Origin of the sequence: uncultured Marinococcus sp. (genome assembly GCF_947493875.1) — a bacterium.
Classification (GTDB): Bacteria; Bacillota; Bacilli; order Bacillales; family Marinococcaceae; genus Marinococcus.
Window position 1 is genome coordinate 454,790 of record NZ_CANLSU010000002.1, and the last position, 57,337, is coordinate 512,126.

At 46.6% G+C, this 57,337-nt stretch carries 59 protein-coding genes (1 of these 59 only partly in view); 42 read left to right on the plus strand and 17 right to left on the minus strand.

Features of this window, described 5'->3' with window-relative positions:
• Positions 1–83: 83 nt before the first annotated feature.
• The 9 genes from Q0757_RS05175 (at position 84) to Q0757_RS05215 (ending at position 8,424) form a co-directional block, all read left to right on the plus strand.
• Entirely contained in the window at positions 84–1,307 is a 1,224-nt protein-coding gene (locus Q0757_RS05175) for a hypothetical protein (protein ID WP_298785293.1), read from the plus strand.
• 217 nt (positions 1,308–1,524) lie between these two features.
• Positions 1,525–2,103 (plus strand): cell wall hydrolase, encoded by a 579-nt coding sequence (locus tag Q0757_RS05180; RefSeq protein ID WP_298785294.1) that lies wholly within the window; start codon positions 1,525–1,527, stop codon positions 2,101–2,103.
• Between the two features lie 138 nt (positions 2,104–2,241).
• Complete coding sequence (locus Q0757_RS05185) at positions 2,242–3,459, plus strand: ISL3 family transposase (protein ID WP_298785295.1); 1,218 nt, start codon at positions 2,242–2,244, stop codon at positions 3,457–3,459.
• A 125-nt stretch (positions 3,460–3,584) separates the two neighbouring features.
• Complete coding sequence (locus Q0757_RS05190; protein WP_298785297.1) at positions 3,585–4,412, plus strand: sugar phosphate isomerase/epimerase; 828 nt, start codon at positions 3,585–3,587, stop codon at positions 4,410–4,412.
• Positions 4,413–4,473: 61 nt separating this feature from the next.
• Positions 4,474–4,998, plus strand: a complete 525-nt coding sequence (locus Q0757_RS05195) for a YfiT family bacillithiol transferase (protein ID WP_298785298.1) — start codon at positions 4,474–4,476, stop codon at positions 4,996–4,998.
• Positions 4,999–5,218: 220 nt separating this feature from the next.
• On the plus strand, positions 5,219–5,590 hold the full coding sequence (locus Q0757_RS05200; protein WP_298785299.1) for a DUF2512 family protein: 372 nt from the start codon (positions 5,219–5,221) through the stop codon (positions 5,588–5,590).
• 16 nt (positions 5,591–5,606) lie between these two features.
• Positions 5,607–6,098 carry a DUF2243 domain-containing protein gene (locus tag Q0757_RS05205; RefSeq protein ID WP_298785300.1) on the plus strand — a complete coding sequence of 164 codons (492 nt, stop codon included), beginning with the start codon at positions 5,607–5,609 and terminating at the stop codon, positions 6,096–6,098.
• Between the two features lie 4 nt (positions 6,099–6,102).
• Positions 6,103–6,864 carry a cytochrome c oxidase assembly protein gene (locus tag Q0757_RS05210; protein WP_298785301.1) on the plus strand — a complete coding sequence of 254 codons (762 nt, stop codon included), beginning with the start codon at positions 6,103–6,105 and terminating at the stop codon, positions 6,862–6,864.
• Positions 6,865–6,882: 18 nt separating this feature from the next.
• Positions 6,883–8,424 (plus strand): FAD-dependent oxidoreductase, encoded by a 1,542-nt coding sequence (locus Q0757_RS05215; protein WP_298785302.1) that lies wholly within the window; start codon positions 6,883–6,885, stop codon positions 8,422–8,424.
• A 43-nt stretch (positions 8,425–8,467) separates the two neighbouring features.
• Here Q0757_RS05215 and Q0757_RS05220 read toward each other — a convergent pair whose 3' ends face one another.
• Together Q0757_RS05220 and Q0757_RS05225 are read right to left on the minus strand one after the other, a co-directional pair.
• Entirely contained in the window at positions 8,468–10,165 is a 1,698-nt protein-coding gene (locus Q0757_RS05220; protein WP_298785303.1) for a methyl-accepting chemotaxis protein, read from the minus strand.
• A 239-nt stretch (positions 10,166–10,404) separates the two neighbouring features.
• Positions 10,405–11,238 (minus strand): GGDEF domain-containing protein, encoded by an 834-nt coding sequence (locus Q0757_RS05225; protein WP_298785304.1) that lies wholly within the window; start codon positions 11,236–11,238, stop codon positions 10,405–10,407.
• A gap of 241 nt (positions 11,239–11,479) precedes the next feature.
• On the opposite strand from Q0757_RS05225, the gene Q0757_RS05230 reads away from it, so the two are divergent.
• From Q0757_RS05230 to Q0757_RS05240, 3 genes are all read left to right on the plus strand, one after another.
• Positions 11,480–12,529, plus strand: coding sequence for a class I fructose-bisphosphate aldolase (locus Q0757_RS05230; RefSeq protein WP_298785305.1), 1,050 nt, complete (start codon positions 11,480–11,482; stop codon positions 12,527–12,529).
• Positions 12,530–12,637: 108 nt separating this feature from the next.
• Positions 12,638–13,822 (plus strand): formamidase, encoded by a 1,185-nt coding sequence (fmdA, locus tag Q0757_RS05235; RefSeq protein ID WP_298785306.1) that lies wholly within the window; start codon positions 12,638–12,640, stop codon positions 13,820–13,822.
• A 1-nt stretch (position 13,823) separates the two neighbouring features.
• Entirely contained in the window at positions 13,824–14,093 is a 270-nt protein-coding gene (locus Q0757_RS05240; protein WP_298785307.1) for a zinc ribbon domain-containing protein, read from the plus strand.
• A 34-nt stretch (positions 14,094–14,127) separates the two neighbouring features.
• On the opposite strand, the gene Q0757_RS05245 is transcribed toward Q0757_RS05240, so the two are convergent.
• From Q0757_RS05245 to Q0757_RS05260, 4 genes are all read right to left on the minus strand, one after another.
• Positions 14,128–14,289: a hypothetical protein gene (locus Q0757_RS05245; RefSeq protein ID WP_298785308.1), complete on the minus strand. Its 162-nt coding sequence runs from the start codon at positions 14,287–14,289 to the stop codon at positions 14,128–14,130.
• 106 nt (positions 14,290–14,395) lie between these two features.
• A complete protein-coding gene (locus tag Q0757_RS05250) occupies positions 14,396–15,298 on the minus strand; it encodes a sulfotransferase domain-containing protein (protein ID WP_298785309.1) in 903 nt (300 codons plus the stop codon).
• 164 nt (positions 15,299–15,462) lie between these two features.
• Positions 15,463–16,281 (minus strand): undecaprenyl-diphosphate phosphatase, encoded by an 819-nt coding sequence (locus tag Q0757_RS05255; protein WP_298785310.1) that lies wholly within the window; start codon positions 16,279–16,281, stop codon positions 15,463–15,465.
• 192 nt (positions 16,282–16,473) lie between these two features.
• The gene (locus tag Q0757_RS05260; RefSeq protein WP_298785311.1) at positions 16,474–17,715 is read right to left on the minus strand and encodes a hemolysin family protein; all 1,242 of its coding nucleotides are present in this window, start codon (positions 17,713–17,715) and stop codon (positions 16,474–16,476) included.
• A gap of 409 nt (positions 17,716–18,124) precedes the next feature.
• On the opposite strand from Q0757_RS05260, the gene rhaM reads away from it, so the two are divergent.
• The 10 genes from rhaM (at position 18,125) to Q0757_RS05310 (ending at position 27,139) form a co-directional block, all read left to right on the plus strand.
• The gene (gene rhaM, locus Q0757_RS05265) at positions 18,125–18,439 is read left to right on the plus strand and encodes an L-rhamnose mutarotase (RefSeq protein ID WP_298785313.1); all 315 of its coding nucleotides are present in this window, start codon (positions 18,125–18,127) and stop codon (positions 18,437–18,439) included.
• 236 nt (positions 18,440–18,675) lie between these two features.
• Positions 18,676–18,858: a hypothetical protein gene (locus Q0757_RS05270; protein ID WP_298785314.1), complete on the plus strand. Its 183-nt coding sequence runs from the start codon at positions 18,676–18,678 to the stop codon at positions 18,856–18,858.
• 145 nt (positions 18,859–19,003) lie between these two features.
• Positions 19,004–20,221 carry an ISL3 family transposase gene (locus Q0757_RS05275; RefSeq protein WP_298785295.1) on the plus strand — a complete coding sequence of 406 codons (1,218 nt, stop codon included), beginning with the start codon at positions 19,004–19,006 and terminating at the stop codon, positions 20,219–20,221.
• Positions 20,222–20,495: 274 nt separating this feature from the next.
• Positions 20,496–22,553: a BglG family transcription antiterminator gene (locus tag Q0757_RS05280; protein WP_298785315.1), complete on the plus strand. Its 2,058-nt coding sequence runs from the start codon at positions 20,496–20,498 to the stop codon at positions 22,551–22,553.
• 35 nt (positions 22,554–22,588) lie between these two features.
• Positions 22,589–23,077 (plus strand): PTS sugar transporter subunit IIA, encoded by a 489-nt coding sequence (locus Q0757_RS05285; RefSeq protein ID WP_298785316.1) that lies wholly within the window; start codon positions 22,589–22,591, stop codon positions 23,075–23,077.
• Positions 23,077–23,361: a PTS sugar transporter subunit IIB gene (locus Q0757_RS05290; RefSeq protein ID WP_022794068.1), complete on the plus strand. Its 285-nt coding sequence runs from the start codon at positions 23,077–23,079 to the stop codon at positions 23,359–23,361. Before Q0757_RS05285 ends, Q0757_RS05290 begins: the two co-directional genes overlap by 1 nt.
• Before the next feature lie 69 nt (positions 23,362–23,430).
• Positions 23,431–24,693, plus strand: coding sequence for a galactitol-specific PTS transporter subunit IIC (locus tag Q0757_RS05295; protein ID WP_298785317.1), 1,263 nt, complete (start codon positions 23,431–23,433; stop codon positions 24,691–24,693).
• A 53-nt stretch (positions 24,694–24,746) separates the two neighbouring features.
• Positions 24,747–25,778 (plus strand): zinc-binding dehydrogenase, encoded by a 1,032-nt coding sequence (locus Q0757_RS05300; protein ID WP_298785318.1) that lies wholly within the window; start codon positions 24,747–24,749, stop codon positions 25,776–25,778.
• A 117-nt stretch (positions 25,779–25,895) separates the two neighbouring features.
• Positions 25,896–26,063, plus strand: a complete 168-nt coding sequence (locus Q0757_RS05305; RefSeq protein ID WP_179124082.1) for a hypothetical protein — start codon at positions 25,896–25,898, stop codon at positions 26,061–26,063.
• A 26-nt stretch (positions 26,064–26,089) separates the two neighbouring features.
• A complete protein-coding gene (locus tag Q0757_RS05310) occupies positions 26,090–27,139 on the plus strand; it encodes a galactitol-1-phosphate 5-dehydrogenase (protein ID WP_298785319.1) in 1,050 nt (349 codons plus the stop codon).
• Between the two features lie 58 nt (positions 27,140–27,197).
• Here the strand turns inward: Q0757_RS05310 and Q0757_RS05315 are convergent, their stop codons facing one another.
• Positions 27,198–28,088 (minus strand): universal stress protein, encoded by an 891-nt coding sequence (locus Q0757_RS05315; RefSeq protein ID WP_298785321.1) that lies wholly within the window; start codon positions 28,086–28,088, stop codon positions 27,198–27,200.
• Positions 28,089–28,347: 259 nt separating this feature from the next.
• On the opposite strand from Q0757_RS05315, the gene Q0757_RS05320 reads away from it, so the two are divergent.
• The gene (locus tag Q0757_RS05320; protein WP_298785322.1) at positions 28,348–29,235 is read left to right on the plus strand and encodes a universal stress protein; all 888 of its coding nucleotides are present in this window, start codon (positions 28,348–28,350) and stop codon (positions 29,233–29,235) included.
• 142 nt (positions 29,236–29,377) lie between these two features.
• Here the strand turns inward: Q0757_RS05320 and Q0757_RS05325 are convergent, their stop codons facing one another.
• Complete coding sequence (locus tag Q0757_RS05325; protein ID WP_298785323.1) at positions 29,378–30,937, minus strand: BCCT family transporter; 1,560 nt, start codon at positions 30,935–30,937, stop codon at positions 29,378–29,380.
• Positions 30,938–31,291: 354 nt separating this feature from the next.
• On the opposite strand from Q0757_RS05325, the gene Q0757_RS05330 reads away from it, so the two are divergent.
• The 7 genes from Q0757_RS05330 to Q0757_RS05360 all read left to right on the plus strand — a co-directional run bounded on the left by Q0757_RS05330 (position 31,292) and on the right by Q0757_RS05360 (position 37,106).
• Positions 31,292–31,639, plus strand: coding sequence for a VOC family protein (locus tag Q0757_RS05330; protein ID WP_298785324.1), 348 nt, complete (start codon positions 31,292–31,294; stop codon positions 31,637–31,639).
• A 262-nt stretch (positions 31,640–31,901) separates the two neighbouring features.
• Positions 31,902–32,843, plus strand: coding sequence for an alpha/beta hydrolase (locus Q0757_RS05335; protein WP_298785325.1), 942 nt, complete (start codon positions 31,902–31,904; stop codon positions 32,841–32,843).
• A 95-nt stretch (positions 32,844–32,938) separates the two neighbouring features.
• Positions 32,939–33,217 (plus strand): hypothetical protein, encoded by a 279-nt coding sequence (locus tag Q0757_RS05340; RefSeq protein WP_298785326.1) that lies wholly within the window; start codon positions 32,939–32,941, stop codon positions 33,215–33,217.
• A 185-nt stretch (positions 33,218–33,402) separates the two neighbouring features.
• Positions 33,403–33,720: a hypothetical protein gene (locus Q0757_RS05345; RefSeq protein WP_298785327.1), complete on the plus strand. Its 318-nt coding sequence runs from the start codon at positions 33,403–33,405 to the stop codon at positions 33,718–33,720.
• 51 nt (positions 33,721–33,771) lie between these two features.
• Positions 33,772–34,824: a Rho termination factor N-terminal domain-containing protein gene (locus Q0757_RS05350; RefSeq protein WP_298785328.1), complete on the plus strand. Its 1,053-nt coding sequence runs from the start codon at positions 33,772–33,774 to the stop codon at positions 34,822–34,824.
• 168 nt (positions 34,825–34,992) lie between these two features.
• Positions 34,993–36,165 carry an iron-containing alcohol dehydrogenase gene (locus tag Q0757_RS05355; protein ID WP_298785329.1) on the plus strand — a complete coding sequence of 391 codons (1,173 nt, stop codon included), beginning with the start codon at positions 34,993–34,995 and terminating at the stop codon, positions 36,163–36,165.
• Positions 36,166–36,266: 101 nt separating this feature from the next.
• On the plus strand, positions 36,267–37,106 hold the full coding sequence (locus Q0757_RS05360) for a formate/nitrite transporter family protein (protein WP_298785330.1): 840 nt from the start codon (positions 36,267–36,269) through the stop codon (positions 37,104–37,106).
• Between the two features lie 41 nt (positions 37,107–37,147).
• Here the strand turns inward: Q0757_RS05360 and brnQ are convergent, their stop codons facing one another.
• Positions 37,148–38,473, minus strand: coding sequence for a branched-chain amino acid transport system II carrier protein (gene brnQ, locus Q0757_RS05365; RefSeq protein ID WP_298785331.1), 1,326 nt, complete (start codon positions 38,471–38,473; stop codon positions 37,148–37,150).
• Between the two features lie 376 nt (positions 38,474–38,849).
• Between brnQ and Q0757_RS05370 the strand changes: the two genes are divergently transcribed.
• Both Q0757_RS05370 and Q0757_RS05375 read left to right on the plus strand, forming a co-directional pair.
• A complete protein-coding gene (locus Q0757_RS05370) occupies positions 38,850–39,086 on the plus strand; it encodes a hypothetical protein (RefSeq protein WP_156847934.1) in 237 nt (78 codons plus the stop codon).
• A 145-nt stretch (positions 39,087–39,231) separates the two neighbouring features.
• Positions 39,232–39,378: a hypothetical protein gene (locus Q0757_RS05375; RefSeq protein ID WP_022794052.1), complete on the plus strand. Its 147-nt coding sequence runs from the start codon at positions 39,232–39,234 to the stop codon at positions 39,376–39,378.
• Positions 39,379–39,582: 204 nt separating this feature from the next.
• Here the strand turns inward: Q0757_RS05375 and Q0757_RS05380 are convergent, their stop codons facing one another.
• The gene (locus Q0757_RS05380; RefSeq protein ID WP_298785332.1) at positions 39,583–40,452 is read right to left on the minus strand and encodes a DMT family transporter; all 870 of its coding nucleotides are present in this window, start codon (positions 40,450–40,452) and stop codon (positions 39,583–39,585) included.
• A gap of 81 nt (positions 40,453–40,533) precedes the next feature.
• On the minus strand, positions 40,534–41,526 hold the full coding sequence (locus tag Q0757_RS05385) for a YeiH family protein (protein ID WP_298785333.1): 993 nt from the start codon (positions 41,524–41,526) through the stop codon (positions 40,534–40,536).
• A 108-nt stretch (positions 41,527–41,634) separates the two neighbouring features.
• Here Q0757_RS05385 and Q0757_RS05390 point away from each other — a divergent pair, with 108 nt between their 5' ends.
• Together Q0757_RS05390 and Q0757_RS05395 are read left to right on the plus strand one after the other, a co-directional pair.
• Positions 41,635–42,507 (plus strand): LysR family transcriptional regulator, encoded by an 873-nt coding sequence (locus Q0757_RS05390; protein WP_298785334.1) that lies wholly within the window; start codon positions 41,635–41,637, stop codon positions 42,505–42,507.
• Positions 42,508–42,676: 169 nt separating this feature from the next.
• Entirely contained in the window at positions 42,677–43,321 is a 645-nt protein-coding gene (locus Q0757_RS05395) for a FusB/FusC family EF-G-binding protein (RefSeq protein ID WP_298785335.1), read from the plus strand.
• Positions 43,322–43,367: 46 nt separating this feature from the next.
• Here the strand turns inward: Q0757_RS05395 and Q0757_RS05400 are convergent, their stop codons facing one another.
• A complete protein-coding gene (locus Q0757_RS05400; protein ID WP_298785402.1) occupies positions 43,368–44,267 on the minus strand; it encodes a helix-turn-helix domain-containing protein in 900 nt (299 codons plus the stop codon).
• Between the two features lie 174 nt (positions 44,268–44,441).
• Between Q0757_RS05400 and Q0757_RS05405 the strand changes: the two genes are divergently transcribed.
• Positions 44,442–44,567 (plus strand): hypothetical protein, encoded by a 126-nt coding sequence (locus Q0757_RS05405; RefSeq protein ID WP_281241116.1) that lies wholly within the window; start codon positions 44,442–44,444, stop codon positions 44,565–44,567.
• 16 nt (positions 44,568–44,583) lie between these two features.
• On the opposite strand, the gene Q0757_RS05410 is transcribed toward Q0757_RS05405, so the two are convergent.
• Positions 44,584–45,105 carry a gamma carbonic anhydrase family protein gene (locus Q0757_RS05410; RefSeq protein ID WP_298785337.1) on the minus strand — a complete coding sequence of 174 codons (522 nt, stop codon included), beginning with the start codon at positions 45,103–45,105 and terminating at the stop codon, positions 44,584–44,586.
• Between the two features lie 122 nt (positions 45,106–45,227).
• Here Q0757_RS05410 and Q0757_RS05415 point away from each other — a divergent pair, with 122 nt between their 5' ends.
• On the plus strand, positions 45,228–46,004 hold the full coding sequence (locus Q0757_RS05415; protein ID WP_022795025.1) for an alpha/beta hydrolase: 777 nt from the start codon (positions 45,228–45,230) through the stop codon (positions 46,002–46,004).
• A 32-nt stretch (positions 46,005–46,036) separates the two neighbouring features.
• A complete protein-coding gene (locus Q0757_RS05420) occupies positions 46,037–47,095 on the plus strand; it encodes a tetraprenyl-beta-curcumene synthase family protein (RefSeq protein WP_298785338.1) in 1,059 nt (352 codons plus the stop codon).
• 43 nt (positions 47,096–47,138) lie between these two features.
• Here the strand turns inward: Q0757_RS05420 and Q0757_RS05425 are convergent, their stop codons facing one another.
• From Q0757_RS05425 to Q0757_RS05435, 3 genes are read right to left on the minus strand one after another with little or no spacing between them, the layout of a single operon-like run.
• Entirely contained in the window at positions 47,139–47,702 is a 564-nt protein-coding gene (locus Q0757_RS05425) for a carbonic anhydrase (RefSeq protein ID WP_298785339.1), read from the minus strand.
• A gap of 6 nt (positions 47,703–47,708) precedes the next feature.
• Positions 47,709–48,308, minus strand: coding sequence for a class I SAM-dependent methyltransferase (locus Q0757_RS05430; RefSeq protein ID WP_298785340.1), 600 nt, complete (start codon positions 48,306–48,308; stop codon positions 47,709–47,711).
• Positions 48,309–48,340: 32 nt separating this feature from the next.
• On the minus strand, positions 48,341–49,309 hold the full coding sequence (locus Q0757_RS05435) for a TIGR01212 family radical SAM protein (RefSeq protein ID WP_022795021.1): 969 nt from the start codon (positions 49,307–49,309) through the stop codon (positions 48,341–48,343).
• 366 nt (positions 49,310–49,675) lie between these two features.
• Here Q0757_RS05435 and leuS point away from each other — a divergent pair, with 366 nt between their 5' ends.
• Complete coding sequence (gene leuS, locus Q0757_RS05440; RefSeq protein WP_298785341.1) at positions 49,676–52,096, plus strand: leucine--tRNA ligase; 2,421 nt, start codon at positions 49,676–49,678, stop codon at positions 52,094–52,096.
• A 21-nt stretch (positions 52,097–52,117) separates the two neighbouring features.
• Here the strand turns inward: leuS and Q0757_RS05445 are convergent, their stop codons facing one another.
• Entirely contained in the window at positions 52,118–53,410 is a 1,293-nt protein-coding gene (locus tag Q0757_RS05445) for an NAD(P)/FAD-dependent oxidoreductase (RefSeq protein WP_298785342.1), read from the minus strand.
• 132 nt (positions 53,411–53,542) lie between these two features.
• Between Q0757_RS05445 and Q0757_RS05450 the strand changes: the two genes are divergently transcribed.
• From Q0757_RS05450 to Q0757_RS05465, 4 genes are all read left to right on the plus strand, one after another.
• A complete protein-coding gene (locus tag Q0757_RS05450; protein ID WP_298785343.1) occupies positions 53,543–53,947 on the plus strand; it encodes a secondary thiamine-phosphate synthase enzyme YjbQ in 405 nt (134 codons plus the stop codon).
• Between the two features lie 146 nt (positions 53,948–54,093).
• Positions 54,094–55,698, plus strand: coding sequence for a polysaccharide biosynthesis protein (locus Q0757_RS05455; protein WP_298785344.1), 1,605 nt, complete (start codon positions 54,094–54,096; stop codon positions 55,696–55,698).
• 121 nt (positions 55,699–55,819) lie between these two features.
• Positions 55,820–56,971, plus strand: coding sequence for a putative lipid II flippase FtsW (gene ftsW, locus Q0757_RS05460; protein WP_298785345.1), 1,152 nt, complete (start codon positions 55,820–55,822; stop codon positions 56,969–56,971).
• A gap of 111 nt (positions 56,972–57,082) precedes the next feature.
• Positions 57,083–57,337 carry the start of a hypothetical protein gene (locus Q0757_RS05465; protein ID WP_298785346.1) on the plus strand. It continues 423 nt past the right edge of the window, so only the first 255 of its 678 coding nucleotides appear in the window; its start codon is at positions 57,083–57,085; its stop codon lies off the right edge, out of view.

The window sequence follows — 57,337 nt, forward strand, 5'->3', positions numbered from 1 at the left end:
GTACGTGTATGGAAAAGGATCAAAGTATGATACCTTATCGTTGGGCTTATTTTTAAGACACTTTAGAGAAAGGAGGAACACCGATGGCTTCGAAGAAAAACAAACATTCACCGGAGAGCTATACACTCGGATTGATATCTGCTCCGGAGCTGCCAAAGGATATTTGCGATGAGATGGCAGAAGAGCTGCCTGATTTGCTCAAAAACTATGTAGATGACCGGAGAAACTGGGAAGTGGAAGTGGTTCTTGATCCTTTTGCCGGAGTGATAGAAAAATCAGAACCGGTGATTGAGGAAGCACAGAAACATAAACAAAAGCATGAATGGGATTATGCCATCTGTTTTACGGATCTCCCAATTGTAGACGGGAAAAAACTGGTGATAGCTGACGCCAGTGCAGATCGGGAAATCGGCCTCATTTCCCTGCCTTCCCTGGGAGCCATGCCAATGAGAAAGCGCGTCCGTGAGGCAATGATGCAGCTTGTAAACGAAATGCATCATGGAAGCCTGGAAGAAGATCGGGAACGGCAGAATGAACGTATCACAGAAAACCAGGAGCAGCTCGAAGATCACGAGGACGAACATTCCTATCAGGTCCGGGGAAGAGGATCAAGGGAGTTGATGGGGAGCCGTTTGTATGAGCGCTTTTCTCCGATTAAACGGACGGTATACTCTAATGAAGAAGAAAGCCAGCACGTCCGTTTCTATGCTAACCTGAATATGAGAGGACGTACGAGGCTGCTTTCGGGCATGGTGCTCGCAAACCGGCCCTGGACGATTTTTCCGGCATTTAAGCGTGTAATTGCTTTAGCTTTTGCTACCGGTGCTTACGGACTGATCTTTCCAAGCTTCTGGATGCTGAGTGACACGTATGGATTCTGGCGCTTTCTTGCTGTTATGTTTACGGCCATGGTGGCTATGACTGTATGGTTTATCGTTGCCCATGGCTTGTGGGAAAAAGAATCAAATGCTGAGTCCAAATTTTTGGTGCGCTCTTATAATAAAGCTACGACCGCTACAATCGGGATTGCTATTATTCATTATTATATTATTTTATTCGTAATGTTTTTAGTTGTTTCTCTGCTGTTTATCCCCACCTCACAGCTGGCATTAAATCTACAGGGGACTGTGACGTTTGCGACGTACCTGAAAATATCCTGGCTTGCCTGCACGGTCGCTACGCTTGGCGGGGCTCTGGGTGCAGGGCTTGAAAGTGAAGAAACGGTGCTCAAAGCGACCTATGGCTATCGTCAGCGCATTCGCAATGAACGTGCGAAATCAAAAAAACGGCAGGCATCCTCCTCCTAAAGGAAAATGCATTATGGTGTGTGTGCCCTTATAGTGGAATTACAATGCCCATTTCTGTGCCTATATCTGTTCTCAGCGTATTAGAGCAAAAAACAGCCGGATACGCCGCCAGTGGAAATTATTATTCCTGAAAGCAAAGTGGTAGAATGGTGAAAACCTGTCATTTACCGCCATCATAGGAACAATAATCTTGCCTCACTGATAAAGGGTGATTACAATGTCCAGGCAGTATTCTATTTACACTGTAATGGGAGCGATAGCTGTTTTTGCTGCTGTATTAGGCTTTTTAGTCTACAATGTGCACGAGCGAAGCCAGACAGCCGAGCAGGAAGCAGAAGAAAAGCAACTAGCTGCAGAAGAAGAGGCACAAGAGGAAGCAGAAGCACCTGAACAGGAATCAGAGGAAGAAAGAGTCGCCTCGAGTGAAGTGCCTGAGGTGGAAAATGAAGAGCTGCTTGAACGGGCTGTTCATGCAGAAGCCAAAGATGAATCCTTTGAAGGCATGGTGGCCGTGGCAAGTGTCATTTTGAACCGCATTGAATCTGAAACCTTTCCAGACGATGTCGAAAGTGTCATATACGAAGAAAATCAATTCCAGGTAGTGGCTAACGGAAGTATAGAAGAATCTCCTTCTGAACGCGCAGAAGAAGCGACAGAAGAGGCTCTGGACGGATCAGAGCCGGTAGGCGATTCATTATTCTTCTGGAGTGAAGACGTGCCGAAAGACAACTGGCTCTGGGAAACAAAGACCGTTGATTATGAAATCGGCGGCCACGTTTTCTCAGAAGGAGTTTAAGAAGGACCAGCGGTGACGAGCCGCTGGTCTTTTATTTTAGGCTCTATAATATTTGTTGGGGTACAGACACAAAAAAACACGCAGACTCCGATATCCGTTATACTTGCGTCGACAAAAACCAAGCAGGATAGGAGTTGCGTGCATATGAATCATAACATAACGATCCCCGGCCTCCAAGGGGTAAGGGTCCTCCATACCGACGAACGGGAAGGCGTGGTGCACCTTCAGGTCGTGGTGCCCCGGAAACGGTCCCGGTGCCCGGCCTGTGGCGTATGGACCCGGCGGGTCCATGATTACCGGTGGCAGCGGGTGCAGCATACAGCCTGGTTTGAACGGCCCACGGTGCTTCATTACCGCCGGCGGCGGTACGTGTGTCCCTGCGGGAAACGCTTTGCCGAAGCCAACCCGTTAGTGGATCGGTACCAGCGGCACAGCCGGGAATGGAACCAGGCCCTCGGTCTCCGCCTGGTTACCGGCAAGAATTTCACCGATACGGCCCGCCAGTTTTCCACGTCAGTCACGACGGCGCTGCGCCGGTTTGACGAGCTGGCTTCCCGGACGCTCCCGCACGTGGAGCAGCTGCCACGGGTGATTGCCGTCGACGAGTACAAAGGCGACACCAATGCCGGCAAGTACCAGCTGCTGGTGGCGGACGGGGCCACCGGGCGCCCCGTCGATATTCTGCCGGACCGGAAGAAAGAGACGTTGAAGCAGTACCTGCAGCAGAAAGGCGGCCAGGTGGAGGTGGTCGTCATGGACATGAGTGCGCCTTTTCATCAGGCGGCCCGGCGGGCCCTGAACCGCCCGATCATCGTGGCGGACCGGTTTCACGTGCACCGGCACGTGTACTGGGCCCTCGAACGGGTCCGGCGCCGCGTGCAGCACACCCTCTCGTCGTATCACCGAAAACGGTGCAAACGGCTGAAGCACGTGTTTACCAAAAAAGCCGAAGACCTCACCGCCCAGCAGGTGAAGATCCGGGACCAGTACCTGGCCGGGTCGGAAGAGCTCCGGACGGCCTATGAGCTCAAAGAAGCCTTCCGCGCCTGGTTTGAGCGGAGCAAGCGCCGAATGACGACCGGCCAGGCCGGCGCGATCCGGGACGATCTGTACGCCTTCTACCGGCAGGTGGAAGCGAGCGGGTGCCCGGACATGGCCCAGGCTGCCGCCACCGTCCGGCGCTGGCAGACCGAAATCCTGAACAGTTTTACGTTCGACTACCACAATGGCACCGTGGAAGGACTGAACAACCAGACCAAGGTGATCAAACGGAACGCCTTCGGGTTCCAGCGGTATGACCGCCTGCGGGCCAAAGTGTTACTGCATCATCAATATAAATGGTCGCTCGCCGGATAACGGATGGGGTTACCCCAACATTAGACATAGAACCTTATTTTATATTTGATAAAAATCATGCTTACACGATAACTGGGCAAGGAATATAGTAGAAGGGCAGCATAACAGTGAAGGGGGAGAGGGAGATGAAATTTTCGATATGCAGCTGGATCTTTGGAGACCAGCCGATTGAACAGACGATGCGCAACGCAGCTTCCATCGGATACGATGAAATTGAGATTCATGCAAAAGATTATAACTGGAAGGAATTAATCGAACTGGCGGAAACCCTTGGACTCCGCATCCGTGGACTCTGCGCGGATGCAGGCTGGCCGCGGAAGGAAACAGATTTATCGCAGAATGACCCTTCGATGCGAAAAACAGCTGTAAATTATTTTAAAGAACAGATCAGCCGTGCATACCAGGCCGGGGCAGAATATATGGTACTTTCCCCATGCGCACCGGGCAAAGCAGAGCCGGAAGGAAACGGCAAAGAAGAATGGAAAGCAGCAGTTTTATCACTTCAGGAAATAGCTCCCTACGCAGAAGAAAGAAACGTTGCTCTGGTAATTGAGCCATTAAATCGTTATGAAAGCTGTATAATTAATACCGGATGGCAGGCGCTTGTGCTAGTGGAAGAAGTTGGGCATCCATTTGTGACGACGATGCTCGATACATTTCATATGAACATTGAGGAAAGCAGCATGGAGGCCCCATTTCATCATCTTGGCCCAGCCCTCAGCCATATCCACGCAGCGGATACTAACCGGCAGGGCCTGGGATACGGGAGACTGTCCTGGGAAACGATTGCTGAAGCTATTAAAGAAACAGGATACGACAGAACGATTACGGTAGAATGCCTGGCCCCTGCGTTGAATGTATTTCCTTCGGAAAGAGAAAAGTCCAGAATAGATTATATTAATGAGTATGCCGAAAAGTCGCTGGTCAAGCTTCAATATCTTTTCCGGTCATAAATAAACGGCGGGTCTTTTTTCGTATGAATAACAAATGAAAAGCTGAAAATGAGGTGAAAGTATGGATAAGTACCGTTTCCCCATCGGGACATTCGAATGGCCTGAAACGATAAGCGCTGAACAACGAAAGGAATGGAGTGCCACATTATCAAACGCCCCATCGCTTTACAGGGAAGAGGTAGAGCATTTAACAAAGCAGCAGCTCAATACTCCTTACCGGGAAGGCGGATGGAGTATCCGTCAGGTTGTGCACCACGTGCCCGACAGTCATTTGCATGGTTATATACGCTTTAAACAGGCATTAACGGAAGAAGACCCTGAAATTAAACCGTATGATCAGACGGCGTGGGCTGAACTGGTGGACAGCAGTGAAGAAATAGAAGCTTCTCTTAAGCTGCTTGAAAGCCTTCATCAGCGCTGGTCGTTCTTACTAAATGGATTACAGGAAGACGACTGGCTCCGCACGTTCCGTCACCCTGAATCAGGCCGTTCCACCCTTGGGGAGGCCGTCAGTCTTTACGCCTGGCACAGCAGGCATCATTTAGCTCATATCACGTTTCTGAAAGAGAGAATGGGGTGGAGCTAGCTGCACCCGAGCTTTTTGCTGGTGGTCACTGCGCTCGCCACAGTGACCAAAAGAGCGTTTATGAAAATGCATTTAAAGGAAATAGAAGGATAGCCAATTATTAACTGAATAAACAAAGGCAGCAATCGCAGGATTAAGCCTTGCGGTAAGCCAGGAAAAGAGATACGTCTTTCCCTGGCTTTTTGTGTTTTATAAACCATTTTTTAAAAGGAGGGGGCATATGAAGCATGTTAAAGCATTAACAGGAAAAGCCTTAATGACAGCTGTTTTGTTGTTTTTGGTACTAAGCATCGCAAACGGTGTCTCAGTTTGGAGTGTGCTGATTCTCACTATTATTATCGGTGCCATCAGTTATCCACTCGGTGACCTTGTACTGCTCCCACGGGTGAAAAGCCTGGTTGCAGCAGCTGTGGATGCCGGCCTGGTGTTTGTGATTGTTTTAATCGCAGGCGCCGTGCTTTCCTTTTCAGGCCCGGTACTGCTTGCAGCAGCGGCAGCCGCTGTGCTGATGGGGGCAGGAGAATATATGTTTCATTTTTACCTGGGCACGCACGTGCTTTTTTCAAGCAATCGTGTCAAAACGGATATGTAACTGAGGAGGCCTAGTCATGTCAGAAAAAAACGAAGCGATGCTTCGGAGGAATCAGGCGAATTACGCAGGAAGAAACGTGTTATCCGGCTTCCTTTTCGGCCTCGGCCTCATCGCTTTTATAGATGAAGTAGTATTTCACCAGCTGCTCAATTGGCATCATTTTTATGACCTGTCGACTACGACTGTCGGAATCGTTTCAGATGGTTTTTTTCATGCGTTCAGCTGGTTTGCTACAGTAGCGGCCCTGTTTATGGTTGCTGATCTCCGGCGTCGGCAAAGCTTTTGGCTGCGCCGGTGGAGCGGCGGAATGTTGACCGGAGTTGGTTTTTTTCAGCTGTATGACGGAATCGTTCATCATAAGTGGATGGGGATCCACCAAATAAGATACGGGGTGGACATTCTGCCATATGATCTCGTCTGGAATATCATTGCGTTTATAATGCTTATTGCTGGAATAGTCATATGGAGGCAGACTTCGCAGGTAAAAAAACAGAGAGCGGCGGTATAAGCTGATGACTACTTCACATTATATTGCAGAAGGAGTGCTTGCAGCCCCTTTTATCCTTATCTGTCTCCTGTATCTTGCTGCGGCTTTTCGTGATACCGGGTGGCCGGTATACCGCGTTGGGCTGTTTACTGTCGGTACAGCGGCGGCAGTCGTTTCGGTGCTTGGCCCGCTTCCCCGGATGGCTCATGATTCATTTGTCATTCATATGACCGGACATTTGCTGCTTGGTATGCTGGCTCCGCTTTGTCTGGTGCTTGCTGCTCCGATGACGCTTGCTCTTCGTGCTCTGCCTGTAGCGACAGCAAAACAAGTGGCTAAACTACTGCGGAGCCGTTTCATAGCCATAGTGTCCCATCCGGTTACGGCCGCAGTGTTAAACATCGGCGGCTTATGGCTTTTGTATACAACCGGGTTGTACGCGTGGATGCACGAATCCGCTCTCGTTTACATCGCTGTTCATATTCATATTTTCTTAGCAGGATACGTGTTTACAGCTTCTATTATTTATATAGATCCGGCGCCGCACCGGTATTCTTTCCTGTTTCGGTCCGGAGTGCTTGTAACGGCACTTGCAGGACACGGCATTTTGTCCAAATATTTGTATGCCTCACCGCCGCCCGGAGTCGGGCAGGAAGCTGCCCAGGCCGGCTCAATGCTGATGTACTACGGAGGAGATGCGGTGGATGTTGCCATCATAGTGATTGTTTGCTGGCACTGGTATAAAGCGGCCCGTCCAAGACAGGAAAAAACGCCGGTGGCTGAATAACAATAAGGAGGAACTGCAATGACTAACGATAAGCGCGTCCCTTTGTATCCTAATTCTTTATGGCTTAAGGAAAGTAAACCGACACACATGCCTACGCACAGCGGAGAAGATACAGCTGAAGTTACTATTACAGGGGCTGGGGCCGCTGGCATCACAGCGGCTTATTATTTAGCGAAGGCCGGAACGAAGGTGGTGCTGCTCGAAGCGGGCAGGGTACTGGAAGGCACCACCGGGAATACAACGGCAAAAATATCCTCCCAGCACGGGATGGTATACGATGAACTGATTCAAAATCACGGCCGGGAGAAAACAAGCCAGTATTTTGAAGCGAACGAACAGGCGATCAGTGATATGCGCAAGCGGGTTGCTGAGCTCAGTATTGACTGTGAATGGGAAGAGCGGGACGCTTTTATTTACACGAAAAGCGAGCAGCAGAAAAAAGTGATGGAGCAGGAAGCAGAGGCGTACCGGTTATTAAATGTTAATGGCGGCGATGCTTTAAAGGAGCATGATCTTCCATACGCTGTCGAGCGGGCTCTTGTTATCCGTGACCAGGCTCAGTTTCAGCCGGTGCATTATTACCGGGCGCTTCTGGAAGAGGTGGTCCGCCTTGGCGGGCGTGTGTACGAAAATACACGTGCAGCGGATGTGAATAAATCCAATGGTAAAGTAGTGGTAAACACAAATAATGACAGCACGATTACGAGTGACTACCTTTTGGTAGCAACTCATTTCCCTTTTAATGACGGTATGGGAAAATACTACAGCCGGCTGCATGTGGAGCGTTCCTACATTATCGGGGCAAAAGTTCAGACGATGCCGAAGCATATGTACATTAGTGTGGATTCCCCGTCACGGTCGCTTCGCACAGCAAAGGATGAAAATGGGGAGGATCTGCTTTTAATCGGTGGGGAAGGTCATACCTCCGGTAAAAATGAAATGAATACATTCGAGCGGTACGAAGCACTGCGCGCCTTCGGAGAAGAGCATTTCGGCCTGCAGAAAGTGCCTTACCGCTGGTCGGCACAGGATATGATTACGCTGGATAAAATGCCCTATGTGGGACCGATGACGTCCGGTGAAGAACAGATTTTTACCGCCACCGGCTTTATGAAGTGGGGCATCAGCAACAGTGAAGCGGCGGGGAAAATGCTCGCTGATTATGTACTCGGTAATGAAAATGTGTACAAGGAAGCCTTTGATCCGACGCGGTCCGAGCTGAAAAAGAAAAACATTCAATCCTTTGCGGCCGAAAACATGGACGTAGGAAAAGAAATGGTTAAAGGAAAATCCAACAGAGGCGATAAAGAAAAGAATCTGAAAAATGATGAAGGAGCTTTAATTAATACTGAAGACGGAAAGGCCGGGGCCTACCGGGACGAAACAGGAAGGCTGTATGTTGTCGACACCACCTGTACGCATATGGGCTGCGACCTGTCCTGGAACAATGCAGAACGGAGCTGGGATTGTCCGTGCCATGGTTCAAGATTTTCCTACGATGGGGAGGTTATTGAAGGGCCGGCAGTAAAGCCGCTGAAGCGTAAAACAGATCTTGAATAACAAAGAAGGCCGGGAGCAAAAACCTCCGGGCCTTCTTTTCGTATCACAGCTTAAATTTAGCCACTTCTGCGTTCAGCTGGCGGGCAAGGTCGTTAAGATTTTCTGAATTAGCGGAAACCTCCTCCATGGAGCTGCTCGTCTGCTGGACAGAAGCGGCAGTCTGCTCGACGCCGGCAGCCGATTCCTCGGAGACGGAAGCTATTTCTTCGATGGAAGCATTGATTTCCTGGCTGCTCGAAGAGATGGCCGCCAGATTTTGAGTAACGGCTTGAAGGTTTCCTGCCATCTCCTGAATAGCGGTATTAATGGTATTAAAGGTTTCTCCGGTAGTCTGAATCTGGGTAGTGCCGGTTTCGACCTCCTTATAGCCTGCCTGCAGGGATGCAGTGACGGAAGAAGATTCGTTCTGGATCCCTTCAACAATACTGGTGATATCAGTGATCGAAGCAGAAACCTGTTCGGCGAGCTTTCGCACTTCATCAGCAACCACAGCAAAGCCGCGCCCCTGTTCACCGGCCCGGGCGGCTTCAATGGCTGCATTTAAAGCGAGCAGATTGGTTTGATTGGCAATATCATTAATGACAGACACTAATTTTGAAATTTCCTGGGACTGTTTATCAAGTCCCTCGACCTTTACAGCAGCATTTTTTACGATGGCATCGATTTTTTCCATTTGATGGACTGAATTATCCATCAGCTCCCGGCCTTCGTTCGTAATGGACAAGATGTGGGTGGAGGCGCTGCGGACGTCTTCGCCCTTTGTATGAGCAACAGATACGTTTTCTGTAAAATCACTCATTAAAGAGGCAATGCTGCTCGCGCTTGTCGCCTGGGATTCCGCTCCGGAAGCAAGCTCCTCCATCGTAACAGCCACCTGCTGGGACCCTGCTTTCACCTCGTTGGCGGAGTGTGTCAGATGCTGACTCTGATCAGATACGTTTGTGGACATCGTTTTAATTTGTGTAAGCAGCCGGGCCATATTAACATTCATTTGATTGGCAGCTTGTACGAGCTTCCCGGTTTCGTCGCGTGCCGTAGTCTGCATCGGCTCCTGGCTTAAATCCCCTTCTGCGATGGACTGCATCCGCTGCATAACCGCTCTGATCGGGGCAGAAATTGCACGTGCCATAAAAAAGGCAATGCCCATACCGGCGAGAATAACCAGGACGGAAATAATAGTACCAGTAGCCATCAGGTTTCTGCCGCTTTCAAGTACATTTTCCCCCGCCGACGTGATCAATTCTTCTCTTTCTGTAGCTAAATCTTCAAACCCGGACATAATTTCCCGTGCTAACGGTTTGGCTTCTGTATTTAAAATCTGTTTAGCTTCTTCTTCATTGCCAGCTTCATAGGCTGGAAAAACTTCTGTTGTAATAATCTGCTCCCATGCAACGCTCTGTTCTATTAATCCGCCTAATTCATCAGAACCAAAATCGGCCAGAGTTTTCTCTTCCAGCGCAGCGCTTTCCTCTGTATATTCCATGAAGCTGCTTTTGAATTCCTCCTCCCCGAATAAAACATATCCACGGGATAAAGCAACGCGCTGAGCCATATTAAAAGCAAGCTTTTCATCAGCGATCAACAACGGCAGCTGTTCCTCAACGATATTTTCTGTTTCGGCATTTGCCTTACTGTTAGCATAAAAATTATAGACGCCGAGTGCTGTTACAAGCGCAATAACTGCTAAAAATCCGGTTAAAATCTTTGCGCGCAGACTTTTAAAATTAAACCATTCCTTCATACCATACACTCCTCTAAATAAAGTAGTAATACTTTCCCAATGGGAAACGAATGCGCCTGTTGCTTTTTTATTTCTGCTTTTGGTGAGGGCCAGGGAATGGAAATAATAAGCAGATCAAAAAGAATTAACTCTACAGACATTTATCGATATAAACTAGGTTGAAAAGTATAGGTCATTGTTACTTTAAAATTGAAGAAATAGTGGTGGGGATTTTTCGCCGGAGCAATGGCTTGCGGTGTTTATTCACTTAATGGGCGTAGATTTCTGCGTTTTTGACGTTTGGTTTTATACATTGCCTGATCGGCTTTATGCAGTACGGAAATAAAGTCCTCCTGCTGGTTTAGGGATTCATATGTTCCAATGCTGACGGAAATCGTAAAAGTGTTTTCTCCATCTGTATAAGGAACTCTGAGCTGTTGGTCTATACGGCTTTGAGTCGTCTGCCTGCTTATTTCGCTTTTTGTTCCGGTTCGTTCCATGATCACAAACTCATCTCCGCCTAAACGATAAAGGTGCTGTTCCGGAGTGCAGGCGCTGCTAATCCTGTCAGCAGTAAATTGAAGCACACGGTCACCGGTGACGTGTCCGTAATTGTCGTTAATGATTTTGAATTGATCCACATCGATAAAATAGAAAAGGTAAGGATGACCAGTCCCAGTGGTGTCCTGAAAAAATTGCTGCAGGGCAGCCCGGTTGGGCAGCTTCGTTAAATCGTCGCGGCCAACCATTTGTTTGGTTGTTTCGAGGTGGGCGATGGTACGGTTCAAATCGGCATTTAAACGGCCGATCATTCCGGTGCTTTGAAATGAAGCGCGGGCGCTTAGATCTCCGTTACGAACCGACGTTAATACAGCCTGGAAGTGAAGGATGCACCTGCGGACAAAGCTGAAGAAAAGAAAGTAATTCAGGATGCCGAGCGCGATTCCGGCTGTAATCGAGGCAGTATAAAATACGCGCAAAAATGAAGCAGGTAGGGGGATAACTGCAGGCATGGCCACAGCGAAACCGATTCCTATGAAAATACCAAGGAACATATATAAAGCAAACATCACAAACAAATAATTTATTTTCATAAGAAACACCCTTCCCCCGGAAAAGCTGACTCGTTCATAATAGTTTAAATTATGGAGCAGTATTTGTTATATATATCGTCACAATCCTAAAAAATCGTATACCTAAAGCGAAAATCACTCATATAGACATTTTTTCAGAGGGTCAGGCTTTTCATAAAATCTTTCGAAATTTTGTTTATGTTCTTCCCTAAAAAGGGAATTGGGTAAGAAGAATTTCCCAAACTGGTGAGGAGGTATCCCAATGGCTTCAACAAAGGAAATATTAGGTCAGGATGCGGATTACTTATTAAATCATGAAAGCAAAACGGTACCGAAAGAAAATCTCTATGTGCCGGGACCAGATTTTGTCGACCGGGTGTACAAATCGACGGACCGTTCTCCGGTAGTTCTGCGTAACCTGCAGAGCTTGTTTGATCACGGTCAGCTTGGCGGTACGGGCTATTTATCCATTTTGCCGGTGGACCAGGGCATTGAACACTCAGCAGGTGCTTCGTTTGCGCCGAACCCGATGTATTTCGATCCGGAAAATATCGTGAAGCTTGCAATGGAAAGTAACTGTAACGCGGTGGCTTCCACAGTGGGGGCACTCGGCTCAATCGCAAGAGATTATGCGCACAAAATCCCTTTCATTGCTAAAATTAACCACAATGAACTGTTAACGTACCCGGAAACGCACGACCAGATTATGTTCGGTTCTGTTGACCAGGCCTACAATATGGGCGCCGTAGCAGTTGGGGCTACGATTTATTTTGGTTCAGAACAGAGTGACCGGCAGATTCAGGAAGTAACGAAAGCCTTTGAACGGGCTCATCAGCTCGGCCTTGGCACGATTCTCTGGGCCTATCTGCGTAATCCGGGCTTTAAGAAAGACGGCACGGATTATCACACTGCCTCTGACTTAACGAGTCAGGCGATTCATCTATCAGCAAGTCTGCAGGCAGATATTGTGAAACAGAAAATGCCGACCAACAACGGTGGCTATACAGCTGTGGGCTACGGTAAAACGCATGATAAAGTATATTCAGAGCTTACAAGTGACCACCCAATTGACCTGACCCGTTATCAGGTAATGAACTCGTTTATGGGGCGGGCCGGCTTAATCAACTCCGGCGGCGGTTCTGCAGAATCGGATTTAGAGGATGCTGTGAAAACAGCGGTAATTAACAAGCGTGCCGGTGGTATGGGACTGATTATGGGGCGCAAGGCGTTCCAGCGTCCGATGAATGACGGTATAGAGATTATCCGCTCTGTTCAAAGCGTGTACGCGGACGAGTCGATTACTTTGGCATAGTTGGAAATAGAAAAAAGGGGGGGTCCCTCCTTTTTGTCTAATATATTCAGAAAATTTAAATAATGTCTGCTGTGTCTTTGGCTATGTTTTTAAACAGGAGGATTTTATATGCCGAAAAAACTGTTTGAAGTAGACCTGAACAAAACAATGGACCAACAGACAACGCCGGGGCATAACAGGTGGCACCCGGACATCCCTGCCGCTTTTTCCGTAGAGCCTGGGGAAACGTTCCGGATGGAATGCCTGGATTGGACCGACGGCCAGATCAGCAACAATGACGACCCTTCGGACATAAAGCATGTGAACCTGGACCGTGTGCACGTACTAAGCGGGCCGGTACACGTGAACGGAGTGGAGGCGGGAGACCTGCTCGTTGTCGATATTTTGGATATTGGCACGTTTCACTCGCATGAATGGGGGTTTAACGGGATTTTCGCCAAAGAAAACGGCGGGAGCTTTTTAGTGGATCATTATCCGGAAGCGGCCAAGTCCATTTGGGATTTTGAAGGTATTTATGCGACTTCAAGACATGTACCGAACGTGAAGTTTGCAGGCATTATCCATCCGGGGCTGATAGGCGTCGCTCCCTCACAGGATATGCTGAATGAATGGAACCGCAGGGAGAAGGAGCTGGTGGATACGAATCCCGACCGGGTCCCGCCGCTTGCAAATCTTCCGACGAAGGATTCGGTCGTGCTTGGAGAACTCAAAGGAGAAGAGTTCGAACGGGTGGCAGCCGAAGGAGCAAGAACGGTCCCACCCCGGGAGAACGGAGGCAACTGCGATATTAAAAACCTTTCGAAAGGATCAAGGGTATACTTTCCGGTGTTTGTAGATGGAGCGAAGCTTTCTGTAGGAGATCTTCATTTCTCGCAGGGGGACGGGGAAATTACGTTCTGCGGCGGGATTGAAATGCCCGGATGGATTGATCTGAAGGTGCACGTGATAAAAAACGGCATGGAAAAGCACCGTATTAAACGTAACCCTGTCTTTAAGCCGGGACCGGTCATGCCACATTATAATGAATTTCTTGTTTTTGAAGGCGTGTCGGTGAATGAGTTTTCCGGCGCCCAGACCTATCTGGATGCTAACGTCGCGTACAGGAATGCGTGCCTGAACGCGATTGATTTTCTGAAAACACTCGGTTATACAGGGGAGCAGGCCTATATGCTCCTGGGTACTGCACCGGTGCAGGGCACTGTAGCAGGCGTAGTGGATATCCCGAATGCGTGCTGCACGCTCGCGCTGCCTAAAGATATATTTTACAAAAATATTTTGCCGGAGCTTGATTAGCATGGCTCAGTTTACTTTTAAATGCCGGACATGCGGCACGTTTGAATGCTGGATAGTAACAAAAGGAGCCCGTATCAATGAAGCGCCGTGCCCTTTATGCGGAGAACCAGCCGGGAGAGTCTTTCAGCCGGTGCACCTTTCAAAAATGAACGCGAAAGTAAAATCTAGAATTGAAAACGGCATGCAGCCAAAAACAGTAGAGCGAAAAGATCTGCCCGCACAACAAAGACAACTGCCGCGGGCTCCCCGCCCGTGGCAGGCAGGACACTAAAGAAGGAGACCCGGTTTATTCGGGTCTCCTTTAACTATTTTTGATCCGTATCTTTGCCTTTTCCGACTACGCCAATAATCGCTATAGCGGTCAGCATCACACCATACACAATAGATGAAGAAAGAAGAGGTCTTTTGGTGATGGTTAAAAATAGACGGTGGGACTTGTCAGCTTCGCTCCCAGGGTGTTCGTTCATGTATATCTCAGCCTCCTTCAGGGTATTTGAATAATTTTACCCGTGAAGGGTACGGTTCAATCGCAGCCAGATGAAAGTGGGGAAGAGCTGTTGAAAACGGAGCTCCTTAAACTTCCTTCTTCGTGTAATCGATACCGTAATGAGAAAAGAACAATTGATTGTCCCTTTGGTACTTTGCCTGAAGCACCTGCTGCAGAGATTCGGGGAGAGAATATTTTTTGTGGTGAAGCATAAAGCTCGTCCGGCTCTGCAGCATTTTCCGGGAGATGGGGCGTCCTCTTTTTGTTGGCACAGGGGCTTCTGGGTTAAACGGGGTTTTCAGGAAATAGTTCATCTTTCTGGCGGCCTTCACCTGCATCGTGCCATAGCTCCGGTTTACTTTTGTGTTGCTGTAGGAAGGAGCTTCTTTAATGCCCATATACTGGAGCAATGCTGTGATTTCCTCCATTTCATTTTCCCGGAACTGCTCGTACTGCATAAGATAATAGTTGTTTTTGCCAAACAGCTGCGTAATGCGCTCCAAGTAGCTGAAATAATAGTACCCATTTAGTACTCCGACCTGCTCCCACTCTTCAAACACGGCAGCGGCTTTCTTGTACCCGCCCTGGTGAACATACTGCACGTAAAGGGAAGTGAGAAGATCAAGCTGCCGCCGTACTCCAACAATAATATGCACGTCATAGCTTTCCTCGGGGAATATGCGGCGGAGATCCTTTAAAATAGAGTGGTTGTCCTTAACCTTTTTTTTCGTGGACATTGGATTTCCGGAGAGGCCTTCGTATGAAATAAGGAGTGGTTTTCCCGCCTCCATCATCGATTCAAAACCGCTGCGTAAATCAGTAATAGCTTTATCAGATAATTTTTTATGGCGTATTTTATACAGTGACGGCTGAATATGCCCCCGTGAAAGATATGTAATTTGATTTGTTAATTTCGGGTAAATACTTTTTTGCAGAAAAGTGGTGGCGGTTTTATGGTACCCCACATGGATATAAATAGTTTTGCGCATTGCCTGAGCCCCCTATGGAATGAATGCTTCCATCATATCGAAATCCACAGGAGCAATCAAAGTAAAAGCTGATTTTATGAATAACTCTTTTATTTTTGAATTAATGCTCGACCTATGTGAGTATCCACTTCCGTCATATTGAAAGCAACCTTTTATAATTGTTATTAAAAATAAATAACATAGACGACCCCGGCCAATACAATACGGTATAAAGCAAACGGAATCAGACGGATTTTGTTGATAAGCTTCAGGAAAAAGGTGATCGATACAAGAGCGAACAAAAAGGCACTTACAAAGCCGACAGCAAAAAAGGGAAGCATGCCGGCAGTGAAATACTCCCATTTGCTTACAAGGGAAACGGCGCTTGCTCCAAGCATAATCGGAACAGCCATAATGAATGTGAAGTCTGCCGCTGCCCGGTGGCTGAGACCGAGCAGAACCCCGCCGGAAATAGTGGATCCGGAACGAGAGAATCCGGGCCACAGCGACAAGCATTGAATGAAGCCAATCAAAATAGCCTTTTTATATGTAATCAGGTCCACGCTTTGGATGGCGTTTTTTGGCTGGAACAGGTCAGCAGCAATCATCAGCAGGGCGCCAATGACCAGGCCTATCAGGACGGTTTGTGCAGAGAAAAGATGTTCATCAATAAAGTCTTCAAACAAAAGACCGAGAATGCCGGCGGGCAGGAGGCCGACAATGATATGACTTAAACGTAGTTTTCTGTCTGAGACCTCTGTTTTTCCAGAAAATCCAAGCAGGTCCCGGAAGCGCTGGCGAAAAACGACAATAACTGCCAGAATCGACCCAAGCTGAATGACTACTTTAAATGTATTGGCCACCTCGGTGCCTAAAAATTCGTGAGAACGGAGCCAAATGTCGTCGACAATAATCATATGACCAGTCGAAGACACAGGGGCAAACTCGGTGAGCCCCTCGACAATACCAAGCAGCAGCGCCACAAACAGTTCCCACATACTCATAATCTGATTTACCTTCCACTTTCTTTGCTTCTTTTTCTGTCCCTTGAAGAAAAAGTTTTCGATTTTTTACAGCTACTATCAGATTATCACATTTTTTGGGAAAAGCGAGTAAAAGTTTAGGTGCTTAAATTACTGATGTATCAGTATTATACAGACAAAAACCCGGAGAATAGATCCCCGGGTTTAAGTATATTAGTCTTCCTCTTCTTCCTCTTCTTTCACGACGCGTACACGTTTGATCTGATTATTGTCCATGGTCAGTACTTCAAAATGAAGGTTCTCGTACTGAAGAGTTTCTCCTTCTTCAGGGATGTGGTCGAATTCCCGGTACAGCAGTCCGGCAATAATATCCTCTTCTTCTTCGACCCGGGTATTAAAGATTTCGTTGAAACGGCTGATGGAGAGTTTACCATCACAGATGATAACCTCGTCGGTCAGCTCCTCAATCAGCTGCTCGGAACGGGTATCATGCTCGTCCTCAATCTCCTGGCCGATCATCGCTTCGATAATGTCTTCCTGGGTGACCATGCCCATCGTACCGCCGTATTCATCGAGCACGACGGCAAGGTGCTTCTGCTCATTCAGCATCCGTTTAAACACGTTGTCGACAGAATTGGTCTCTACTACATACAATGGGTTGTTATCAATGAAATCATTAAGGGTTTTGTCGCTTTGTTCAGCCCAGATGAGGAGCAGCTTGGCATGAAAAACGCCGACGATATGATCCATATTATCGTTGTATACTGGATACCGGGTATGATTGTGATTAATGGTAATGTCCCGCACTTCCTGAAAGCTGCTTTCGACCGGTATGCCGATAATCTCCATACGCGGGACCTTCAACACGTCACGTATATCCTTGCGGTAAAAATCAATTACCCGCTTAATCCGGTCCTGTTCCTGTTTTTCAAAGGTACCTTCTGAAGAGGCCACGTCGACCATCGTTTTAATCTCTTCGCGCGAATACGTCTGTGATGGTCCTTCGCCCCGGGTGATCAGCTTGATCACTCCGCGTGTGAAAGAATTCAGTAAAAACGTGAGCGGCTTAAAGATGAATACGAGCACTGCAATCACCGGGGCGACTATGTAAGCTACTTTATCTGCAAAGGTAGCAGCAATAGATTTAGGCAGAACCTCCGCGAAAATGATAAGCACAAACGTCAAAATAGCAGTAGCGATGCCGACAGAAAAATCGTAATTCAGGGCGAGCACGGTAACGAGGGTAGGAAGCATAATATTGGAGATGTTGTTTCCGATCAGGATGGCTGTGATTAACTCATCCGGTTTTCTCGTCAGCTTTAATAAATTTTTCGCCCGTTTATCGTTTTCTTCGGCACGGGACTGCATTCGTGCGCGGTTTGCTGCTGTTAAAGCTGTTTCGCTTCCGGATAAAAAGAAGGAAGCTAACAAAAATAAGATGATGACTACTATCATAAGTACCCTCCACTGGCGTATTCTTTACATTTTATTTTCTGAGTGCGGTAAGTTACACGTTCAAACAACTATCCAACATTAAAAATAACATAAAAGCGCCAGGAAGAATTTAAATATGCAAAAGATTTTATTCCCAATTTGTGTTTGCAGGAAAAGATGAAATATGGAGAACGCTTTGAAGCACACCCGCAGCGCATTAAAATTCCACGTGGATAAAAAGAAGAAAAAGAGAAAAAATAATAGATCAATGTTGATTTTTATTTTTGGAAGCTATCATAATAGTAAATGCAAATAAAAACCACTTTAACAAACAAAAAGAAACATTATGAAGAAGGGTGATCTATTTTTCCTTCTTTCATTCACAGCAAGAGTTCTTTGAAATAAAACTGTTGAGGAAAGGAGCATTAGTATGAAACGTCTGGCATTAATTATGTATGTGTACCCGGAAAAAATAGAGGAATATATTGAAAAGCACGAACAGCTATGGCCGGAAATGAAAGAGGCTTTAAAGCAGCACGGAGCAGTCAATTATTCAATCTTTCTGGAGAGAGAAACAAGCAGGCTGTTTGCTTATCTTGAAATAGAAAATGAAGAGCGGTGGCAGCAGATGGCCTCCACTCCTATCAATCAAAAATGGTGGAAGGCAATGGCGCCATTAATGGAAACAAATGAAGATAACAGTCCCGTTACAACCCCGCTCGAAGAAGTATTTCATCTCGAATGAAAGTCAGGAATTCCTTCACTGAAAACAAATTCATAAGTGGAGCTTTTCTGTTCAAAATCCGTAAAAACGGGAATAGAAAACTATAAGGAGAACGAGCGGCAGACACACAAAGGAATATAAGGGGGAATGCGGATGAAAGACCCTATATGTGAGTGGCAGATAATAAAATAAATTGGTGAAGGGAACCCTTGTTCAGTCGTGTGATAATAATCAGCTGCGAAAAGGGGGGCGTGCCAATGAACCGCCGGTTGATTGACGACGAGTATGAACGTGAAATAGACCGCATGGTTAATGAAGGCGGCTATATTCCTGTGGAAATGGATTTTATAAAAAAACGGGCTAAAGTTAAAAAGAATAAAGATGGACTCCCTCAGGAGAATCAGGAAAAAGAAGCAGATGACTTTAAAGAAAAAGCCTGAATATAATAATGAAATTTAACAGCTGCCGCCGGCAGCTGTTTTTTTCGGCTCTATAATATTTGTTGGGGTACAGACACAAAAAAACACGCAGACTCCGATATCCGTTATACTTGCGTCGACAAAAACCAAGCAGGATAGGAGTTGCGTGCATATGAATCATAACATAACGATCCCCGGCCTCCAAGGGGTAAGGGTCCTCCATACCGACGAACGGGAAGGCGTGGTGCACCTTCAGGTCGTGGTGCCCCGGAAACGGTCCCGGTGCCCGGCCTGTGGCGTATGGACCCGGCGGGTCCATGATTACCGGTGGCAGCGGGTGCAGCATACAGCCTGGTTTGAACGGCCCACGGTGCTTCATTACCGCCGGCGGCGGTACGTGTGTCCCTGCGGGAAACGCTTTGCCGAAGCCAACCCGTTAGTGGATCGGTACCAGCGGCACAGCCGGGAATGGAACCAGGCCCTCGGTCTCCGCCTGGTTACCGGCAAGAATTTCACCGATACGGCCCGCCAGTTTTCCACGTCAGTCACGACGGCGCTGCGCCGGTTTGACGAGCTGGCTTCCCGGACGCTCCCGCACGTGGAGCAGCTGCCACGGGTGATTGCCGTCGACGAGTACAAAGGCGACACCAATGCCGGCAAGTACCAGCTGCTGGTGGCGGACGGGGCCACCGGGCGCCCCGTCGATATTCTGCCGGACCGGAAGAAAGAGACGTTGAAGCAGTACCTGCAGCAGAAAGGCGGCCAGGTGGAGGTGGTCGTCATGGACATGAGTGCGCCTTTTCATCAGGCGGCCCGGCGGGCCCTGAACCGCCCGATCATCGTGGCGGACCGGTTTCACGTGCACCGGCACGTGTACTGGGCCCTCGAACGGGTCCGGCGCCGCGTGCAGCACACCCTCTCGTCGTATCACCGAAAACGGTGCAAACGGCTGAAGCACGTGTTTACCAAAAAAGCCGAAGACCTCACCGCCCAGCAGGTGAAGATCCGGGACCAGTACCTGGCCGGGTCGGAAGAGCTCCGGACGGCCTATGAGCTCAAAGAAGCCTTCCGCGCCTGGTTTGAGCGGAGCAAGCGCCGAATGACGACCGGCCAGGCCGGCGCGATCCGGGACGATCTGTACGCCTTCTACCGGCAGGTGGAAGCGAGCGGGTGCCCGGACATGGCCCAGGCTGCCGCCACCGTCCGGCGCTGGCAGACCGAAATCCTGAACAGTTTTACGTTCGACTACCACAATGGCACCGTGGAAGGACTGAACAACCAGACCAAGGTGATCAAACGGAACGCCTTCGGGTTCCAGCGGTATGACCGCCTGCGGGCCAAAGTGTTACTGCATCATCAATATAAATGGTCGCTCGCCGGATAACGGATGGGGTTACCCCAACATTAGACATAGAACCTTTTTTTCTTACAAAAATAAACAAATAGTAGTGAAAAGAAACAGCTAAAAGGTGCTATACTTATTAATCTGTGTGTGACCTGCCACATTTGATTAAGCCTGTTGTATCAATGTACGGAATTGGTTTGTAGAATGTAAATCACAATATTGTACAGCAAATGTTCAAAAGACTGCGATGAAAACGTATACATTTAGATTGCAGCGGCTGATAGAATAAAAATTAACCAAAGGGGGGAAGGAGATGCCGCTAAGTGAACGGGATAATGAAATATTAAACGAACTAATCCGCAACCCGTCGGTCACTAGCATGGCGCTTGAAGAAAAGCATCAACTGACACGAAGGCAGCTCGGCTACAGCATTAATAAAGTAAACGACTGGCTTTTAAGCAAAAACCTTCCGGTTATTGAACGAACGCGCCAGGGGCATTTCATTATTGATCAGTCCGTTTACACAAATTTCGGCGTGGATGAAGAACTCATTGCAGCTGAAAAACCAATACTCACCGGAAAGCAGCGTACTTATTATCTTATTATGATGCTAGTCGGCAGTGAAGAACCGCTTTCATTAAATCATTTCACAAGTGAGCTGCAGCTGAGTAAAAACACCGTATTAAATGAGCTGAAGGAAGCGCAGCAGTATTTAGGTGACTACCAGCTTCTTATCAAATATTCCCGTAAAGAGGGGTATCTGGTGGACGGGAAAGAATTTCAGATCCGGAAACTGTTGATGAATGTAACGTATCAGCTGCTCGCTATGCAGGACGGTGCGACAAGAATCAAAAAGATAGCCGGAATTGATGAGGAGGAGCTCGACGATTACCGCCAGCGGATTGAAAACATCGAAAACAAGCTCAGTCTGAAATTTACTGATGAAAAGCTTGAAACAATGCCTTATATATTAGCTTTAATTTTAAAAAGAATAAAAAAAGGCTATACGATGAACACATTTTCAATCCAGTATGAAGAGCTTTCAGATACGAAAGAATACCAGGCTACAGAGGAAATATTTAAAAAGAATGAACACATTCCGATGGAAGAGCGTTTGTTTATCACGCTGCATCTTTTGACAGCAAATGTATACAGCACTTCGTTTCCGATGGAAGACGATGTGATTCCGAATTTAGGGGCCGCCACAGATGATATGCTGCGCCAATTTGAGAAAAGTGCCTGTGTTTATTTACATGAACGCGACCAGCTGCTTGATAAGCTGCTTCAGCACATTAAGCCGGCTTATTACCGTATCAAATACCAGCTGTCGGAAACGTCATCTACCCAGGTGCCGCTCAGCAAGGAATTCAAAGCATTGCATCATCTGGTAAAACAATCCACTGCACCACTTGAGAAGTTAATCGGCAGCCGGATCCCGGACAGCGAAAGCAGCTTCATTACAATGCTGATCGGAGGCTGGATGAAACGGCAGGGCGAAAGCATTGAAAAGAAAGTTAAGGCCATTGTGGTCTGCCCTCAGGGTGTGTCTGTCTCCAGACTGATGCTTAATGAGCTGAGTGAGCTTTTTCCGGAATTTGTTTTTCTTGATTCTTTATCGGTACGGGAATTTCTGTACTATCCTCTGGAGTACGACATCGTATTCGCCCCGACGTTTCTCGAGACCGAAAAAAAACTGTTCGTAGTAAAAACGTTTTTAGGCCGGGAAGAACGCCAGCGTCTTCGCAAGCAGGTAATGCTTGAGCTTTACGGATATTTGCCGAACCATCTGGATATTGATGAAATCATTCAGATTATTGGGCGCCATGCTCATATCCATAATGAAAGTGCACTTATAGAAGATATCCAAAATTATATTAATCAGGATAATGAAAGCTCAGTGAATTACAGCATGGGTAAAGCTGAATACAATTTGGATGAATTAATCACTCCGGCTTCCATTACCCTGAGGGATAACGTGAGCGATTGGGAAGAGGCGGTAAAGGCAGGAGCGAAGCCGCTACTCGAAAATAAAAATATTACGGGCGACTATGTGAACAGTATGCTGCGCTATACCGAAGAAGATCCTTATATTGTCATAGGGCCGAATATTGCGATTCCCCACGCTTCACCGGAGGACGGAGTGAACGAAGTAGGAATGAGTTTGTTGAGACTGAAGGAAGGAGTTCTTTTCTCCGAAGAATACCGGATCAATCTGGTGATCGTCATTGCTGCAGTAGATAAACAAAAGCATATTCACGCGCTGATGCAGTTAATGAAGCTTGCGGGCTCACAAACAGCACGAGATCAAATAACAGCTGCAGATTCTGCTAAAGATATATACAAAATTATTCAGTCGTATTCCAAAGATTAACTGCGACAAATTTAATTCCACCAAGGAGGGGCCTGATGAGCGATTTGTATTTTGATACTCCTGTGATTCTTTTAGATATGGACGGGGGAGCCAAAGAAGAAGTATTGCGGACTATGGCACAAAATTTAGTGAACAACGGACTGGTAAAACAAAGCTTCGTAGAAGCGGTAATCCAAAGAGAAAATGAGTATGCTACCGGCCTGCCGACAGGCGACATTGCGGTTGCTATTCCTCACACAGATGTAGAGCATGTACAGCAAAAAGCAATCAGTGTGGGAATACTGAAGGAGCCCGTCGACTTTGTCATCATGGGTGACGACACAGAAACGGTTCCGGTCAAAATCGTATTTATGCTTGCCATGGACGAGGCGCACTCCCAGCTGAAGCTTTTGCAGCAGCTTATGCAGGTGTTTCAGGACCAGAGTGTTTTAAACGAACTCATCAGTACATCTGATGAAAAACAGATCAAACATATAATGGAAGAGAAATTGGATGCGTTATCACTTGAAGGAGGTGAAAAATAATGGCAAAAAAACAAGTATTAGTAGCATGTGGAGCAGGCGTGGCAACTTCCACAGTTGTTAACGGTGCTATTGAAGATATGGCTAAGGAGCATAAATTATCGGTAGATCTTAAACAGATTAAAATAGCGGAAGTAGAAAGCTATGTTGATACTGCTGACTTACTGGTAACGACAGCTACCATCAAAAAGGAATACCCGTTTCCGGTAATCAATGCACGTTCATTCCTCACAGGAATTGGAATGGAAGATACCAAGCAGGAAATTCTGGATGAATTGAAAAAATAACAGCAGTCCCGGTTTCCTTTTTCATCAGGGAAGCCGGGCTCATTACTACAGGTATGAGGGGGAAGTGGCATGCAGGGATTTGTAGATCTTGTACAGGGGTTTTTGGCTCTGGGAGCAACAGTAATTTTACCAGTTGTTATCTTTTTGCTCGGTTTATTATTCGGGCAGAAGCCGGGGAAGGCATTCCGTTCCGGTTTAACAATTGGGGTAGCATTTGTAGGGATATTTCTTGTTGTTGACTTACTGGTTAATAACTTAGGGCCGGCAGCGCAGGGAATGGTTGATCGATTAGGAGTTAACCTGGATGTAATTGACGTCGGCTGGCCGGCGACATCATCTATTGCCTGGGCTTCTACGGCAGTAGCAGCATTTATTATTCCATTGGGACTGCTTGTAAACGTTGTCATGCTTTTGACAAAAACGACGAAAACAATGAACGTGGATATTTGGAACTTTTGGCACTATACCTTTATGGCTGCGGTAGTATACACCGTATCTGACAGTATTATTCAAGGACTTATTGCTGCAGTTATCTTTCAAATCGTGACCTTGAAAATTGCTGACTGGACCGCACCGATGGTGGAAGACTTTTACGAGCTTCCAGGGGTATCAATCGCAACAGGAAGTACCGTATCGTACGCCCCGGGTATTTTTCTCGTAAAAGGTCTGCAGAAAATCCCTGGTATCAACCGACTCAGCGCAGATCCTGACAGTATTCAAAGACGGTTTGGCGTGTTCGGCGAATCTATCTTTATCGGCTTGTTCCTCGGTGTAGCAATCGGTGCCCTGGCTGGCTACAGTGTAGGGGAAGTAATTGAAATCGGGATGGCTATGGCCGCCGTTATGGTACTGATGCCACGGATGGTTAAGATTTTGATGGAGGGCTTAATGCCTGTATCAGAGTCAGCCAGAAACTGGTTGAACAAACACTTCAGCAACAAGGAAATTTATATCGGCCTGGACGCAGCGGTTCTTTTGGGCCACCCATCCGTTATTGCAACTGCACTAATTCTTGTCCCAATCACAGTTGTGCTGGCAGTATTTCTGCCTGGTAACGCTCTGCTTCCTTTCGGGGACCTTGCGACAATTCCATTTGTTGTTGCGTTTATCGTCGGGGCAGCGAGAGGTAACATTATACACTCTGTGCTGGTAGGTACCGTGATGATTGCACTCTCGCTTTACATGGCTACAGATATTGCAAACGTATTTACGACAATGGCTCAAAACGCTGATTTCGACATGCCTGAAGATTCCGCACGGATTTCAAGTATTGACCAGGGCGGAAACCTGATTAACTGGCTCATCTGGAGATTCTTTGAACTGTTTAATTAAACCTCTCTCAAGCAGAACATACATGAAAATTAACACACCGGGAGGATGAAAGCATGAAAGCATTGGTGAAAACCGATTTAGAGCATGGAAGCATCGAAGTACAGGAAAAGCAGGAGCCGACGCCCGGGAAAGACCAGGTAAAGATCAAAGTAAAGTATGCAGGTGTCTGCGGCACAGATATCCACGCCTATGAGGGCCATTACAAAGTTAGTGCGCCGGTGACGCTTGGACATGAATTTGCTGGTGAAGTCGTAGAAGTCGGAGAGGGAGTCAGCGACTTTAAGCCCGGAGACCGGGTCACCTCAGAAACGACGTTCTATATTTGCGGTGAGTGCCGGTACTGCCGGGCTGGCGACTACAACCTATGCAGCTGGCGCAAGGGGCTTGGCAATCAGTATGACGGAGCGTTTGCGAAGTACTTAATTGCCAGGAAAGCAAGCCTTCATCATCTTCCGGAAAACGTTGACTATCAGTCTGCTGCGATGACAGAGCCGCTTGCCTGCACACATCACGCGGTAGCTAAAACAGAAATCACGGACGGTGATATTGCAGTAGTTATCGGACCGGGACCAATCGGCCTGTTTACTGCTCAGGTGGCTCAGAGCCGGGGAGCCAAAGTTATTATAACTGGCCTGACAAATGATAAAGTACGTTTGGAAAAGGCGAAGGAGCTTGGAATTGATTACGTTGTTAACTCGCAGGAAGAGGATCTTCATGAATTCGTCAACAGCGTAACCGATGGGTACGGGGCAGATATCGTTTTCGAATGCTCGGGAGCTGTGCCGGCGGCCAAGCAGGCAATCGGGCTGTTACGGAAAAAAGGACAGTACGCCCAGGTAGGGATTTTTACGACACCGGATATTCAATTTGATTTTGACAAAGTGATTCAGAAAGAAATTCGTGTAGTCGGCAGCCGGAGCCAGAAGCCTGCAGACTGGGAGCCTTCGCTTGAACTGATGAACAGCGGACTTGTGAATGCAAGGGCAATGGTCACTCACGAATATGACATTACGGAGTGGGATAAAGCCTACCAAAAAATTAAAGACGGTGAAGCTATTAAAGTACTGCTTACCCCTGTGGATTAATATCAGCCGGAAGTAAATATTGACCATGGGGATTAAAAAGACAGGGAGCTCTAAACAAGAAAGGCTCCCTGCCCGCTGTCAGCGGAAAAATATATTGAAAAGGTAAGGAGGGACACCATGACAGAATTAATGCTTGATTTTATGCTGGGTCCAATGCGTGTAATCGGGGAGTTCTATTTTGACCACCAGATGATTTTTAATCCACTGATTGTCGGAGCGGCGTTAATTAAAATATTGTTTGGAAAGAAAAAGGCAAAAAATGAACCAGCCAATTCAGAATCGTAATATCGTTACTTTGAAGGGAGAAAAACATGAAAAGTCTTAAACTATACGGACAGCAGGACCTCCGATTCGAAGAAGCTTCAAAGCCGGTAATTGAAAACGCTGATGATGTTATTATCAAGGTGAAAGCTGCAGGACTTTGCGGTTCCGACATTTCCCGCTACAAAAAGCTGGGCCCGTACGTGGAAGGCATGATTTTCGGTCATGAATTCGCAGGGGAGGTCGCAGAAACTGGACACGGAGTATCACATGTACAAAAAGGCGACCGCGTGGCTGGGTGCCCAACATTTCGGTGCGGGAAGTGTCTGAGCTGTCAAAAAGGAGAGCCGTCCCGCTGTGAAAACCTGACTGTAATTGGCGCCCGCCACCCGGGGTCCTATGCAGAATACGTTAAGCTGCCGGCTGAAAATGTTCTGCCGCTGCCTGAACAGGTGGACTATAATACCGCTGCCCTTGTAGAACCAGCCGCTGTGGTAGCCCATGGGTTTTACCGTACAAGCATCCAGCCCGGGGCGGAAGTGGCCGTAATGGGATGCGGAAGTATCGGCCTTCTGGCTGTGCAGTGGGCAAAAATATTTGGTGCGAAAAAAGTGTATGCGATTGATATCGATGATGTAAAGCTGCAAACCGCGAGGGAAGTTGGCGCGGATGTATTGATCAATTCAAGTCAGCGTCCAGCCCATGAACAAATAGAGGAGCATACAGGCGGATACGGAGTGGATCTTGCAGTGGAATCTGCAGGAGCGCCTGCGACCTCTGCCCAGGTGCTCGCTCTTCCAAAAAAGGGAGGAGAAGTTGTGTTTATGGGGATTCCGTACGCGGATATCACGATTGAACGTTTTTATTTTGAACGCATTGTGCGTAATGAACTGAGGATACTGGGCTCCTGGAACGCTGTATCGTCGCCGTTTCCCGGAAAAGAATGGACGTCCGCGCTGCACTATATGAGCACCGGCCAGATTAATGTTGAGCCGATGATCTCCCATACTCCCGGTCTTTCGGACGGACCGGAAACCTTCAATAATTTAATTAATGGAAAAGGAAATTATGTAAAGGTCGTTTTTCACCCGGAAAAATAATTAATTAGATAAAAGCCAGGCTGCGCCCCTCTCCCGGGACCAGCCTGGCTTTTATCTTTTATTGCTCCTGTTCCGGGAGGCGGGCCAGTAAAACGTCACAATCGGCCCGGTGCACGATACCCTCCGAAACGCTGCCGAGGAAAAACCGCTCTGTCGTATTCAGTCCGGAGGCACCAACGACAATAAGATCGGCTTTATACTTTTTAGCCAGATCCTCCGCAATAACGACCTTGGGAGCACCGTGGTGAAGCTCTGCTTCTACATGTTCCAAGCCTGCATTCAGCGCCTTTTCCCGGTATTCCTCAAGCATCTTTTCGGAATAGCTTTCCATTTCGATAAATAGCCCGGTGTCATGCTGCTCCATGGAGGTGAGCACGACTGAATCAATAACGTGCGTGATCAGAACAGCCGCATTTTCTTCCATTGCCAGGGCGATTCCTTTGTCAAAAGCATGAGCTGCTTCCTTAGAGCCGTCAATAGCAATAATGATCCTTTTATAATCGCTGCCTGCATCCTTGTTTCGGACGACGAGAACGTCGCATCTGGCATTGCGTACGATCCCGGTGGAAACACTTCCCATAATGAATCGTCCAACCGTTCCTGCTCCGGAGGCGCCGGTAATAATCAGGTCTGTCCCATACTCCGGAGCGAGCTCTTTGGTAATAATAGCTTTTGGCGCACCCGTTTCCATTACTGTCTGAACATCTACGCCGGAGCCTTCAGCCTCTGCTTTGTATAAGTTTAACAACACCTTGCCCTGTTCTCCCGCCGTTTCCATGATAGTTGGTATATACTGAACCAGGCGGTTTAGCGTTCTGTACTCTACAACATGGGCCACCGTCAGCTGGCTTAGATGTTTTCTGGCCAGTGAAAGACCACGACGGAATGCCTGCATGGATTCATCCGAACTGTCAACAGCTGTGAGAATATTCTGGTAATGTTTGATCATGGTAACGCCCCGCTTTCTTTAAAAAAGTAGATTTTCGAGCACGAAATGATCGGAAACAAAAGCGAAATATTTCTCTATCTATTTCTATTATGAAACATATAAGCAAAGAACTCCACTGTATAATTTGGCAAAAAAAGTACAATAGTAAAACTGAAGATAGTGCTATAATAGAGATAGAACTAAAATACCCGGGCTTTCGGAAGCGAAATTATTTCTGGCAGTGACCGTTGTTGACGATGATGGATAGGGGGCAGGCAAAATGGAAAAAAGGTACAATCGTATTTTAGTGGCAACAGATGGATCGGTGGAAGCTGAATTTGCACTGAAAAAAGGCATTGCGCTCGCCAAAGCGTATGATTGTTCATTGGGAATCTGCTACATTATCGACTACAACCATTACAGCCAGGCCCGGCTTCATACTACGGATTTATTACAGGCATCAAAGGAAAAAGGGGAAGAAATTATTGCTGCCTGCAGAGAGGAAGCCGAAAATGCAGGGCTCACAGATATAACCGTGTTTTTAGAAAATGGATCTCCGAAAACTACTATTCCCAAGGATATTGCGAAAAGGTTTAAAGCAGACTTGATTCTTTGCGGGGCTTCAGGGATAGGCACATTTGAAAGATTTATTGTTGGAAGCGTTTCCGCGGGAATCGTAAGAAATGCAGAATGTGACGCCTGGGTGGTTAGAAATAAACGAGATATTGAAAAATACAACAGTATTCTGATCGCAGTAGATGACTCCGAAATGTCAGCCAATGCCTTTCGGGCCGGGCTGGCGATGGCAGAGGAGGAAGAAGCGAAGGCCGTGGTTACCCATGTTATTCATACACCGCTCGTTTCATCGGTAGAAAAAACAAGGGGCAATGTCATTGAAATATTTAAGAAAAACGGCAGGAATCTGCTTGAAATATACCGGGAGCTTGCGTTAAAAAGCAACGTTCCCCACGTTTCGTTTGCTTTGGAGTACGGTTCACCCAAAATGGTAATTCCAAAGGATGCTGCGGAAAAATATGAGGCAGACTTAATTGTCTCCGGGGCTTCCGGAGTCAGCAGTGCCGAACGGCTTCTTCTCGGAAGCGTCGGGGAAAGCATCGTCCGTAGAGCGGAATGCGACGTTCTCGTTGTCAGAAATGAACACATTTAAAATGCTTTCCAAAGTTTAGTTTAGCAGTGAAGCTGGCCTATACCGCAGGAAACCCGGCTGGACGGCAGCCGGGGACTTATTCAATTGATTACATCAATCACAAAAGCCGGGTATCCATTATGGGTACCCGGCAAATGCTTTCCTATTCTCTTACGTTGTGAATCCATGCTTTGTCCTGATCCATCATTTTCTTCGCTGCTGCAATTGTAAGGAACTGTATAATAATTATTGGCAGCCCCATGAGGCCTGAAAGAACTTCAAGCGGAGGAAGACCTCCAATTCTCATTAAGATTAAAGCAAGTGTGGTAATGAGGGCAGCGACCACAATACGAAGGAATTTAGAAGGCTCATTTTTACTCATGTCTTCCGTGCTTGCATACGCTGAGATAGTATACGTCGTAGAATCAAGAGTCGTAGTTAAGAAAATCAATGCGACAACCATAAAGATGATCAAAGCAAGACCAGAGAGCGGCAGCGTAGTTAAAATTTGCGGTATAGCTGCTATACTGCCCTGATTTTCCACGATGTTAAGCACGTTGAGGTTGCCATTTAAAAACCTGTCTACACCGAGGCCGCCGAGAACTCCCGTAGCTACCCAGGAGATAATCGTTGGAGCGGCGAGATACGTCATGATCATTTCTTTAATGGTACGCCCCCGAGAGATCTTTGCGGCAAATACGCTGTGCAGCATTGCCCAGGTGGCATTGTAGGCAAACCAGAATACGGTGTTACTCTTTATATAGCTGGCCTCTCCGGAGGAAAGGGCTTCAGTGTAAAAGGAAATGTTAATATAGTTAGTCATAAGAAATCCGAGGCTGCCGGTGAAATAATTCAAAATAAATATTCCCGGGCCTGCCAGCATAATAAACAGAGCAAATATCCCCGCCAGGTACATATTAAACGTACTAAGGCGTTTGATCCCCTTTTCGATCCCGAGATAGGCGCTTAGAGAAAACATGAACACCCAGACGAGTGTTACGATCAGTGTAAGGCCAAAGCTTATTTCGATTCCAAGCAGCTCTGCGAGGTTGTTGGTAATGATCGGGGAACCGAGCCCGAGCGTTACGGCAGCACCTGCAAGAATGCTGATCAGGAAAATAACGTCTAAAAATTTACCGCCAAGTCCATCGGTAAACCGATCACCAAAAAGGACGCGGCATGCTTCAGAAATACGCATTAACGGACGTTTGCGCACATGAAGAATGTAGGCCATCGCTGGCGCCGCCATAACGAAAATAGCAAATGTTTGAAAGCTCCAGAGAAACATACTGTAGGAGTTCCCCCACATCAGGGCCTGTGTGGAACCGGCTTCGACGCCAGTTGGCGGGTCGCTTGCTACGGAGGTCCACTGCACCATTCCGGTACGCATAATAGTGGAGCCGAGCCCCATAGCAATTAAAATCGACGCGTATTCAAATAGTGAAAAACGCGGTTTTTCCAACGGATCCCCCAATACAACTTTTCCGTATTTGGAAAAAGAGAAATAAAGTCCGGCAGCAAGAAGTATTAAACCATACCAAAGATAGCCCCATGTAAATACTTCCACAATGGTATCAAAAATTCCATTTAAAACCTCCATGCTTCGTGTCTCGTACAAAGCAAGCGGTATACAGATTGCAATAATGATTAAAAGTGCCGGTACAAAAATCCGATAATCAATCAGCTTTAATTTTGACTGCTGATTGTTATTCTGTTCACTCATTGATATCCCCCTTTTTATTTTGTTTTTTCATGATGGCTGTGAAAATTAAGAAATGCAGGAAGCAAATAAATCACAATAAATCCATATGAAAAATATCAATAATCCTCTCCTTCCTCAAAAAACAGTCAAGTAAACTAAAACATGAATTTTATTTACCTATTTAATTTTAAAAATGACGATTAAAAAAAGCAGTGCCAACATAGCCCTGCTGAAGTAATCATAGTATGTAATTTTTTATAAAGGCAAAATCTCCTGATTAGTTAATAAAGAAAAACTAAGCCCGGAATCCTGCTTCAAAAATTCTTATCAAGGGAAAGAAAATAAAAAGAATTAAAATAAAAGGAGCGGGTACTAATGGCGGCAATTAAACCTTTTCTTATGTTTCAGGGGAATGCAGAGGAAGCACTCAATTATTATGAGAGCCTGCTTGATGAAGCAAAAATTGTGAGTTTAAGCAGATACGGTCCGCATGAATCCGGCAAAGAAGGAAATGTTATGCAGGCCGTGCTTTCGCTGCAGGGGCAGGAATTCATATGCATGGACAGTAACGTGAAGCACGATTTTACATTCACACCCTCTTTTTCGCTTTTTGTTAACTGCGAATCCGACCAGGAGATTGAGTATCTGTATAACCATCTCTCCGAAGGCGGCAAGAAGCTGATGGCTTTAAAAGATTACGGATTCAGTAAACGCTTCGCATAGATCCAGGACAGATTTAATGTTTCGTGGCAACTGAACCTGCCGTCTGATTAACAAAGGGCCAATATGAAAGGTCTGTTATAACTGAAGAGTGTACCTTGAAAGAGCTTTTCTGTTTTTCATTTATTGATTGTAGATAAATACAGCATCCCTTATAATAAAAACATCAGTATCAATAGGGTTTTTGGCAAATTTTGAAAGCGTATACAATTAGTGTTTATTGTAATACAGTTTATATCACCAATAGAAAGCAGGAGAGCTGGAAATGAAAGAAAAAATTCAGAATGAATTGCACGCAGTGCTGGAAGGGCTTCCGGAAATGAAGTTTTCCAGCCGCGAAGAAATCAGGAACAGCCGTGTGTTAACGAAACAGGCATTTGAGGGAGAGGCCCCCATCAGCCGAAGCAAAGTGAGGATTACAGATAAACATATTCCCGGCCATGAGGAAGGACAGAATATAAGGGTTCGTATATATGAACCGGTTATGCCGGTAAAAACAATTTCTCCAGGCTTATACTGGATCCATGGAGGCGGATATTTGAGCGGCACACCGGAAATGAATGATGAGCTGTGCGAAAGGTTTGTGCTCGAAGCAGGCTGTGTGGTTATTTCTGTGGCTTACCGGCTCGCCCCGGAATATCCTTTTCCGGCCGGAGTGGAGGACTGCTATGCTGGTCTCAAATGGGTGGCCGGGCACGCCGGCGAACTCGGAATAGATGAAGAGCGTATTGGGGTAGCCGGGCATAGTGCCGGCGGGGGATTGACAGCAGCTGTCTCTCTTATGGCAAGAGACCGGGGCGGCCCGGCGATAGCTTTTCAAATGCCGCTCTGTCCAATGCTTGACTATAGAAATGTCACTGTTTCAAGCCGGGAAATCACGGATACAAGGGTATGGAACTATTACTCCAACCGGGCAGCATGGAAAGCTTATCTCGGTGATCATATTGAAAACGTTCCCGCCTACGCTTCTCCAGCTCAGGCAGAGGATTTTTCTAGTCTGCCGTCTACTTATACAATGGTGGGGAGTGCGGATCCGTTTCGGGATGAAACGATAGAATATATTACGCGGTTAAGCCAGGCGGGGGTGCAGGCAGAATTTCACCTGTACCCGGGGTGCTTTCATGGCTTTGAAGGCATTGCCCCGCAGGCAGAAGTCAGCCAGCGGGCGGTCAGAGGATATATAGATGCTTTAAAGAGAAATCTGTAACAGCTGGGTAGTAATAGCCTGCAACGATTTTATAAACGCTCCGGACATTGCTAATATTGTTAGTGATAAAGTATTTGCAAAAAGGAGGAAATATAGTGTGGGGAATTAGAATTAAAGAAGACAAGGAGCATATTGTAATCAAATGGATGCTTTCTAGAATAAAAATACCCAAAAATACTATCACAAACCTTTATTTTGACAATACTTACAGCGGAAAAGAAGCTGATGCTGTGAGAATTGGTATCCCGGGAGGCACTATGCGCCAGCTTTTTATTGAAACAACGGCAAAAAATTATGTGTTATTTACATATAATGAACAGCAGTATGCCCGCAGGATCCAGAAGATGATTGAAGAAAATAATAACACCGTCTAAGAGCACAAAGCCTCCTGAAGCCTTCAGGGGGCTTTATTAGTTGATCGGAATGCTGAGGCATGAAATTAGGTCGTTAGTAGAAGGTTGAAGGCTTCGTGGAAAGGTAATGATATAACTAAGATAAAAAATCAAAAGGGAAAATCCGCCACGGTGATAAAACACTCATCTATAAGGAGATGTTAATCGTGTTAGTTCTTCCTGGACGAATAGTAAAAATCCGTATTTCATTAGAAGATCAGGCTTCGGGGGAGAAAAAAGATGGAAAATACACCTTTGGGTTTCAATTTCCGCAGTGGCAGGGTAAAGGACGATATGCTAATGGTGCGAAAAAAAGAGCGCGCATGATTTTTTATGTAAAAGATGAAAATGAACAGCTGATGTTTCAATATTCAATTACAGAAATTCAGCGGCAGGATCACTGCGTGATTTCGACAAGATATGAAAAGAGGATTCCTGAAGAATTCCAAAAAGACATCCGGCAGATTATTATTCATTTTGTCTGAATAAATACAATAATATATTCTCGATGGAGAGAATTGAAAAGAGGGATTGCATTGGCTGAAAAGGAACAATCATCAGAGGAACAGGCAAATGTCGTTATTACAAATGAGGACGGAGAAGATGAAGAAGTAGACCTTTATATGATGAGCGTAAAAGATATAAAAGCTCTCGCCAAAGAAAGCGGCCTCGAATTATCTTCTACAAAAAAACAGGACATGATTAATGAAATCATGAACGAAGTGGAAAGCGAAGGCAGCGGGGAAGAGCAGGAGTCGGAAGACGAAGAAAACCAGGAGCAGCAGGAAGAGAAAGGCGAAGAGCTTCCTGAGGAGGAAGAGCAGGAAGAGCCGAGCAGCGAAAATGAAGAAGAGGGTTCCTCCTCAGAGGAAAAACAAAACCAGGCAAACGTTATTGTTACAAATGAAGATGGCGAAGATGAAGAAATCAATTTATATACACAGAGTACAGAATATATTCAGGCTCTTGCTGAAGAGAGCGGCCTTGAGCTCTCTTCCACAGATAAAAAAGGAATGATTGATGAAATCATGGACGAGGTTAACAGCAGTGAAGGCGGGGAGCAGCCCGAAGAAAATACAGAAGAGACTTCTGAGGAACAAAAGCAGGAAACAGCAGGCAGTGAGGAAAATACGGATGAAGATTCTTCAGAAGTGCAAAGCAGTGAAGAAGAAACGTCAGGTGAAGAAGAACAGGAAGATCCTGCTGCAGAAGAAGACGAGGAAAACGAAAACGCAGACTCTTCGCAGGAGCAGGAGAGTTCGTCAGAAGATCACGAAGAAGAAACAAAAGAAAACAGTGGTAAAGTAGAGCAGGAAGAACCAGCGGCCGAAGAGGAAAATACAAAAGAAGAGTCTTCGTTTATTTCTGAAGAAGCAACCAGCCAGCTTCTCGAAGACGTAAAGCATTCGTTGATTGACGAATTAAAAGATGATTTATATGAAGACGTAAAACAGGAGCTCGTCCAGCAGCTGCGCAATGAGCTGCTCGGTGATTCTGAAAGCGATCTGTTGAATGAAATTAAGTCTAAGGTCATGGAAAGCGTCAAAAAAGACTTGAACAGCGCACTTGCAAAAGATGAATCTGCATAAAAAAAGCCCGGGCCCGGGCCTTTTTTTATGCTTATACTGAATAGATACTCCTCTTTGATGTTTAATATGCCCGGTTAAAAGGAAAAGCTTAACTTGTGGTTAAAATAGATGTTCATCAATCACCCCAAACATCGTCGTTTAGCTTAAAACCACAAGGAGGCTTCACTAATGAGTAGATTTACGATTCCAAGAGACATTTATTTTGAAGATAATGCGCTTGAAGTACTGCGCACATTTGAAGGAAAAAAAGCCACGCTCGTTATCGGGGGCGGCTCTGTGAAGAAGAACGGTAATTTAGACCGCATTCAGGAGCATCTTGCTGCAGCAAATATTGAAACTGAAGTTCTGGAAGGATACAATACAGAACCGACCGCAAAAATGGTCAAAGAAGGTGCAGAAGAAATGCGTTCCTTCGCACCTGACTGGATTATAGGCATCGGCGGCGGTTCTGCAATGGACGCTGCTAAAGCGATGTGGCTCTTTTATGAGCATCCTGGTCTTTCCTTCGAGGATGCCACGAAGCCATTTGAATTGCCGCGTCTCCGCCAAAAGGCGAAATTCGCCGGCATTCCTACGACGAGCGGCAGCGGCTCTGAAGTTTCCAACCTTTCAGTAGTGGCAGACGAAAAAACAAACGTCAAGTATCCGCTTGCAGACTTTGGCCTGACGCCGGATATTGCTATTATTGATCCGATTATGGTGGAGGATCTGCCAAAGCATATTGCCGCTTACACGGGTATGGATGCTTTCACCCATACTATTGAATCTTACGTAGCTAAACCGCGCACCTTATATACTAACATTCTTGCTCTCGGCGGGGCAGAAGTGATTAAAGATAACCTAAAAGCATCGTATAATGGCGATCATGAAGCCGGTAAGCAGATGCACAGCATTCAGGCTATGGCCGGGATGGCATTTGCGAATGCGGTGCTTGGTAATGTGCACAGTCTTGCTCATAAAAGCGGACCTACGTTTGATATTCCCCATGGCTATGCCAATGCGATTTACCTTCCGTACGTTATTGAGTTCAACCGTGCAGTGGTAGAAGACCGTTATGCAGAAATCGCGCGCCGCCTGCATTTACAGGGGCAGACAGATAAAGAATTGACAGATTCGCTTGTAGAGTATATTTTTGAACTCAATAAAGATTTAGGATTGGCGGTAACACTTGAAGAATTTGGTGTTTCTGAAAAGGATTTTGAAGAACACCTGGATACAATGGCTCAAAATGCACTTAGCGATCCGTGTACCGGCACCAATCCGCGGGAAACATCCTTCGAACAGATGAAGGACTTGTTTAAAGCTTCGTATTACGGTAAAGAAGCTCTGGTAAAAGGCTGAGTATAAAAGGAAAAAAGACAAACCGGAAACCCCGATTGCTTCGGGGTTTTTTCCTTGGGTACTGATCCTGTAGCAGAGGTCAGGAGAAGGAGAGATGTGTTATGCCGACAGAACAAAAGCTCGGGGCAACCGACCGGCAGTATAAAGAACCTCCAGAGGTGGTACAGGCGTTTGGAGAAAACGGACGTAACCACTTAAGTAAGGAATTCAGAGCGCAGTTTCTGCTGGCGATACTGGCAGGGTCTTTTATGACCTTCGGAGCGGTTTTTTCAATTCTTCTTGCAACAGGCGTAGAAGCGAAAGGGCTATACTATCTGCTGTCAGGACTTGGTTTTACGGCAGCCTATGTAATGGTATTTCTATCCGGTGCTGTATTGTTTACAGAGATTAATATTCTGCTTCCGAGTTATTTATTTCGAAAGCCGAGTGTTTATCTTATGCCTATTGCAAGGTTCTGGCTTGCTACTTATATCGGCAATATTGTCGGGGCATTATTTGTTGCCGCAGTCATCCAGCTTTCCGGGTCCTTGACGCCGGAATTTTACGGAGAACTGCAGGTGTATTTATCGGATAAAATGAAATTTAAAGAATCTGGCGGCATCGGCTGGTTCCAGGTCGTTTTGTCCGGTATTCTGGCTAACTGGTTAATCGGCATGGCATCGTTTCTCACGACAGCCGCAAGAGATGTTACAGGAAAGGTAGTGGCGACTGCGCTTCCGGTCATTCTATTTGTGGCGGGTAATTTCCAGCACAGCGCGGCGAACATGGGCTACTTCAGCATGGGGGTATTTGCAGAAACTGAGCATGCCTGGTATGAATACCTGTTGTTTAATTTAATCCCTGCAAGTATTGGGAATTTAATCGGTGGTGCCCTTCTTGTTTCTCTGCTGTTCTTGTTTGCCTACAGGGAAGAACTTCGTGATAGCGACGGTATTGAATAGAAAAAACTGCTCCTGAAAAAGGGGCAGTTTTTTATGGGATATTATTTTTCATGAAAGGAAGTCTTTTGCGTGGAGTGGGAAGGCATCAGCCTGTCGAGAAGATATCCGGCGGCAGCTCCGATAAACGCAGGCACCACCCAGCCGAGTCCCTGCTCAAAAAACGGCGAGGTCTGAAGAATACTTGTGACAGCCGGGACAAAGACTCCTATACTTGAAAGCCCTTCGTAAAGCGCAAAGATTCCTGTAAAGATAATTGACAGCTGATACATTAGTGAACCTTCACCAATAACAGGGCGCAGAAGTGAAAGTACGATGAGCACAATAGCAAGCGGATAAATAAATACGAGTAAAGGAACTGCGATGCTTAAAATTAAAGACAATCCTAAATTAGTAACCAGCATTCCGATAAATGTAAAAAGAACGACAAACGATTTATAGGCAATGCGGGGCATTATGCTGTGAAAAAATTCAGAGCATGCCGTTATCAGGCCGACGCTGGTGGTCAGGCAGGCAAGCAGAACGATCACACCAAAAAAGAAGCTGCCGGATGGTCCGAAAAGCATGGCTGCGGCAGGTTCAAGAATGCCGGCCCCGTCAGTAATCCCTTCCTGCTGTGACATCCGGGCACCGATCCATCCAAGCGAAACATAGACTATAGAAAGGCCGATCCCAGCTACTGCAGTAGCTGCTGCAGCGCCGGACATCAGTTCACGTTTAGAAGACGCCCCGTGGGTGCGCAGACTGTTAACAATCACCATTCCGAAGGCAAGGGCACCGAGAGCATCCATCGTCAGATACCCTTCTAGAAATCCTCCAATAAAAGGAGAATTATTATAAGGGGCTTCAGCTGAAGAAGAATTTGTATCGAAAATAAAAAATGCCCGTACAAATAGAGCGGCTAAAGTAACGAATAGAATAGGCGTCAGCCATTGGCCCAGGCGATCTACTATTTTTTCAGGATTTAAGCTCAGCCAGAGAGCAACTGTGAAAAAGATTAAGGAGAAAAGTAAAAGTGTCCACCAGGTCCCGATACCCGCTGCTGGCACAAAACCGATTTCATAGGCAACGTTAGCAGCCCTGGGAATTCCATATAAAGCTCCGATGGATAAATAAATCAGTACAGCAAACAACAGGCCGAACATGGGATGAACTTTGCTTCCCATGCTGATAAGTCCGTGCCGTGCCTGCACGACTGCCAAAATAGCAAGGATGGGGAGAAGTACTCCTGTAAATAGAAAACCAAGGATAGCAGAAGTGAAATTGTCACCTGCAGAATAACCAAGAAATGGCGGGAAGATTAAATTACCCGCTCCAAAAAATAACGAGAAAAGCATAAAACCGATAAAAAGAATACGCGACTTTTTCATACCAGCGCCTCCTGAGTGTAAGTAAGATCGCCACACAACGCAAAAAACCCGCTTCCAAAAGGAAACGAGTCAAATTCTTAAGAGAGTCCCTGAAATATCATGCTGCACTTGGCTCACCTTGTGAGAAAATGACTATATACGGTAAAGCATTATGTAAGATTAATAATCATTCTACAATGTAACGCGGATCTGACTGAAAGTAAACTGTAAACATGCATAAAAACAACAAAAATTGCTGAAAACGGATACGCAGAAAAATTATAAAAAATTAGAAGGAAAATTAGGGATATTAATGATTTTAAGTGTATATCGTTTATAATAGGGTATATATGCATAGGTCCAATATCACTTGGAGGCGAGAGCTATGGGGAGAGGTATGAATTGGGTTAAAAACCACCAGTTTTGTTCTACAGTAGAAGAGCATGATGACATTGTTATTTTGGAAGTGCCTTATACAGCTAGCAATGAACAGTGGGAAGAAATACAGGAAATTATTAATGTTCTTCATGATCACGGGTATGTAGAGGGCCAGACCAAACGTATCGATCAGCTGCAAATTGAACTTGTGGGTTTTAAAATCCCATGGAGCCAGCAAAGAACGAATTCCGGATAAATTAAATAACAAAAATAACCATTTGATGAACAAAAGATTAAAGAAATTACGTTTAAGTTACAAGTGGATAATAAAACACAAAAATCGTATTTGGGTTGATATGATAGTATTTAATTAATTATTACGGGGAAAAGAGGTCTGCAATTTGCGAAACCCAATTGTATTAATGATGGTAATGGGACTTTCTATGTTTTATATTATTGTGCCGTTTATGAATATTGAGCAAATGCCGACCGTGCTGACAGGCGTGCAGCAGATTATGAAATCTATTACCTCCATCAGTTTTTTATAATATACGTGCCGTACAGGTCTCTCTGCTTATATGCAGGAGGCTTTTTTATTATTTTTAAAATAAAGAAATGCACATTTAGGCAAGGTATCGAGAGGGGAGGGCCGGGGGAAATAAATAACGAAGCTTATATGCTGGATTATTTTGAAACTTAAATTGACACCTGCTGAACAACGAAAAGCAGCCCCCCTCCCGGGAGCTGCTTTTTTAGGCAGACTGGCGTACGCTGAACGCAGTAATGGAAACCAAAATAATAACGATGCCCAATGCCTGAATGATTGCCAGGCTGTCTCCAAGCAGAACTACTCCAAACAAAGAAGCAGTGACCGGTTCTGCCATGGCAACCATTGAAGCAGTAACCGGGGTCGTCAGCCTTATGCCGATAACATACAGTACAAAGGAAATGCCTGCACCAACGAGCCCGAGTAGCAGGAACCACCCAATGTCACTGGAGGTCAAAACAGATAATGCTTCCTGTTGGTCGACAAACATCAAAAGAATTACACAAAAAACAAAAAAAGCGATCGTTAAAGAGGTTTCGGGCCTGCCGACTGCAGAGGCGTATTTAAATCCGAAAATAAACAACGCATACGAAAGACCGGCCCCAAGGCCGGCAGCGGCGCCTGCAAGTGTAACCGAAGAACCGCCCGTGTCATAAGCACCTGTCAGGAGGAAAATTCCTACAAGCACTACTGCAATACATCCCCACTTGAAAAAAGTAGAGGATTCCTGCTTTAGAAAAAAAGAAATCAAAAATACAAATATAGGTGCGGTATACATTAGCGTGGCAGCGATGGCTACGCTTGAGGCCTCAATACTGAGGAAGTAAAAGGTGAAATTGCCGGCGACGCCCGCCCCGGCGAGAGCAGCCCATATAAATAATCGGGTGGAGGGGGATCCGGTCTTTCGAATCCGTAAAAGGAACCATATAAAAATACAGACAAAACCAACGGCTCCCCGGTAAAAGGAAATGACTAACGGATCCCAGCCCTTATGTAAAAGTATATCTGCCAATCCACCTGAAATACCCCATAGTATCGCGGCCAGTACTACTAAAATCGTGCCTGAAAATTTCATGGTCAGCCTCCGCGATAGTATGAATATAACTGTTTACCCTTTAAAAAATGGTTTCAAACGAATTTTGCAGCGCAGGTCAGGTTAAAGCATAACTTCGATAAGAAAGTAGCCGAAAAAAGATAATAAAAGCGAGCCGCAAACTGTCACGATAAACATCTTTAAACTAATTGTTTTAAAAGAAGCGGCTGGCATCTGCATTCCAAAACCAGCCATGGCCATGCCGAGAAAAACATATGAAGCGGAGATCATAAAAGCAGCTGCGGAGTCGCTGAGCAGATTAAAGGTATTGGCCAGACTCACTGCTAAAAATCCGAAAATAAACCATGGAACCGGAATTGTATGAGAGGCCCGCTTTTCTTTACGGCTTTGAAGCGTGGCAACTATAAGTGCTACCGGAATGAGAAGTGCAACCCTTGTTAATTTAATGATCAGGGCGTGGTCTTCCGAAACTGTACCACCGGCTTCAGATGCTGCTACAGCGTGGGCTACTTCATGGAGAGTTCCTCCTGATAAAATGCCATATTCATACGCATTCATCCCCAGAAACGGAAACAGAAACGTATAGGAAACGGAAAAAACAGTACCAACCACTGCGATAATCGCGATGCTCGCAGTGGTTGTTTTATGCTCTGCCTTTACAATCGGAGCGATGGCTGCGATTGCTGAAGCTCCGCAGATAGCTGTACCGCAGGCCGTTAACAGACTGAGCGTTTTATCTATCCTTAAAGCTCTGGCAGCAAGGTAAATGAAAAAAAGCGCAATCAGTAACCCGGAAGCAGCGATAAAAAAAGCGTTAAATCCGGATTCGTAAATATCTCCTAAATGCAGTCGGGCCCCGAGGAAAATAATGCCGAGCCTAAGCAGGTGCCTGCTTGAAAAAGTGATTCCCGGAAGCGCACGGTTGGGAACTCCAGCGGTGAAGCGCCAGCATACGCCTAAAAGTATTGCAGTAACCAGCGCGCCCATCGCTGAGAATGGAGCAACCTCTGCGAGTGCGCTGCTGAGCACAGCAGCAATAAACGTAAAGATAAGTCCGGACATTAGCATGGGAATGAAAGAAGCAAATCGTTTCATTAGTCTTCAACTCCTAATCATTAACGCTATTGTACTCCCGCTCTTTTTATTATAAAAACAAATATATATAATGAAATTAATTAATATTTTTAATAAATAGGAGGAAATATGCATATTGACGAATTAAAAACCTTTTTGACTGTGGTGGAGGAAAAAAATTTCACAAAAGCCTCGGAGGTGCTCTCCCTCTCCCAGCCGACTGTAAGCGTGCATATAAAAAATCTTGAAAGGGAATTTCTTGCCCCGCTTTTTCAGCGGACAACAAAGTCATTGATGCTTACAAGGGAAGGTGAGGTATTTTTGGATCATGCCCGTCAGTTGATGGGCACCTACGCCCATATGAAGGAAGCTATATATATGATGCATGAAGAAGTGAGTGGAACCATTCATATCGGGGCCAGCTTTACGATTGGGGAATACGTTCTCCCAAAAGTAATGGCCAGAATGCAGGAGGAGTATGAGGGAATTCAGTTTGAAGTGACGATCGCCAATACTGAGGAAATCATTCAGCTGGTCCGGACGCTGAAGGTCGATATTGGTCTGGTGGAAGGGCACAGCGGGGCTGCTGATATTACGCTGACACCATTTCAGACGGACCGTCTGGCGGTAGTTAAGAGTACATCCAGCTCTTTTTCACCTGTAACCCGGGAGGAGCTGCAGGATCTGAAGTGGGTGGTGCGCGAAAAGGGATCCGGAACCAGGGAATCGTTTGATTATGTGATGAACGCAAACGGGATCCGCATGCGTTCACTTCTGATGATCAGCAGCACGCAGGGGGTTAAAGAAGCCGTTAAAAGCGGCCTTGGATTATCCTTGTTATCAGAAGCAGCGATTGAAGAAGAACAAAAACACAACACGCTGGAGCTTTTATCCATTGAAGGCATCGATGCAAAAAGATTTTTTTCATATGTACTTCCAAAAAGAGCAGAGCGGACAAAAAATATTCAGTTTATGATCCGGTGCCTGACAGAGAATCGCTGACGTCCGCCGGCTTCCTTTTCTATAGTTTTCTACAAAAACTAATTTGTTGTATACTAATACCGCAATCTTAAGGGAATCACCGATGATGGATTTATATTCACTGCTGTATAAAGCATTCTGTTCAACGCCGGAAACGGAAGCTTACTATACTGAAATGAGGAATGGGTAAATGATTCAAATTGAGCCATTTTTGCGCAATGATCAGTTTAATTTTATTAAAGAGCATGTATGGAAATTCGCCCATGCACACGCTACAGTAAAAGACGCCGACGTAATCAGTGCATTAAAACACAGCGCCTTTGATCAAATTATCAACAGCTTTCATTCGATGAACGACGAGCAGGAAAAACTGTTAGAAAAGGTTCTGTATGTAGAGGACAGCACTCAGGCAGAGCAGATTCTCGGTGAGTTGAAAATGTATGTTGTTTCGTTCCCGGCTGTCACCGCAGATCGGATTAAAAAGCTGTTTCCAAAAGCAAAAAAGCTGACCATGCCGTCATTGGAGGAAGTGGACCTGAAAAATATATCCTATCTGGGCTGGAACGACATCCGGGCAGAACGAAAATATATTATTACTACAGACCAAAGGAGATTGACGGGCGTGTTTGGAACATTTCGGAATACACCCGGAAAAGGGATCTGTACGATCTGCAGCAAACAGGAGGAGACAGGACTTTTTATGGCAGTAGTAAAGGCTGGAAAAGAAACGTATACGAGCCGTGGTAACTATATCTGCCAGGACAGTGGCAGGTGCAACGAAAATATTACGGATCTCCAGCAGCTTGAAACGTTCATGTACCATTTGAAAAAGTGAATACTATAAAAGCCGGGGGAAGAAATGTTTCCCCGGCTTTTATATATTATTGCAGTGTATGCAGGTGAATGGTCCCGTCTCGTTTATAATCGTCGATTTCCTGGCGGATGTGGTCTGCGAGGCCGATTTGCTTCATCGTATCAAACATGGAACATGCCTGACTCCAGTCCTGAAGCGCGGATTGATCAAATCCCAGCACAAGAAGGTTTTGTCCCCGCTGATAAAGCAGCTCCCCTAAAACGTAGCTGTTCTGCAGATCAATGCAGCGGTTGATTCCCTTTGAACACCAGTCGATGGATTGCTGGTAAGCACCCTGATAGGTCAGCGCTTTAGTCAAGGTATATGTCAGCTTTAATTCAATGTATTTATTCTCCGGGTGCACCAGGCTCTGATGGTCCTGCAGCGCTTTCCGGCATATATCTGCAGCTTTTTTGTATTCGTGTTCAAGGTTGTAAATAATCGCCATGGCGTTTATGATTTCACCTTTACGTTCCGTATAAATTCCTTTGTGGTATGCATCGAGGGCAGAGGAAGCCAGTTCGAGAGCCTGTTTTGGATCATTATCCAGTTCGTAGGCGCAAATAGCTTTATGCCAGAGCATGTACTGCTCGTAATAGCCGATTTTGAAAATAGGGTTGTCTTCCTCCCTGGAAAGCAGCTCCCGCATCGAAACGTAATCATGCTCGAACCGGCACGTTTCAAGCATACTGAATACAGAGCGAACGTAGTCGCTGCGGTCTGTTAACGCTTCTTCAAAAAAGTAATACATGCTGGCTCCGAGCCGTTCAGCAATATAAAACATGGTGCTTGAATACGGAACGATAGTCCCCTTCTCGATTTTACTGATCTGCGCCTGGGTACAAATATCTTTAGCAAGCTCCTTTTGTGTGTAGCCCCGGTATTTACGCAGCTCCTGTATTTTATTTCCCACCCGTGAAAAATCCATCAATATAGTTCTCTCCCTATCTCTCAAATATTCCTATAATTATTTTACGGGAAGAAATCCGTAGAAAAAAGAGGAAAGTCTTAGGTAAATGATCGATTTTGGAGCCAGAAGCGGAAAACGCTCTTTTTATAGTTCGAATATACTAAAACGAACATATAATAAAGAGGTGAAGAAATGAAAAAGGCAGGTTTATGGTATGCTGCGTTCATTGTAATAATGATGGCAACAGCTGCACCGGTTCAGCAGACAGCACCGGTGGCAGGTGAAATTATAACGAGAGACATCCCACATCAATATTAAAAACAAGCCGCGGACATCATTGATGCCTGCGGCTTGTTTCTTTATACTGCCTGGCTTTCTCGACATATTCGAGGCGGATACGCTCCATGTCTTCTTTGTCCTCCTCGGTGAGGTCACGAACGACTTTGGCCGGACGTCCAAAGGCAAGTACGCCGGCGGGAATCGTTTTTCCGGGTGGAACCAGGCTGCCGGCACCGATGAACGCCCCTTCACCGATCTCGGCCCCGTCAAGCACTGTAGACCCCATGCCGATGAGTGCCTTTTTTCTTACAATGGCAGAATGAAGCATTACCTGATGACCGACAGTAACGTCGTCTTCAATAATCAAAGGATGCTTCGGGCTCTGGTGCAGCAGGCATTGATCCTGCACATTGACTCTGCTGCCAATCAGCGTAGGTGCTACGTCCCCGCGAATAACGGTGTGAAACCAAATGCTCGATTCCTCGCCGATGGTAACGTCACCAGTGATGACCGTGAAATCTGCTAAAAAAACGGTGGGAGCAATGGAAGGATACTGGCTGTTGTACGGATAAATCATAAAAAACCACACTTTCCGAAATTTATTCTGCATTTCTAATGCAAGTGTAGCAAAAATAATAGTAAAATAAAGAAAGATATATTTCCCGGGGTACTGGATTGAGGAAAAAGGGGGCGATAATAGTGGAAAAAAGATTAGTGGACCGCCCGCGTGGAGTTGTTGTGCTGGTTCATGGATCGGGCGAACACTACCGGCGATATGAATGGCTGATCCATGTATTGAAACGCCAGCATCTGCATGTGATTACCGGGGACTTGCCCGGCCACGGAGAAACCAACGGGCGAAGAGGGCATATAGACAGCTTTCGTGAATATACAGACACCGTATATGAATGGTACAGAGAAGCAGCTTCCTTTAAGCTGCCTATTTTTATGCTTGGGCACAGCATGGGCGGGTTAATTGTCATACGGGCAGTATCCGAGCGGTATATGCCAGTGAAAGGTATTATCCTGTCTTCCCCTGCGCTCGGGCTGTACGAATATCCAAACAGAATCCGGGAATTATCCGGAAGGCTTGCGCACCGGCTCGTACCGGGTAAAAATTTGAAAACCGGCATTCAGGCCCAGTATTTAACAAGAAATCCGGAAACAAGAGCTGAGTACCAGAAGGATGAACTGGTGAATGATACGGTAACAGTCCGCTGGTACCAGGAAATGATCCGGGCAATGCGGATCAGTCTGGCGCAGCCGGAAAGCTTCCCGGATACTCCGCTTCTGGTCATGCAGGCCGGAGAGGATTATATCGTTGATAAAGAGGCCACTGTTCGCTGGTTCAACCGGCTGCATACGTCTGAAAGAACGATTAAAATATGGAATAATCTTTATCATGAAATACTAAACGAGCCGGAGCAGGAACGTGTAGTAAGGTATATCATTCACTTTATGAACCAGCATTCCTAATATGAACCAGCCAACCAAGGAGGCCTTTTGAAATGTCAGCACCAACGTCTATACCAGCTATTATGTATTACGGGGTAAAGCAGACTCTGCCGGCTGCCCGCCAGTACTTAAGCGAATGGAAACAGAAAGCGGAGCAGATCCCGGATGATTTGTACCGCCAGGCAGCGCTTGAAGCAATCGATGAAAAAACGTTCCACTATGAAGGCGGATCGCTTTACGCATTGATTGCTCCCGAACATATCCGAAGCGAGCTGCTGCGTTTTATTGTTGCCTATCAAAATATCAGCGATTATTTGGACAGTATCTGTGATATGAGCCAGGAGGAGGGCGTGACCTTTTATCGTGATATTCATGAAGCGATGAAGCACGCCCTGGATCCCGCAGCCAGTCAGCAGGATTACCTTAAAAGAAAAAAAGGGGAAGGGGATGGCGGATTTTTAGCGGCTCTCGTGGAAACGTGTCAGTCTGCCCTGCAGAGCTTTCCGGGTTTTCCGGGTGCCCAGCCGTTTATGGAAGAGCTGTCCATGTATTACAGAGAGATGCAGATATACAAACACATTGATGTCAACGAGCGTGAAACCAAGCTGATTGAGCTTTACGAGCATTTTAAGGACCGGATTCCGCCGATGGCCTGGTATGAATTTTGTGCTGCTTCCGGATCAACGCTTGGTATTTATGCGCTGGCCGGATACGCTGCCCGTTCTCCGCTTGCCGAGCTTCAGGCGAAATCGATTAAGGAAGCTCATTTTCCTTATGTACAGGGAATGCATATTCTGCTTGATTATTTTATTGATCAGGAAGAGGATGTGGAGCAGGGCTCGCTGAATTTCACCGAAAAATATGCGTCTGCCGGCCATATGATGTCACGTCTGGAATTTTTCAAATCCGAGGCTGATAAAAAAGTAGCTAAGCTGCCGGAAGCCGGTTTTCATAAACAATTAAACAAAGGTCTGCTCTCCATCTATTTGTCTGACGAAAAAGTACAGGCAAATGAAAAAATGAAGCAGCAGGCAAAGCATCTGCTCCGTTTTGGCGGCATTACATCGCTTATTTACTACTGGAATTCATGGATGTACCGGAAAAAAATATAAACAATGAACCGCCTCTTCCAAAAAAAGAAAAGGCGGTTCTTTTTTACATATCAGCCATGTCAAGCGATGTCAGTTCCCCGGTCTCCGGGGAAATAACGAGTCCGTGTACGGGTGTCCCAGGCGGGAGGAGAGGATGGTTTCTCATGACCTGAACCGATTGATGCACGTTGTCCTCTACATCCGAAAAACCGCGCAGCCATTCGTGTACGGAGACGCCCTCAGCATGCATCACTGCCTCTGCATCGGATGAAACTCCGCGGTCATACGCTTTTTCAAGCACCTGGCCGGCCTGAAGGCCGGTCATGCCGCATCCGTAATGGCCGACAATCAGCACTTCTTCTGCTTTTAACTCGTATAAAGCAACCAAAATACTGCGGGTAATACTATCATACGGATCTGTAATCATTGCCCCGGCGTTACGGATCAGCTTTGCATCTCCATTCTGGATGCCCATTGCTTTAGGAAGCAGTTCAATGAGCCGGGTGTCCATGCATGTTAAAACGACAATGCGTTTATTTGGAAATTTATCGGTTTGAAAGGCTTCATACTCTTTGTTTTGAACAAACTGCTGATTGTGCTCCAAAATAGATTTCACCACTTCTGACATGATTCATCATCCCTTCGTAGATATATGTGAATAGGCTTGAACTAATTTAGATAAACCGGGAGTGTCTTCTCCTGTTTTTTCGAAGGTTAACACATAAGGAGGCGCCTTTTCCTGAAACTCCAGGCTGTAACGAAGCACCCGTACCTCCTGTTCCGAAAGTTCAGCAGCAAGGCTCTCAACAGCTGTACGTTCTGCATTTCCTCCCGGGTGGCCGTGATAAATGACCACGATAACCGGAACGCCTGACGGGAAGGTATGAAGATAAGAAAGCACCGCTGCAGTTGTAGAGGAAGCAGATGTCACAATCTGTTTATCGCTCCCCGGCAGATAACCGAGGTTAAAAATGGCTGCACGGATGCCGGTTTTTTCCTTATCAGTGAGCAGAGACGCTGCGTATTCATGACTGCAGTGGTGCAGCGTGACGTATGACTCCAGGCTTCTCTTTTGTAATCGTGCGTATGTAGCCTGGATGGCTTCGCTTTGAATGTCAAAGGCATGCACATGCCCGGAAGGGGACACCGCCTCTGCCAGAAAGGCGGTGTCTCCGCCATTTCCGCAGGTGGCATCAATCACGGTGTCTCCGGGACGGATATTTTGTGCAATCATCCAATGGGCGAAAGCCACGGCTTTCGGCAGAGTCATAGAGCTGCCGGGGCAGGCTGATAATATTTTCCCTGCCAGCTGTGTCTGCGAACCTGTTCTTTATGAATTTCATTTAGTACTTCGAACTTGTTCACGCTCCACATCGGTCCGATAAGAAGCTCGGTCGGGCCGTCACCGGTAATCCGGTGAATGAGCATGTCCGGCGGCAGAATTTCGAGCTGATCCACGACAAGACTGACGTACTCATCCCGGCCGAGAAACTCCACCATTCCTTTTTCATACTGCTTGACCATCGGTGTCTTTTTCAGCAGGTGGAGCAGATGAATTTTAATACCCTGAACGTCCAAATCAGCCACGGCCTGGGCCGTTTCCATCATCATTTGATGGTCCTCCTGTGGAAGGCCGTTAATGATATGGGAGCATACGCGGATGTTATGCTTGCGGAGCTTGTCCACGCCTTCTTTATAGCACTCAAAATCGTGTGCCCGGTTGATCGTTTCAGCAGTCGTTTCATGCACCGTCTGCAGCCCGAGCTCCACCCACAGATAGGTGCGTTCATTCAGCTCGGCCAGGTATTCGACTACATCGTCCGGGAGGCAGTCCGGGCGCGTCGCAATGGAAAGACCGACGACGTTATCCTGGGCGAGTACTGCTTCGTACATTTCCCGCAGTTCTTCCACGGGGGCGTAAGTATTGCTGAATGCCTGGAAATAGCCAATGTATTTTCCGTTTTTCCATTTTTTGTGCATGCGGTCCTTAATTTCATGAAACTGGGTGACCACATCGTCGGCCCGGTTGCCGGCAAAATCCCCTGAGCCTGCCGCAGAGCAGAACGTGCAGCCGCCGTGGGCGACGTTTCCGTCACGGTTCGGGCAATCAAACCCACCGTCGAGCGGCACCTTAAAGATTTTATGACCGAATGATTCCTTTAAGTGATGATTCCATGTATGGTACCGCTTCTCTCCCCAGACAAGCGGCTGTTCGTTAGATAATTCCGAGCTCATGAAGAGCCTCTCCTTCCATCGTGCGTAAAATATTCCTTCTCATTTTAGCATGTTTTGCCTGTATTCCCAAAGTGCAAAGGAAAAGAACCACGTAGAAAGGCTTGACAGCAGGGGGATAAATTCATAAAATATCAAGTATTGAATATCGGCGTACTTTGTTTATCGTTATGCACCCAGCAGACGCTTGACGAAAACGGGTGAGCGAAGCGTCAGAGTCGGAAACGCACTTGAGTGGCGTGTGCGCGTCCCGCCGTTTGTTTCGTGGAATTTAAGCCTCTCGTCCCTGCTTTCCAGCTGGGAGAGAGGCTTTTTTTACAGATAAAATCAGTACAGATGCTCCAACTATTTAAAGGAGGAACGACAATCATGGCATATCCCCACCAACAGATAGAACCCAAATGGCAGTCATACTGGGAGAGAAATGAAATATTTGCCGTATCCAATGAAAATACCGGCGCCCCGAAATATTATGCACTGGATATGTTTCCGTACCCTTCCGGAGCCGGCCTGCACGTCGGCCATCCTGAAGGCTACACAGCAACAGACATCACCTCAAGAATGAAACGCATGCAGGGCTACGATGTACTGCATCCGATGGGATGGGATGCTTTTGGCCTTCCGGCGGAGCAGTTCGCGCTCGATACCGGAAAAAATCCGCGGGAGTTCACCCAGGCAAACATTGCCAATTTCAAACGCCAGATTAAAGAACTGGGCTTCTCCTATGACTGGGCCAGAGAAATTAACACGACAGACCCTCATTACTATAAATGGACCCAGTGGATTTTTACGAAGCTGTACGAGCACGGTCTTGCTTATATTGATGAAGTGCCGGTCAACTGGTGCCCGGCGCTGGGCACGGTCCTTGCCAATGAAGAAGTGATTGACGGAAAAAGCGAGCGCGGAGGCCATCCGGTGGAACGCCGGCCGATGAAGCAGTGGATGCTCAAGATTACAGCCTATGCAGATCGTCTGCTTGAAGACCTGGACGGCCTGGACTGGCCGGACAGCATTAAAGAAATGCAGCGCAACTGGATTGGCCGCTCGGAAGGAGCGGAGCTGACCTTTCATGTCGAAGGGAAGGATCTTTCGTTTGACGTATTTACGACCCGTCCGGATACTTTGTTCGGAGCGACCTACTGCGTATTTGCCCCGGAGCATGACTATGTAGAGGAAATTACTACGCCGGAGCAAAAGGAAGCTGTCGAGAAGTACCAGCACGATGCAGCCATGAAAAGTGATCTTGAACGAACAGAGCTGCAGAAGGAAAAATCCGGCGTATTTACAGGCTCGTACGCCATCAATCCAGTGAATGGGGAAAAAATGCCGATCTGGATTGCTGATTACGTTCTCGCTACATACGGAAGCGGAGCGATTATGGCTGTACCGGCGCACGATGAGCGGGACTACGAATTTGCGAAAACATTTGATCTTCCGATTGTGGAGGTTGTTGAGGGCGGAGACACATCCAAAGAAGCGTATACGGAGGACGGCCCGCACGTAAGATCAGAGTTTTTGAATGGTTTATATAAAGACGAGGCCATTGAAAAAATGCTCGAATGGCTTGAAGAAAAAGATATCGGCCGCAAAAAAACAACCTACCGTCTGCGTGACTGGCTCTTCAGCCGCCAGAGGTACTGGGGGGAACCAATTCCAGTTATTCACTGGGAAGACGGCTCGATGACCACGCTTCCTGAAGAAGAGCTGCCACTCGAGCTTCCGGAAATGGACGAGTTCCGTCCTTCAGGCACAGGCGAATCGCCCCTTGCCACCAATACGGAATGGCTTGAGGTCACTGATCCAAAAACGGGCATGAAGGGCCGCCGGGAAACAAATACTATGCCGCAGTGGGCCGGCAGCTGCTGGTACTTCCTGCGTTTTACTGATCCGGATAACAGCGAAGAGCTTGCATCCAAAGAAGCGCTCGAAAAATGGCTGCCGGTTGATTTGTATATCGGCGGGGCAGAGCATGCAGTGCTTCACCTGCTGTATGCGCGGTTTTGGCATAAGTTTTTGTACGACATTGGAGTAGTGCCTACAAAAGAGCCGTTCCAGCGGCTGTACAACCAGGGAATGATCCTCGGGGAAAATAATGAAAAAATGAGTAAATCCAAAGGGAACGTCGTAAATCCGGACGAAATTATCCGGACTCACGGTGCCGATACGCTGCGGTTGTATGAAATGTTCATGGGGCCGCTCGACGCTTCAATTGCATGGTCCAACAGCGGTCTCGACGGTGCCAGGCGTTTTCTTGACCGGGTATGGCGCTTGTTTGTGACTGACGAAGGCGCTGTCCGGGAGACCATCCTTGATGAGAAAGCACCGGAGTCGTTCGCACGAACGTATCATCAGACGGTGAAAAAGGTAACCGAAGAGTTCACGGAACTGCGGTTTAACACCGGTATCAGTCAGCTGATGGTCTTCGTCAATGAAGCCAACAAGCAGGAAACGCTTCCGAAGCAGGAATTAAAAGGTTTCCTGCAGCTGTTGAGTGCTATTGCTCCGCATTTGGCAGAAGAGCTTTGGAGCCGTCTCGGTGAAGATCGTTCGATTTCAAGAAGCAGCTGGCCGGTCCACGATGAACAGATGCTCATTGAAGATGAAATTGAAATCATTATTCAGGTCAACGGTAAGCTCCGGGCAAAAGCAGTGGTGCCAAGAGATGCTGATGAAAAAGACCTCGAATCGACGGCAATGGAACAGGAAAAAATTGTGCAGGAGCTCGAAGGAAAGACAGTGCGAAAAGTCATCGCCATTCCAGGAAAACTTGTAAATATTGTAGCTAATTAAAAAAAGCTGGCCGCATAGCGGTCAGCTTTTTGAGTAGGAGGGGGATTCGGAGTTTGCAGCCGGCAGTTCAGAGGCCGCTTTTCCTGCGGTGTAGCCGGTGGAAAAGGCACAAGTGATATTAAAGCCGCCGGTGTAGCCGTGGATGTCTAAAATTTCCCCGCAGAAGAATAATCCGCTTTTCAGCCTGGATTCAAGCCGTTTTGGAAATACTTCTTTGATGGACACCCCGCCGCCGGTCACAAATGCTTCTTCAACGGAAAGCGTGCCATCTGCCGGGAAACGGAAGTCGGTAAACAAAAGAGCAAGGGTGCGCAGTTTTTTATTCGATGCCTCGCCGATGGTCATTGTGCTGGAAATGCCTGCCTCCTGCAGTAAAAACAGCAGCAGTCGTTCCATCGTAAGGCCCTTTAGGGCATTTTTAACTGTTTTTGCTTCGTGCGTTTTTTTCAGCGCGACGAGCCGCTGGAACATGGATTCATGGTTCTCCTCGGGGTAAAGGGAAAGGCCGAGCTCTATCTGTTCGTCTTTGTATTTTTTTAAAGCCTTCACCACATACTGGCTGCACCTCAGGCCGATCGGTCCGGAGACCCCGAAATGGGTAAAAATCATGTCGCCAGTGTGGGTTTTAATAGCTTTTCCGCCCGGCCGGTAAACAGTCAGGGCGACGCCGGAAAGCGAAATACCCTGAAGTGTGCGGTCCTGGATATAAGTGGCCGGGGAAGTAATAGGAACCTCTGTAGGGTAAAGCTCCGTAATGGTATGGCCGGCCGCCTCCGCCCAGGGATAGCCGTCCCCGGTCGAACCTGTTTTTGGTACGGATTTACCTCCGGAAGCAATAATAATTCGGTCAGCCTGAAGATAGGTGCCGTCTTCTAAATAAAGCCCCTCGACCTGGTTATTACCGTAATCGATGGAAGCAACTTTAGTGTTGATGCGTGTCCGGACCCCGAGCCGTTCCATTTCATCAAGCAGCGTGTTTACGACAGTAATGGCTTTATTGTTAATAGGGAACATTCGGCCCATGTCTTCTTCCTTCAGGTCTATACCAAGGTTTTCGAAAAAACGGATAATATTTTCATTATCAAAGATGGAAAATGGACTGTGCATAAATTTGCCGTTGCCGGGAATGTGTTCGATCAGTGCTTTTCTTTCCATGCGGTTAGTGACGTTGCAGCGGCCGCCGCCGGAAATGGCAAGCTTTCTTCCAAGCTTGGAGCCCTTATCTATTAATGTAACATCGGCGCCATGCTCTGCAGCAGCAACCGAGGCCATCAGCCCAGCAGGACCACCGCCGATAACAATGACATTCGTCATTTTATTTATTCTCTCCTTACAATTGCGAAGCATTGCTCATGAAGATTAAAATGCTTCGTAATCGGTTATAATAGCTGTATTGTATCATAAGAGAAAATATATTTTTACACAAGGATGAAGGAGGCGGCTGTAATGCTGCGTAAGCTTGAGCTATCTACAAATGAACATGCAGAAATGATAGATGTTACCGAAAAGGTCCGTACGTATGTAAAGGAGGAGGGTCTTGATCACGGAGCGGTGGTCGTGTATTCCCCCCATACGACGGCTGGAATTACTGTAAATGAAAACGCTGATCCAAATGTTCAGCATGATATGCTCATGCGTCTCGATGAAGTATATCCATGGGAGCACGAAAAGTACCGGCATGCCGAAGGAAATTCTGCTTCGCATTTAAAAGCAAGTACAATGGGGACACAGCAGACAATTATTGTGGAGCAGGGGGAGCTCGTGCTCGGTACATGGCAGGGCATCTATTTTTGTGAATTTGACGGACCGAGAAAGCGTACGTTTTATATTAAAGGATTAAGTGACGTATAATAAAAGGCACGCCCGTTTTTCCATAACGGGTGCTTTCTTTTGCCTTCAATATTAATTTTCAGGCAAAGGACGCCAGAATGGAAAATAGTATGGTAAAATTCGCATAGAGGGCACAAGACGATTACACGATGGAGCTGAACATAAGAATGTCTGATTCAAAATTTTTGCGGGGAACGCTTCTGTTAAGTATAGCGACGTTTATTTCAAAATTTTTAGGGATGATTTACATATTTCCTTTTGCAGCCATGGTCGGCCAGCAGGGAATCGCACTTTACCAATACGGCTATCAGCCGTACACATTAATGCTTAGCGTAGCCACACTTGGGATACCGATGGCTATGTCAAAGTTTGTATCCAAATATAACGCAATGGGAGATTTTGAAACAGGCCGAAGGTTGTTTAAGTCGGGTCTTTTTTTTATGACTCTTACCGGTATTGCGGCATTTCTTATTTTATTTTTTGGCGCTCCCCTTATCGTGAATCTAATATCATTTGATTCGAGTGAAGCTTTCACGTCAGATGATATTGTATTTACGATCCGAATGGTCAGCTTTGCTTTAATGATAATTCCAACGATGGCAATCATGAGAGGTTTTTTCCAGGGGCATCAGTCAATGGGACCGACAGCAGTTTCCCAGGTTATTGAACAGATTGTACGGATTGTCTTTATTTTGGCGATGACCTTGTTTATTCTGTACGCCGTTGACGGAAATCTTGGAACAGCTATTGGCTTTGCCACCTTTGGAGCGTTTGTCGGCGGGCTGGCAAGCATGGCTGTGCTGATTTTTTACTGGAAAAAAAGACAGCGTTTTTTGCAGCAGGAGCAGGCAGAAAGCACCGTATCGAGTGACCTGCCGTTAACAAGCATGTACAGTGAACTCATCCGGTACGCACTGCCGCTCTCCTTTGTCGGCCTGGCGATTCCGTTGTTTCAAATGGTGGACATGTTTACCTTCACCCGGGCACTGGAGCAGACCGGGGAATGGACATCCGGGCAGATTCAGACCGCCTACGGCGCGTTTGCAGGGTCTTCGCACAAGCTGATTCTTATACCGGTGGCAATAGCTACAGCCATGTCAATCACCCTTATTCCGACCATCACAAAATCCTTTACAGGCAATGATCAGGACCTGCTGCAGCGCCAGATTACGCAGACGTACCAGGTGATCTTATTTTTATCGGTGCCTGCCGCTGTCGGGCTGTCGCTGCTTGCCAGACCAACATTTGGTGTGCTGTTTGGAACGGAATCACTGGAAATAGGAAGCTACGTCCTGCAGCATTACGCGTATGCGGCGATCGTTTTTTCCCTTTTCTCAGTAAGTGCGGCAGTGCTGCAGGGAATTAATCGCCAGAAATATGCCATTGCCTCGCTGCTGCTCGGTTTACTGGTGAAAATTATCAGTGCTTATGTCCTTCTTTTGCTTCTTGGACCGGTCGGTGGAATTTACAGCACGATTATTGGATTCGCGTGTGGAGTAATATTTAACGCATGGGCAATTGCGAAGTTTACCGGTTTTCAATTCGGAGGAGTCTCGCGCCGTGCGGGCACAGTAGTTCTTTTATCTGCGGTGATGGGCATTGGTGTCTTAATTACAAGAAACGGCATGGAGCTCTTATTTACTGGAACCGGCTGGGTAGATCTATTTATGGTGGAAATTATCAGTGTCGGCGTCGGCGGTGTGCTGTTTATGGCTCTTGCCATGAAGAGCGGGCTGGCGGAAAAAGTGCTTGGAAAACGCTTTGCGGCGTAGAGAAAACTCCTGCTTTCTAATCTTTTGTTCAGGCAGGGTTGGTGATATAATTAATACACTTTATGGAAACGAGACAAACGCATCAAGCCGCCCAAAAACAGCGCGGCATTAGAGGTGAAACATGAAAACGTGGAGATATAAAGATTATGACTGGCTCTTGATCGGTGCGGTCGCGCTCTTAACATTATTTGGCATCATTATGGTGTACAGCGCAAGCTTCCCGCTCGGAATGAGGGCTTATGATGATGCGGCCTTTTTTCTTAAGCGGCAGATAATGTTTTTTATTATTGGAATAGGCGTGTTTGCTTTCATGATGCATGTGCCTTATGAAAAATGGAAAAAAACAACGCCGTTATTGATAGGATTGTCCATTTTTTTACTTATGCTCGTACTTATAATAGGCAATGAAGTAAACGGGGCGAAAAGCTGGATCGGCTTTGGCCCGGTAAACATTCAGCCCGCAGAATTTGTAAAATTGAGTTTGATTATTTATCTGGCCCAGGTTTATTCCCAGAAACAAAAGTATATTGATTCGTTTATGAAGGGGGTCATGCCCCCGTTGGTCGTTGTCGCCGTGCTGCTTGGATTTATTGTGATGCAGCCTGACGTCGGGACAGCGGCAGCTCTGATGATGACAACAATCGTAATTGTCTTTTTGTCAGGAGCAAAGTTCCGGCATATGTTTATGCTCGGAGGAGTGGCTGCAGCGCTGTTTGCATACATAGCGCTGACAGAGCCCTATCGGCTGGCCCGGCTTGTATCATTTATGGACCCGTTTGCCAGTGAAGAAGCGGTCGGAGGAGGAAGCTTCCAGCTGATTCAGGGCTATATTGCGATTGCTCACGGCGGGCTGTTTGGCGTGGGCCTCGGGGAGAGCGTGCAGAAAATGAATTACCTCCCTGAGGCGCACACAGACTTTATTATTCCCATTATCGCCGAAGAGCTTGGAATTTTTGGTATTCTGCTCGTCGTAGGCCTGTTGGGTATTATCGCCTGGCGTGGCATAAAAATCGGGCTTAGTGCTAAAGGACAATTTGGCACCCTTCTTGCCTTTGGTATTGTTTTCCAGGTCCTCAGCCAGGCTGTCATTAATGCCGGGGCTGTAGCTGGCATGATGCCGATTACCGGCCTGCCATTTCCACTTCTGAGCTACGGGGGCTCTTCTTTATTAATAACGCTGGCGATGCTTGGGCTTTTGGCAAACATCTCCAGAAATAACAACCGGCTTGCCCGGGTACAGAATCAGGGGATCAATAAACCAACTTCCGCATAGTGTATGTAAAGAGACGTTGTTAACAGCAACGTCTCTTTTTCAGACTGGCAGATGGATATCTGCTTTGAGCTGTTAAAACGATAATCATAGAAATGTATTGGAGGAACAAAAATGTTAGTAGTGGGAGCCGGGAGGCTGGCGAAGCTTGTAGCAGTGAAAAGTGAACCCTCCTCCGTCTCTATGATGTACCGGGGCGGAGAAAAGTCGTGGATGACAGAAACAAAAAAACAGATTTCACGGGTGGATGAGCTGGAGCTCCCCCGTTATCCCTATATATTTTTAGCGCTGCCGCCGGCAGGCATTGAAGATTTTATTTACTGGCACGGGCCGTATCTGGCTGAAGGAACTGTGATATACATTCCGGCA

Coding starts and splice junctions, on each gene's coding strand:
- Q0757_RS05360 (WP_298785330.1), top strand. CDS start 36,267: ATGCCGACAGAACAAAAGCTCGGGGCAACCGACCGGCAGTATAAAGAA.
- Q0757_RS05205 (WP_298785300.1), top strand. CDS start 5,607: ATGTCAGAAAAAAACGAAGCGATGCTTCGGAGGAATCAGGCGAATTAC.
- Q0757_RS05200 (WP_298785299.1), top strand. CDS start 5,219: ATGAAGCATGTTAAAGCATTAACAGGAAAAGCCTTAATGACAGCTGTT.
- Q0757_RS05425 (WP_298785339.1), bottom strand. CDS start 47,702: ATGTCAGAAGTGGTGAAATCTATTTTGGAGCACAATCAGCAGTTTGTT.
- Q0757_RS05270 (WP_298785314.1), top strand. CDS start 18,676: ATGAACCGCCGGTTGATTGACGACGAGTATGAACGTGAAATAGACCGC.
- Q0757_RS05325 (WP_298785323.1), bottom strand. CDS start 30,937: ATGAGTGAACAGAATAACAATCAGCAGTCAAAATTAAAGCTGATTGAT.
- Q0757_RS05260 (WP_298785311.1), bottom strand. CDS start 17,715: ATGATAGTAGTCATCATCTTATTTTTGTTAGCTTCCTTCTTTTTATCC.
- Q0757_RS05210 (WP_298785301.1), top strand. CDS start 6,103: ATGACTACTTCACATTATATTGCAGAAGGAGTGCTTGCAGCCCCTTTT.
- Q0757_RS05180 (WP_298785294.1), top strand. CDS start 1,525: ATGTCCAGGCAGTATTCTATTTACACTGTAATGGGAGCGATAGCTGTT.
- Q0757_RS05335 (WP_298785325.1), top strand. CDS start 31,902: ATGAAAGAAAAAATTCAGAATGAATTGCACGCAGTGCTGGAAGGGCTT.
- Q0757_RS05370 (WP_156847934.1), top strand. CDS start 38,850: ATGAATTGGGTTAAAAACCACCAGTTTTGTTCTACAGTAGAAGAGCAT.
- Q0757_RS05175 (WP_298785293.1), top strand. CDS start 84: ATGGCTTCGAAGAAAAACAAACATTCACCGGAGAGCTATACACTCGGA.
- Q0757_RS05435 (WP_022795021.1), bottom strand. CDS start 49,309: ATGAGCTCGGAATTATCTAACGAACAGCCGCTTGTCTGGGGAGAGAAG.
- Q0757_RS05430 (WP_298785340.1), bottom strand. CDS start 48,308: ATGATTGCACAAAATATCCGTCCCGGAGACACCGTGATTGATGCCACC.
- Q0757_RS05410 (WP_298785337.1), bottom strand. CDS start 45,105: ATGATTTATCCGTACAACAGCCAGTATCCTTCCATTGCTCCCACCGTT.
- Q0757_RS05355 (WP_298785329.1), top strand. CDS start 34,993: ATGAGTAGATTTACGATTCCAAGAGACATTTATTTTGAAGATAATGCG.
- fmdA (WP_298785306.1), top strand. CDS start 12,638: ATGCCGAAAAAACTGTTTGAAGTAGACCTGAACAAAACAATGGACCAA.
- Q0757_RS05195 (WP_298785298.1), top strand. CDS start 4,474: ATGGATAAGTACCGTTTCCCCATCGGGACATTCGAATGGCCTGAAACG.
- Q0757_RS05225 (WP_298785304.1), bottom strand. CDS start 11,238: ATGAAAATAAATTATTTGTTTGTGATGTTTGCTTTATATATGTTCCTT.
- Q0757_RS05300 (WP_298785318.1), top strand. CDS start 24,747: ATGAAAGCATTGGTGAAAACCGATTTAGAGCATGGAAGCATCGAAGTA.
- Q0757_RS05305 (WP_179124082.1), top strand. CDS start 25,896: ATGACAGAATTAATGCTTGATTTTATGCTGGGTCCAATGCGTGTAATC.
- rhaM (WP_298785313.1), top strand. CDS start 18,125: ATGAAACGTCTGGCATTAATTATGTATGTGTACCCGGAAAAAATAGAG.
- Q0757_RS05290 (WP_022794068.1), top strand. CDS start 23,077: ATGGCAAAAAAACAAGTATTAGTAGCATGTGGAGCAGGCGTGGCAACT.
- Q0757_RS05285 (WP_298785316.1), top strand. CDS start 22,589: ATGAGCGATTTGTATTTTGATACTCCTGTGATTCTTTTAGATATGGAC.
- Q0757_RS05395 (WP_298785335.1), top strand. CDS start 42,677: ATGATTCAAATTGAGCCATTTTTGCGCAATGATCAGTTTAATTTTATT.
- Q0757_RS05455 (WP_298785344.1), top strand. CDS start 54,094: ATGTCTGATTCAAAATTTTTGCGGGGAACGCTTCTGTTAAGTATAGCG.
- Q0757_RS05245 (WP_298785308.1), bottom strand. CDS start 14,289: ATGAACGAACACCCTGGGAGCGAAGCTGACAAGTCCCACCGTCTATTT.
- Q0757_RS05280 (WP_298785315.1), top strand. CDS start 20,496: ATGCCGCTAAGTGAACGGGATAATGAAATATTAAACGAACTAATCCGC.
- Q0757_RS05310 (WP_298785319.1), top strand. CDS start 26,090: ATGAAAAGTCTTAAACTATACGGACAGCAGGACCTCCGATTCGAAGAA.
- Q0757_RS05405 (WP_281241116.1), top strand. CDS start 44,442: ATGAAAAAGGCAGGTTTATGGTATGCTGCGTTCATTGTAATAATGATG.
- ftsW (WP_298785345.1), top strand. CDS start 55,820: ATGAAAACGTGGAGATATAAAGATTATGACTGGCTCTTGATCGGTGCG.
- Q0757_RS05190 (WP_298785297.1), top strand. CDS start 3,585: ATGAAATTTTCGATATGCAGCTGGATCTTTGGAGACCAGCCGATTGAA.
- Q0757_RS05220 (WP_298785303.1), bottom strand. CDS start 10,165: ATGAAGGAATGGTTTAATTTTAAAAGTCTGCGCGCAAAGATTTTAACC.
- Q0757_RS05400 (WP_298785402.1), bottom strand. CDS start 44,267: ATGGATTTTTCACGGGTGGGAAATAAAATACAGGAGCTGCGTAAATAC.
- Q0757_RS05450 (WP_298785343.1), top strand. CDS start 53,543: ATGCTGCGTAAGCTTGAGCTATCTACAAATGAACATGCAGAAATGATA.
- Q0757_RS05320 (WP_298785322.1), top strand. CDS start 28,348: ATGGAAAAAAGGTACAATCGTATTTTAGTGGCAACAGATGGATCGGTG.
- Q0757_RS05295 (WP_298785317.1), top strand. CDS start 23,431: ATGCAGGGATTTGTAGATCTTGTACAGGGGTTTTTGGCTCTGGGAGCA.
- Q0757_RS05420 (WP_298785338.1), top strand. CDS start 46,037: ATGTCAGCACCAACGTCTATACCAGCTATTATGTATTACGGGGTAAAG.
- Q0757_RS05250 (WP_298785309.1), bottom strand. CDS start 15,298: ATGCGCAAAACTATTTATATCCATGTGGGGTACCATAAAACCGCCACC.
- Q0757_RS05215 (WP_298785302.1), top strand. CDS start 6,883: ATGACTAACGATAAGCGCGTCCCTTTGTATCCTAATTCTTTATGGCTT.
- Q0757_RS05380 (WP_298785332.1), bottom strand. CDS start 40,452: ATGAAATTTTCAGGCACGATTTTAGTAGTACTGGCCGCGATACTATGG.
- Q0757_RS05230 (WP_298785305.1), top strand. CDS start 11,480: ATGGCTTCAACAAAGGAAATATTAGGTCAGGATGCGGATTACTTATTA.
- brnQ (WP_298785331.1), bottom strand. CDS start 38,473: ATGAAAAAGTCGCGTATTCTTTTTATCGGTTTTATGCTTTTCTCGTTA.
- leuS (WP_298785341.1), top strand. CDS start 49,676: ATGGCATATCCCCACCAACAGATAGAACCCAAATGGCAGTCATACTGG.
- Q0757_RS05255 (WP_298785310.1), bottom strand. CDS start 16,281: ATGAGTATGTGGGAACTGTTTGTGGCGCTGCTGCTTGGTATTGTCGAG.
- Q0757_RS05385 (WP_298785333.1), bottom strand. CDS start 41,526: ATGAAACGATTTGCTTCTTTCATTCCCATGCTAATGTCCGGACTTATC.
- Q0757_RS05240 (WP_298785307.1), top strand. CDS start 13,824: ATGGCTCAGTTTACTTTTAAATGCCGGACATGCGGCACGTTTGAATGC.
- Q0757_RS05445 (WP_298785342.1), bottom strand. CDS start 53,410: ATGACGAATGTCATTGTTATCGGCGGTGGTCCTGCTGGGCTGATGGCC.
- Q0757_RS05315 (WP_298785321.1), bottom strand. CDS start 28,088: ATGATCAAACATTACCAGAATATTCTCACAGCTGTTGACAGTTCGGAT.
- Q0757_RS05390 (WP_298785334.1), top strand. CDS start 41,635: ATGCATATTGACGAATTAAAAACCTTTTTGACTGTGGTGGAGGAAAAA.
- Q0757_RS05330 (WP_298785324.1), top strand. CDS start 31,292: ATGGCGGCAATTAAACCTTTTCTTATGTTTCAGGGGAATGCAGAGGAA.